47 protein-coding genes and 1 rRNA gene (1 of these 48 only partly in view) are annotated in these 57,283 nt (G+C 72.6%); 24 read left to right on the top strand and 24 right to left on the bottom strand.

The genetic code is table 11. From position 1 onward, the window contains the following. Positions 1-70: 70 nt before the first annotated feature. Positions 71-1,592: ribosomal RNA gene (locus OG500_RS31755) — 16S ribosomal RNA — on the bottom strand. 704 nt (positions 1,593-2,296) lie between these two features. Between OG500_RS31755 and OG500_RS31750 the strand changes: the two genes are divergently transcribed. Continuing rightward, positions 2,297-2,746, top strand: a complete 450-nt coding sequence (locus OG500_RS31750; RefSeq protein WP_327070272.1) for a PTS sugar transporter subunit IIA — start codon at positions 2,297-2,299, stop codon at positions 2,744-2,746. A 112-nt stretch (positions 2,747-2,858) separates the two neighbouring features. Continuing rightward, complete coding sequence (ptsP, locus tag OG500_RS31745; protein ID WP_329585052.1) at positions 2,859-4,529, top strand: phosphoenolpyruvate--protein phosphotransferase; 1,671 nt, start codon at positions 2,859-2,861, stop codon at positions 4,527-4,529. A gap of 58 nt (positions 4,530-4,587) precedes the next feature. Here ptsP and OG500_RS31740 read toward each other — a convergent pair whose 3' ends face one another. Both OG500_RS31740 and OG500_RS31735 read right to left on the bottom strand, forming a co-directional pair. Further along, a complete protein-coding gene (locus OG500_RS31740) occupies positions 4,588-6,633 on the bottom strand; it encodes an acetoacetate--CoA ligase (RefSeq protein WP_329585049.1) in 2,046 nt (681 codons plus the stop codon). A gap of 141 nt (positions 6,634-6,774) precedes the next feature. Beyond that, complete coding sequence (locus tag OG500_RS31735) at positions 6,775-8,013, bottom strand: M20 metallopeptidase family protein (protein ID WP_329585046.1); 1,239 nt, start codon at positions 8,011-8,013, stop codon at positions 6,775-6,777. Positions 8,014-8,157: 144 nt separating this feature from the next. Here OG500_RS31735 and OG500_RS31730 point away from each other — a divergent pair, with 144 nt between their 5' ends. Together OG500_RS31730 and OG500_RS31725 are read left to right on the top strand one after the other, a co-directional pair. After that, positions 8,158-8,802: a TIGR03085 family metal-binding protein gene (locus OG500_RS31730; protein ID WP_327070268.1), complete on the top strand. Its 645-nt coding sequence runs from the start codon at positions 8,158-8,160 to the stop codon at positions 8,800-8,802. A gap of 50 nt (positions 8,803-8,852) precedes the next feature. After that, positions 8,853-9,569 carry an ArsR/SmtB family transcription factor gene (locus tag OG500_RS31725; RefSeq protein ID WP_327070267.1) on the top strand — a complete coding sequence of 239 codons (717 nt, stop codon included), beginning with the start codon at positions 8,853-8,855 and terminating at the stop codon, positions 9,567-9,569. Positions 9,570-9,579: 10 nt separating this feature from the next. Here the strand turns inward: OG500_RS31725 and OG500_RS31720 are convergent, their stop codons facing one another. Beyond that, on the bottom strand, positions 9,580-10,137 hold the full coding sequence (locus OG500_RS31720) for an NUDIX domain-containing protein (protein WP_327070266.1): 558 nt from the start codon (positions 10,135-10,137) through the stop codon (positions 9,580-9,582). A gap of 102 nt (positions 10,138-10,239) precedes the next feature. Here OG500_RS31720 and mmuM point away from each other — a divergent pair, with 102 nt between their 5' ends. From mmuM to OG500_RS31690, 6 genes are all read left to right on the top strand, one after another. Next, positions 10,240-11,166 (top strand): homocysteine S-methyltransferase, encoded by a 927-nt coding sequence (gene mmuM / locus OG500_RS31715; RefSeq protein ID WP_327070265.1) that lies wholly within the window; start codon positions 10,240-10,242, stop codon positions 11,164-11,166. A gap of 267 nt (positions 11,167-11,433) precedes the next feature. Next, positions 11,434-12,198 carry an IclR family transcriptional regulator gene (locus OG500_RS31710; protein WP_327070264.1) on the top strand — a complete coding sequence of 255 codons (765 nt, stop codon included), beginning with the start codon at positions 11,434-11,436 and terminating at the stop codon, positions 12,196-12,198. A 470-nt stretch (positions 12,199-12,668) separates the two neighbouring features. Next, positions 12,669-13,406, top strand: a complete 738-nt coding sequence (locus OG500_RS31705) for an MIP/aquaporin family protein (RefSeq protein ID WP_442789270.1) — start codon at positions 12,669-12,671, stop codon at positions 13,404-13,406. 111 nt (positions 13,407-13,517) lie between these two features. After that, positions 13,518-15,053, top strand: coding sequence for a glycerol kinase GlpK (glpK, locus tag OG500_RS31700; RefSeq protein ID WP_327070262.1), 1,536 nt, complete (start codon positions 13,518-13,520; stop codon positions 15,051-15,053). Between the two features lie 127 nt (positions 15,054-15,180). Further along, positions 15,181-16,776: a glycerol-3-phosphate dehydrogenase/oxidase gene (locus OG500_RS31695; protein WP_327070261.1), complete on the top strand. Its 1,596-nt coding sequence runs from the start codon at positions 15,181-15,183 to the stop codon at positions 16,774-16,776. 131 nt (positions 16,777-16,907) lie between these two features. Next, positions 16,908-17,438 carry a YbhB/YbcL family Raf kinase inhibitor-like protein gene (locus OG500_RS31690; protein WP_327071764.1) on the top strand — a complete coding sequence of 177 codons (531 nt, stop codon included), beginning with the start codon at positions 16,908-16,910 and terminating at the stop codon, positions 17,436-17,438. A gap of 70 nt (positions 17,439-17,508) precedes the next feature. Here the strand turns inward: OG500_RS31690 and OG500_RS31685 are convergent, their stop codons facing one another. Beyond that, positions 17,509-17,955, bottom strand: a complete 447-nt coding sequence (locus tag OG500_RS31685) for a nitroreductase family deazaflavin-dependent oxidoreductase (protein WP_329585035.1) — start codon at positions 17,953-17,955, stop codon at positions 17,509-17,511. A gap of 95 nt (positions 17,956-18,050) precedes the next feature. Further along, positions 18,051-20,240 carry a hypothetical protein gene (locus OG500_RS31680; RefSeq protein WP_329585033.1) on the bottom strand — a complete coding sequence of 730 codons (2,190 nt, stop codon included), beginning with the start codon at positions 20,238-20,240 and terminating at the stop codon, positions 18,051-18,053. 610 nt (positions 20,241-20,850) lie between these two features. Between OG500_RS31680 and OG500_RS31675 the strand changes: the two genes are divergently transcribed. From OG500_RS31675 to OG500_RS31665, 3 genes are all read left to right on the top strand, one after another. After that, a complete protein-coding gene (locus tag OG500_RS31675) occupies positions 20,851-22,008 on the top strand; it encodes a UDP-N-acetylglucosamine--N-acetylmuramyl-(pentapeptide) pyrophosphoryl-undecaprenol N-acetylglucosamine transferase (RefSeq protein WP_329587853.1) in 1,158 nt (385 codons plus the stop codon). Positions 22,009-22,317: 309 nt separating this feature from the next. Then, a complete protein-coding gene (locus OG500_RS31670) occupies positions 22,318-23,466 on the top strand; it encodes an SMI1/KNR4 family protein (RefSeq protein ID WP_329585030.1) in 1,149 nt (382 codons plus the stop codon). 257 nt (positions 23,467-23,723) lie between these two features. Beyond that, positions 23,724-24,209 carry a hypothetical protein gene (locus OG500_RS31665; RefSeq protein ID WP_327070246.1) on the top strand — a complete coding sequence of 162 codons (486 nt, stop codon included), beginning with the start codon at positions 23,724-23,726 and terminating at the stop codon, positions 24,207-24,209. A gap of 387 nt (positions 24,210-24,596) precedes the next feature. On the opposite strand, the gene OG500_RS31660 is transcribed toward OG500_RS31665, so the two are convergent. Continuing rightward, complete coding sequence (locus OG500_RS31660) at positions 24,597-25,688, bottom strand: SagB/ThcOx family dehydrogenase (RefSeq protein ID WP_329585025.1); 1,092 nt, start codon at positions 25,686-25,688, stop codon at positions 24,597-24,599. Between the two features lie 577 nt (positions 25,689-26,265). On the opposite strand from OG500_RS31660, the gene OG500_RS31655 reads away from it, so the two are divergent. Further along, on the top strand, positions 26,266-28,704 hold the full coding sequence (locus tag OG500_RS31655; RefSeq protein ID WP_329585023.1) for a helicase-associated domain-containing protein: 2,439 nt from the start codon (positions 26,266-26,268) through the stop codon (positions 28,702-28,704). Positions 28,705-28,862: 158 nt separating this feature from the next. Here OG500_RS31655 and OG500_RS31650 read toward each other — a convergent pair whose 3' ends face one another. The 4 genes from OG500_RS31650 to OG500_RS31635 form a co-directional block, all read right to left on the bottom strand. After that, entirely contained in the window at positions 28,863-29,684 is an 822-nt protein-coding gene (locus OG500_RS31650) for a hypothetical protein (RefSeq protein ID WP_327070243.1), read from the bottom strand. Continuing rightward, positions 29,681-30,250, bottom strand: coding sequence for a potassium channel family protein (locus OG500_RS31645; RefSeq protein ID WP_327070242.1), 570 nt, complete (start codon positions 30,248-30,250; stop codon positions 29,681-29,683). Before OG500_RS31645 ends, OG500_RS31650 begins: the two co-directional genes overlap by 4 nt. Before the next feature lie 161 nt (positions 30,251-30,411). Continuing rightward, positions 30,412-31,767: an MFS transporter gene (locus OG500_RS31640; protein ID WP_329585020.1), complete on the bottom strand. Its 1,356-nt coding sequence runs from the start codon at positions 31,765-31,767 to the stop codon at positions 30,412-30,414. A 5-nt stretch (positions 31,768-31,772) separates the two neighbouring features. Continuing rightward, the gene (locus OG500_RS31635; protein WP_327070240.1) at positions 31,773-32,678 is read right to left on the bottom strand and encodes a DMT family transporter; all 906 of its coding nucleotides are present in this window, start codon (positions 32,676-32,678) and stop codon (positions 31,773-31,775) included. Between the two features lie 131 nt (positions 32,679-32,809). Here OG500_RS31635 and OG500_RS31630 point away from each other — a divergent pair, with 131 nt between their 5' ends. After that, entirely contained in the window at positions 32,810-33,715 is a 906-nt protein-coding gene (locus OG500_RS31630; protein ID WP_329585016.1) for a LysR family transcriptional regulator, read from the top strand. Between the two features lie 96 nt (positions 33,716-33,811). Here the strand turns inward: OG500_RS31630 and OG500_RS31625 are convergent, their stop codons facing one another. From OG500_RS31625 to OG500_RS31605, 5 genes are all read right to left on the bottom strand, one after another. Then, entirely contained in the window at positions 33,812-34,234 is a 423-nt protein-coding gene (locus OG500_RS31625; RefSeq protein WP_329585013.1) for a hypothetical protein, read from the bottom strand. Positions 34,235-34,240: 6 nt separating this feature from the next. Next, complete coding sequence (locus OG500_RS31620) at positions 34,241-35,497, bottom strand: amidase domain-containing protein (RefSeq protein WP_329585011.1); 1,257 nt, start codon at positions 35,495-35,497, stop codon at positions 34,241-34,243. A 2-nt stretch (positions 35,498-35,499) separates the two neighbouring features. Further along, the gene (locus OG500_RS31615) at positions 35,500-35,823 is read right to left on the bottom strand and encodes a type VII secretion target (RefSeq protein ID WP_329585008.1); all 324 of its coding nucleotides are present in this window, start codon (positions 35,821-35,823) and stop codon (positions 35,500-35,502) included. Between the two features lie 176 nt (positions 35,824-35,999). After that, entirely contained in the window at positions 36,000-37,379 is a 1,380-nt protein-coding gene (locus tag OG500_RS31610; RefSeq protein ID WP_329585005.1) for a GntT/GntP/DsdX family permease, read from the bottom strand. Further along, the gene (locus tag OG500_RS31605) at positions 37,376-37,963 is read right to left on the bottom strand and encodes a gluconokinase (protein ID WP_442907090.1); all 588 of its coding nucleotides are present in this window, start codon (positions 37,961-37,963) and stop codon (positions 37,376-37,378) included. Before OG500_RS31605 ends, OG500_RS31610 begins: the two co-directional genes overlap by 4 nt. 184 nt (positions 37,964-38,147) lie before the next feature. Here OG500_RS31605 and OG500_RS31600 point away from each other — a divergent pair, with 184 nt between their 5' ends. Both OG500_RS31600 and OG500_RS31595 read left to right on the top strand, forming a co-directional pair. Beyond that, positions 38,148-38,912 (top strand): FadR/GntR family transcriptional regulator, encoded by a 765-nt coding sequence (locus OG500_RS31600; RefSeq protein WP_329585002.1) that lies wholly within the window; start codon positions 38,148-38,150, stop codon positions 38,910-38,912. Between the two features lie 111 nt (positions 38,913-39,023). After that, complete coding sequence (locus tag OG500_RS31595; protein WP_327070233.1) at positions 39,024-39,305, top strand: hypothetical protein; 282 nt, start codon at positions 39,024-39,026, stop codon at positions 39,303-39,305. A 28-nt stretch (positions 39,306-39,333) separates the two neighbouring features. On the opposite strand, the gene OG500_RS31590 is transcribed toward OG500_RS31595, so the two are convergent. Further along, positions 39,334-40,440, bottom strand: coding sequence for an NADH:flavin oxidoreductase/NADH oxidase (locus tag OG500_RS31590; RefSeq protein ID WP_327070232.1), 1,107 nt, complete (start codon positions 40,438-40,440; stop codon positions 39,334-39,336). 449 nt (positions 40,441-40,889) lie between these two features. On the opposite strand from OG500_RS31590, the gene OG500_RS31585 reads away from it, so the two are divergent. Together OG500_RS31585 and OG500_RS31580 are read left to right on the top strand one after the other, a co-directional pair. After that, positions 40,890-44,765 carry a Pls/PosA family non-ribosomal peptide synthetase gene (locus tag OG500_RS31585; RefSeq protein WP_442907089.1) on the top strand — a complete coding sequence of 1,292 codons (3,876 nt, stop codon included), beginning with the start codon at positions 40,890-40,892 and terminating at the stop codon, positions 44,763-44,765. 21 nt (positions 44,766-44,786) lie between these two features. After that, on the top strand, positions 44,787-46,139 hold the full coding sequence (locus tag OG500_RS31580; protein ID WP_442907088.1) for a M1 family metallopeptidase: 1,353 nt from the start codon (positions 44,787-44,789) through the stop codon (positions 46,137-46,139). Positions 46,140-46,161: 22 nt separating this feature from the next. Here OG500_RS31580 and OG500_RS31575 read toward each other — a convergent pair whose 3' ends face one another. From OG500_RS31575 to OG500_RS31560, 4 genes are all read right to left on the bottom strand, one after another. Next, positions 46,162-46,623, bottom strand: a complete 462-nt coding sequence (locus OG500_RS31575) for a helix-turn-helix transcriptional regulator (protein WP_327071761.1) — start codon at positions 46,621-46,623, stop codon at positions 46,162-46,164. Positions 46,624-46,671: 48 nt separating this feature from the next. Further along, positions 46,672-47,082: a VOC family protein gene (locus tag OG500_RS31570; RefSeq protein WP_327070229.1), complete on the bottom strand. Its 411-nt coding sequence runs from the start codon at positions 47,080-47,082 to the stop codon at positions 46,672-46,674. Between the two features lie 82 nt (positions 47,083-47,164). After that, a complete protein-coding gene (locus tag OG500_RS31565) occupies positions 47,165-48,139 on the bottom strand; it encodes a pyridoxamine 5'-phosphate oxidase family protein (protein ID WP_329584992.1) in 975 nt (324 codons plus the stop codon). Positions 48,140-48,181: 42 nt separating this feature from the next. Next, on the bottom strand, positions 48,182-48,628 hold the full coding sequence (locus OG500_RS31560; protein ID WP_329584989.1) for a VOC family protein: 447 nt from the start codon (positions 48,626-48,628) through the stop codon (positions 48,182-48,184). Between the two features lie 158 nt (positions 48,629-48,786). On the opposite strand from OG500_RS31560, the gene OG500_RS31555 reads away from it, so the two are divergent. Then, entirely contained in the window at positions 48,787-49,341 is a 555-nt protein-coding gene (locus tag OG500_RS31555) for a CGNR zinc finger domain-containing protein (protein ID WP_329584986.1), read from the top strand. Between the two features lie 30 nt (positions 49,342-49,371). Here the strand turns inward: OG500_RS31555 and OG500_RS31550 are convergent, their stop codons facing one another. Further along, positions 49,372-49,497: a hypothetical protein gene (locus OG500_RS31550; protein ID WP_329584983.1), complete on the bottom strand. Its 126-nt coding sequence runs from the start codon at positions 49,495-49,497 to the stop codon at positions 49,372-49,374. An 18-nt stretch (positions 49,498-49,515) separates the two neighbouring features. Next, positions 49,516-50,181 (bottom strand): hypothetical protein, encoded by a 666-nt coding sequence (locus OG500_RS31545; RefSeq protein WP_329584979.1) that lies wholly within the window; start codon positions 50,179-50,181, stop codon positions 49,516-49,518. 248 nt (positions 50,182-50,429) lie between these two features. On the opposite strand from OG500_RS31545, the gene OG500_RS31540 reads away from it, so the two are divergent. Together OG500_RS31540 and OG500_RS31535 are read left to right on the top strand one after the other, a co-directional pair. After that, a complete protein-coding gene (locus tag OG500_RS31540) occupies positions 50,430-51,344 on the top strand; it encodes a CAP domain-containing protein (RefSeq protein WP_329584976.1) in 915 nt (304 codons plus the stop codon). Between the two features lie 138 nt (positions 51,345-51,482). Further along, a complete protein-coding gene (locus OG500_RS31535) occupies positions 51,483-52,013 on the top strand; it encodes a hypothetical protein (RefSeq protein WP_327070223.1) in 531 nt (176 codons plus the stop codon). 21 nt (positions 52,014-52,034) lie between these two features. Here OG500_RS31535 and OG500_RS31530 read toward each other — a convergent pair whose 3' ends face one another. After that, on the bottom strand, positions 52,035-53,546 hold the full coding sequence (locus OG500_RS31530; protein WP_329584971.1) for an AfsR/SARP family transcriptional regulator: 1,512 nt from the start codon (positions 53,544-53,546) through the stop codon (positions 52,035-52,037). 167 nt (positions 53,547-53,713) lie between these two features. On the opposite strand from OG500_RS31530, the gene OG500_RS31525 reads away from it, so the two are divergent. Both OG500_RS31525 and OG500_RS31520 read left to right on the top strand, forming a co-directional pair. After that, positions 53,714-56,755: an AfsR/SARP family transcriptional regulator gene (locus OG500_RS31525; protein WP_327070221.1), complete on the top strand. Its 3,042-nt coding sequence runs from the start codon at positions 53,714-53,716 to the stop codon at positions 56,753-56,755. A 159-nt stretch (positions 56,756-56,914) separates the two neighbouring features. Then, positions 56,915-57,283: the 5' portion of a VOC family protein gene (locus OG500_RS31520; RefSeq protein ID WP_329584968.1), read on the top strand. Its footprint extends 45 nt past the window's final position; the window shows 369 of its 414 coding nt (coding positions 1-369); it begins with the start codon at positions 56,915-56,917; the stop codon falls past the right edge of the window.

The raw sequence follows: 57,283 nt of genomic DNA, 5'->3' as shown, positions 1-57,283 counted from the left end.
GAATAGTCAACGTTCCACCCATGAGCAACCGTGCGAGACATTCGCTCGCATCCGGCCATGTGCTCCTTAGAAAGGAGGTGATCCAGCCGCACCTTCCGGTACGGCTACCTTGTTACGACTTCGTCCCAATCGCTGGTCCCACCTTCGACGGCTCCCTCCCAAGGGTTAGGCCACCGGCTTCGGGTGTTACCGACTTTCGTGACGTGACGGGCGGTGTGTACAAGGCCCGGGAACGTATTCACCGCAGCATGCTGATCTGCGATTACTAGCAACTCCAACTTCATGGGGTCGAGTTGCAGACCCCAATCCGAACTGAGGCCGGCTTTTTGGGATTCGCTCCACCTCACGGTATCGCAGCCCTTTGTACCGACCATTGTAGCACGTGTGCAGCCCAAGACATAAGGGGCATGATGATTTGACGTCGTCCCCACCTTCCTCCGAGTTGACCCCGGCAGTCTCCTGTGAGTCCCCATCACCCCGAAAGGCATGCTGGCAACACAGAACAAGGGTTGCGCTCGTTGCGGGACTTAACCCAACATCTCACGACACGAGCTGACGACAACCATGCACCACCTGTATACCGACCACAAGGGGGCGACTATCTCTAGCCGTTTCCGGTATATGTCAAGCCTTGGTAAGGTTCTTCGCGTTGCGTCGAATTAAGCCACATGCTCCGCTGCTTGTGCGGGCCCCCGTCAATTCCTTTGAGTTTTAGCCTTGCGGCCGTACTCCCCAGGCGGGGAACTTAATGCGTTAGCTGCGGCACCGACGACGTGGAATGTCGCCAACACCTAGTTCCCAACGTTTACGGCGTGGACTACCAGGGTATCTAATCCTGTTCGCTCCCCACGCTTTCGCTCCTCAGCGTCAGTAATGGCCCAGAGATCCGCCTTCGCCACCGGTGTTCCTCCTGATATCTGCGCATTTCACCGCTACACCAGGAATTCCGATCTCCCCTACCACACTCTAGCCTGCCCGTATCGAATGCAGACCCGGGGTTAAGCCCCGGGCTTTCACATCCGACGCGACAGGCCGCCTACGAGCTCTTTACGCCCAATAATTCCGGACAACGCTCGCACCCTACGTATTACCGCGGCTGCTGGCACGTAGTTAGCCGGTGCTTCTTCTGCAGGTACCGTCACTTGCGCTTCTTCCCTGCTGAAAGAGGTTTACAACCCGAAGGCCGTCATCCCTCACGCGGCGTCGCTGCATCAGGCTTTCGCCCATTGTGCAATATTCCCCACTGCTGCCTCCCGTAGGAGTCTGGGCCGTGTCTCAGTCCCAGTGTGGCCGGTCGCCCTCTCAGGCCGGCTACCCGTCGTCGCCTTGGTAGGCCATTACCCCACCAACAAGCTGATAGGCCGCGGGCTCATCCTGCACCGCCGGAGCTTTCCACCAACCCCCATGCAGAGGAAGGTCGTATCCGGTATTAGACCCCGTTTCCAGGGCTTGTCCCAGAGTGCAGGGCAGATTGCCCACGTGTTACTCACCCGTTCGCCACTGATCCACCCCGAAGGGCTTCACCGTTCGACTTGCATGTGTTAAGCACGCCGCCAGCGTTCGTCCTGAGCCAGGATCAAACTCTCCGTGAATGTTTACCCGTAATCGGGTCGACACCCGCGTTGAGCGGCACGACAACCACCGGAATAGGGTGGCCTCGCGCACTGCGTCCTCGCTAGTGTTTTACTTCAAAAGGAATCTCCAACCCCAGTCCGAAGACCAAGGCCGGGGATGTCAACATATCTGGCGTTGACTTTTGGCACGCTGTTGAGTTCTCAAGGAACGGACGCTTCCTTCGCAGCCACTTCCGTGGCCCCTCCAGGCGCTTCGTTCTTTCGTGTTCCGAGCTTATCACGTGAGTTTCGCGCCGATTTAACCGGGCATTCACTCAGGCGTTTCGCTGGATTCACATCGCCTCGTGGCGACTCGGCCAACCATAGCCGCTCCCGGCCGGTGCGCCTAATCGAGCATGGTGACCGGCCGAGGGAAGGAGGGCCAGCACCCCGTCGGTTGGCGCGCCGCACCGATCGTCCAGCTCACCCGGATGCCGTAGAGTGCGGCGCGTCGACCAAGAGGACTAGACCACTTGGGTCACGCAGGGGCCTGACCGGCCCGGGATCCGGTCGGCGGCCGGCAGTGGGATGACCGCTGGGTGTCGCATGTGACCGGCCGGGCCGCCTGTCTCTTATGTGACGGTATGTCCAAAGTTGGCATGATTTAGGCTTCAGTCGACATACGCCCCCGCCGCTCCCCCGCGGCCGCACGCCATGTACTCCGCACCTGGGAGGCCCCCACCATGACCACTGTGACGTCGCCGCTGACCGGCCGCGCCATTGGACTCGCCAACGTGCCCGACCCCGTCTTCGCCGGCGCGATGGTGGGTCCCGGGACCGCCATCGACCCGGTGCGCGAGCCCACCACCGCGGTCGCGCCGGTGGACGGCCTGGTCGTCTCCATGCACCCGCACGCGTTCGTGGTGATGGACGCCGACGGGCACGGTGTGCTGACCCACCTCGGCATCGACACCGTGCAGCTGAACGGTGAGGGCTTCGAGCTGCTGGTCAGCAAGGGTGACCAGGTCAAGCGCGGTCAGCCGGTCATCTCGTGGAACCCCGCCGCGGTCGAGGCCGCCGGCAAGTCGCCGATCTCCCCGATCGTTGCGCTGGAGGCCACGGCCGAGGCGCTCAGCGCGGTGGCCGAGACCGGTGAGGTCGCCACTGGCGGCGACCTCTTCACCTGGAACTGAGAGACCCCGGCACCGATACTCCCGGCGCCAAGACGACGAAACGCCGGACAGTGCCCCGTTCCACGTGCTCGAGTGGGACGGGGCGGCAGTGCGGGCGAAAGGAAAGAAGCACATGGAGAAGACGCTGCGCGGCGTAGGTGTCAGCCACGGGGTCGCCATCGGCCAGGTGCGGCACATGGGGACCGCAGTGCTGGAGCCCCCGGCCCACCAGATTCCGACCGAGGACGCACCGCGCGAGCAGGCCCGGGCCAAGCAGGCCGTGGACGCCGTGGCCGCCGACCTGATCGCACGCGGCACGCTGGCCGGCGGCGAGGCGCAGGCCGTGCTGGAGGCCCAGGCGCTGATGGCACAGGACCCCGAGCTGCTCGCGGACGTGGAGCGGCGGATCACCGTGGGCAGCAGCGCCGAGCGCGCGGTCTACGACGCGTTCGCGGCCTACCGGGCGCTGCTCGCCGCGGCCGGCGAGTACCTGGCGGGCCGGGTGGCGGACCTGGACGACGTGCGCAACCGGATCGTGGCGCGGCTGCTGGGCGTGCCGATGCCCGGTGTGCCGGACAGCGACGAGCCGTACGTGCTGTTCGCCCGCGACCTGGCGCCGGCCGACACCGCGCTGCTGGACCCGACCCTGGTGCTCGGCTTCGTGACCGAGGAGGGCGGCCCGACCAGCCACTCGGCGATCCTGGCCCGCGCGCTGGGCGTGCCGGCCGTGGTGGCGCTGCCGAACGCCACCGACGTGGCCGAGGGTGTCGTGGTGGCGGTGGACGGCAGCAGCGGTGAGGTGCTGCTGGACCCGAGCGGGGAGAAGCAGGACGAGCTGCGCCGTCTGGCCGCCGAGCGCAAGGCCGCGCTGGCCGCCTCGTCCGGCCCCGGGCGGACCTCGGACGGGCACCTGGTGCCGCTGCTGGCGAACGTCGGCGGCCCGGCCGACGTGGCCGCGGCGCTGGAGGCGGGCGCCGAGGGCGTCGGGCTGTTCCGCACCGAGTTCCTCTTCCTGGACGACTCGAAGCGTGCGCCGAGCGAGCAGTCCCAGGTCGAGGCCTATCACAAGGTGCTGGAGGCCTTCCCGGAGGGCCGCGTGGTGGTGCGCGTGCTGGACGCCGGCGCGGACAAGCCGCTGGAGTTCCTGACCCCGGCCGACGAGCCGAACCCGGCGCTGGGGGTGCGGGGTCTGCGCACCCTGCTGGAGCACCCGGAGGTGCTGCGGACCCAGCTGCGCGCGCTGGCCGCCGCGGCCGAGGGCCTGCCGGTGCACCTGGAGGTCATGGCCCCGATGGTGGCCGACCGGGCGGACGCCAAGGCGTTCGCGCAGGCCTGCCGCGAGGCCGGGCTGCAGGCGAAGTACGGGGCGATGGTGGAGATCCCGTCCGCCGCGCTGCGGGCCCGCTCGATCCTGGAGGAGGTCGAGTTCCTCTCGCTGGGCACCAACGACCTCGCGCAGTACACCTTCGCGGCGGACCGTCAGGTCGGCGCGCTGGCCCGGCTGCAGGACCCCTGGCAGCCGGCCCTGCTGGACCTGATCGCGGCTGCCGCGGGTGCGGCCAAGGCCGCGGGCAAGAGCTGCGGCGTCTGCGGCGAGGCGGCTGCCGACCCGCTGCTGGCCTGCGTGCTGACCGGCCTCGGGGTGACCAGCCTGTCGATGGGCTCGGCCTCGATCCCGTACGTGCGGGCCTCGCTGGCGACCTACACGCTGGCCCAGTGCCGGCGGGCGGCGGAGGCGGCGCGGGCCGCCGACAGCGCCGAGGAGGCGCGGATCGCCGCGCAGCAGGTGCTGTCCGGCGAGTGAGCCGGGAGCTGTACGGGTAGCGGGGCCGCGCCGTCGTGGCGGGGCCCCGCTCGCGTGCTCAGGCCCGGCGCTCGCGGCCCAGGCGCTCGAAGAAGCGCAGGTGCTCCAGGTTGTCGACCGAACCGGGGTTGACCGCCTGGTCGAGCGGGGTGCCGGCGAGCAGGCGCTTGACCGGGACCTCGATCCGCTTGCCGGTGAGGGTGTGCGGCAGGCCGGTGACGGCGACGACCTCGTCGGGGACGTGGCGCGGCGAGAGCTGCTCGCGCAGCACGGTGCGGATCCGTCCGCGCAGCTCGTCGTCCAGCTCGGCGCCGGGGGCGAGGACGACGAAGAGCGGCATCCAGTAGCCGCCGTTCTCCTCCTCCAGGCCGATCACCAGGGACTCGGCGATCTCGGGGAGGCGCTCGACCACCTCGTAGATGTCGGAGGAGCCCATCCGCACGCCCTGGCGGTTGAGGGTGGAGTCGGAGCGGCCGTGGATGATCACGGTGCCGCGCGAGGTGACGGTGATCCAGTCGCCGTGCCGCCAGGTGCCGGGGAACATCTCGAAGTAGCTGTCCCGGTAGCGGGTGCCGTCGGGGTCGTTCCAGAAGCCGGTGGGCATCGAGGGGATCGGCTGGGTGACGACCAGCTCGCCGACCTCGTCGGTGTGCGGCTTGCCGTTGACGTCCCAGGACTCGACGGCCGCGCCCAGGCAGGGGGCCTGGATCTCGCCCAGGTGGACCGGCAGGGTGGGGACGCCGCCGACGAAGCAGCTGCAGACGTCGGTGCCGCCGCTGACCGAGGCGAGCCAGACGTCCGTCTTGACCTCGTCGTAGATCCAGCGGAAGCCGTCGGGGGGCAGCGGGGAGCCGGTGGTGCCGATGCAGCGCACGGCCGAGAGGTCGAGGTCGCGGCCGGGGTGCAGTTCGGCCTTGCGGCTGGCGATCACGTAGGCCGCCGAGGTGCCGAGCACGGTGGCGCGGGTGCGGGCGGCCACCTCCCACAGGGCGCCCGTGGTGGGGTGGCCCGGGCTGCCGTCGTAGGTGACCACGGTGGCGCCCACCAGCAGGCCGGCGACCAGGAAGTTCCACATCATCCAGCCGGTGGAGGTGTACCAGAGGAAGCGGTCCTTCGGGCCGAGGTCGAGCTGGAGGGCGGCCTGCTTGAGGTGCTCGACCAGGATGCCGCCCTGGCTCTGCACGATGGCCTTGGGCAGGCCGGTGGTGCCCGAGGAGTAGAGCACCCAGAGCGGGTGGTCGAAGGGGAGCTGCTCGAAGACGGGCTCGACGGCGGCGGCGGTCAGGTCGGCCCAGTCGAGGGCGGCCTCGGGGGCCGGGGAGCCGAGCAGCGGCACGTGCACCAGCGCACGCACGGTGGGCAGCTCGCGGCGCAGCTCGGCGACCACCTCGGTGCGGTCGTGGTTCTTGCCGCCGTAGTGGTAGCCGTCGACCGCGAAGAGCACCACGGGTTCGATCTGCTGCAGGCGGTCCAGCACGCTGCGGGCGCCGAAGTCGGGGGCGCAGGAGGTCCAGATCGCGCCGATCGAGGCGGTGGCGAGCAACGCGACGACGGCCTGCGGGATGTTGGGCAGGTAGGCGCCGACCCGGTCGCCGGGGCGCACGCCGAGCGCGCGCAGCTCGGCGGCCAGCGAGCCGACCTGGCGGCGCAGCTCGGCCCAGCTCAGCGCGATCGGCTCGGCGGTGGTCTCGTCCAGGTGCAGGATCGCGGGCAGCTCGGCGTGCGCGGGGTCGGCGCCGAAGCGCAGCGCGTGCTCCGCGTAGTTGAGGGTGGCACCGGGGAACCAGCGGGTGCCGGGCATCGTGGCGTCGGCGAGCACGGCCTGCGGCGGGGTGCCGAAACGGACGTCGAAGTACTCGGTGACCGCGGTCCAGAAGCGCGCCAGATCGGCGGTGGACCAGGCGTGCAGCGCGGCGTAGCGGGCGGCGGCGGTGGCGTCGTCCGGGGCGGGGGCCAGCGGGGCGGCGGGGGCGCCGTGGTGCTCGGCGGCCCAGGCCTGGAAGGCGACCAGGCGGGTGGCCGCTGCCGCCTCGGGGCGGGGACGCCAGAGCGGCTGGTCGGCGGGCGCGCCGGCGGCGGCCTGGTCCTGGGATGGGGTGCTCACGGTGGTGGTCTCCCGGCCGGAAGGTGGGGGCGGGGGTGGCGCTGGTGGCGGCTCCCGTCCCGTGCGTACGGACGGTCCAGACCCTGCCATGTGATCGTTCGCCGCGCCAGAGGCGAGGTGGGAGGCGATATGGGGGTGCGGTCAGGCGGCGCCGGGTGAGGTGGCACCCGCCGCCTGCTGGTCGAGGCGGTCGAGGGCGAGGGCGGCGAGCAGGGCCGCCGCGTCGCCGAGGACCGAGTCGTCGAAGGCGGCCTGCGGCGCGTGGTTGTAGGGGGCCTTGGCCGGGTCGCGGTCGGGCGGGCAGGCGCCGACCATCAGGTAGGCGCTGGGGACCCGTTCGGCGACCATGCCGAAGTCCTCGGAGCCGGTGACCGGGCGGGGCATCTCGACGAGGCGTTCGGTGCCGAGCAGCCGGCCCGCCGTGCGGATGGCGAAGGCGGTCTCCGCCGCGTGGTTGACGGTGACCGGGTAGCCCTCGCGGTGCTCGACCTCGGCGCTCAGGCCGTGCGCCGCCGCGATGCCGCCCACCACCGTGGCGGCCTCGGTCAGGGCGCGCTCGCGGGCTTCGGGCGAGAAGGCGCGGACGGTGGCGCCGAGCACCGCCTGGTCGGGGATCACGTTCTCGGCGGTGCCCGCGTGGAAGCTGCCGACGGTCAGCACCACCGGGTCCTGGACGTCGAAGCGGCGGGTGGCCATGGTCTGCAGCGCCAGCACCGCCTCGCAGGCGACCGGGATCGGGTCCAGCGCGTAGTGCGGGCTGGACCCGTGGCCGCCACGCCCGCGCACGGTGATGCTCAGCGTGTCCGAGCTGGCCATGATCGGCCCCGGGCGGGTGGCGACCAGGCCCAGCGGCAGCACGGCGGCGGCCACGTGCAGTGCGTAGGCGGCCACCGGGGGCTCGCCCGCGGCGGTCAGCACGCCCTCCTCGATCATGATCCCGGCGCCGCCGCCGCCCTCCTCGCCGGGCTGGAACATGAAGACCACCGAGCCGGCCAGCTCGGCCCGCCGCTCGGCCAGCAGCCGGACGGCGCCGACCAGGGCGGCGGTGTGCAGGTCGTGGCCGCAGGCGTGCATCGCGCCGGGGACGGCGGAGGCGTACGGGAGTTCGGTGGCCTCCTGGACCGGGAGCGCGTCCAGGTCGGCACGGAGCAGCACCACCGGGCCCGGGCGAGCGCCGCGCAGCACCGCGGTGACCGAGCTGAGCCGCCGGCCCAGGGTCACCTCCAGCGGCAGGCCGTCCAGTGCGGCGAGCAGCCTGGCCTGGGTGCGCGGCAGCTCCATGCCGATCTCGGGCTCCTGGTGCAGCGCGCGGCGCAGCGCGGTCAGCTCGGGCTGGAGCCTGGCGGCGGACGCGCGCAGGTCGGCGGGGTCGACGGGCATGTGGGCCTCCTCGTGGGGGATGGGGCTGGGATCATGGTGCCCGCAGGAGGGGCGCGGGCGGGGCGCTTTGCACGGTCTCGCACAGGCGGCCGGGTTCGGTGCACGCATGCGCCAGGTCCCCCGGGCCGCCGCTACCCTGACGGCATGTCGAATCACGCGCGCGGCGAGCGGCAGCGGTTGGCCGACCTCCTGGCGGCGGCGGGGCCCGAGGCGCCCACGCTCTGCGCCGGCTGGCTGACCCGTGACCTGGCCGCGCACCTGGTGGTGCGCGAGGGGCGGCCGGACGCGGCCCCGGGCATCCAGCTGCCGTGGCTGGCCGGCTGGACCAGGCGGGTGCAGGACGGCTACGCGCGGCGCCCGTACGCCGAGTTGGTGCGGCGGTTCCGGGCGGGGCCGCCGCGCGGCTCGCTCTTCGCGCTGCCGGGTGCGGACGAGGCGGCGAACACCGTGGAGTACTTCGTGCACGCCGAGGACGTGCGGCGGGCCGGCGAGTGGCAGCCGCAGGCGGTCGGTCCCGCGCTCGCGGAGCTGCTGTGGCGGCGGCTGCCGATGCTCAGCCGGTTCGAGCTGGGACGCCGGACACCGGTGCGGCTGCTGCTCTGCCGGCCGGACGGACGCAACCTCACGGTGGGTCAGCGGCGGCCCGGTTCGGTGCGGGTCACCGGTGAGCCGGCCGAGCTGCTGCTCTTCGCCTTCGGGCGCGGGGCGCAGGCCGAGGTCACCGTGACCGGACCGCCGGCCGAGGTGGCGCGGCTGCGGGCTGCGGTGGGGCTGCCGGCCGACCGGTAGGGGCCGTCGTTTCGGCGCCGGCCGAACCGTCCGGAACGACAATGGGTCCTATGGCGAAACGTGACACGGCGGAGGGCGCGGCGGAACTGGCGGCGGTGGCCGGGCTGCTGGCCGACGGCACCCGGGCAACGTTCTGCCTGGCGCTGCTGGACGGCCGGGCCTGGACGGCGGGCGAGCTGGCCCGGCACGCGGGGGTGGCACCGGCCACCGCGACCGAGCACCTGAACCTGCTGGTGGGCGGCCGGCTGCTGGCCGAGCAGCGGCAGGGTCGGCACCGGTACGTGCGGCTGGCCGACCCGCAGGTCGCCGAACTGATCGAACAACTGGCCGCGCTGGCACCGCCCGGGACGGTCCCGGCGCCGCCGCGCTCGCTGTCGGCGGCCGGGCGGCGCAGCGCCCTGGCCCGGGCGCGGACCTGCTACGACCACCTGGCGGGCACGGTGGGGGTGGCGATCTACGACGCGATGACCGAGCGCGGGCTGCTGGACCGGCACGGCGGCCTGCGGCTGACCGGGGAGGGCGATGCCTGGCTGGCCGGGCTGGGCGTCACCGTGCCGTCCGGGGGGCGGCGGCCGGCCGTGCTGGCCTGCCTGGACTGGACCGAGCGGCGCCCGCACCTGGCGGGCGCCGTCGGTGCGGCGTTCTGCCACCGGGCGCTGGAGGCCGGCTGGGTGACCCGGATCGGCAGCAGCCGGGCGGTGGCGGTCACGGCGGCCGGGCGTGAGGTGCTGCGCGAGCGGCTCGGGGTGTCGGCCGAGCCTGCCTGAGCAGCCGCGCTCAGCCCTTGACCGGCGGGTACTCGCCGGCGAACCAGGCGTTGGTGATCCTGGTGTGGAAGGGGAAGGCGAGCCGGGTCGGTTCGTCGATCAGCTGCCAGCCCTCGGTCTCCTCGGTGGGGACGGACGGCGGCAGGTCGGCGAGGTCCTGGGCGGGCAGCAGGGCGAACAGGCCGATGAAGCTGCCGCCGGGGTCCGAGGTGGTGGCGATCAGGGTGACGCCGGAGACGTCGGCGTGGATCCCGGTCTCCTCGCGCAGCTCGCGCACCGCCGCCTGCTGCCAGCTCTCGCCGTAGTCGACGTAGCCGCCGGGCAGCGCCAGCTCGCCGTAACCGGGCTCGATGGTGCGGCGGATCACCACCAGGCTCTGGCCGCCGTCGGGGCGGTTGACCGGGAGCAGGGAGACGGCCACCGGCAGCGGGTTGCGGTAGCTGATCTCGCCGCAGCCCGGGCAGGTGCGCGGCCAGCCGGAGGTGCCGGCCGGGTAGGCGGTGCCGCACCAGTGGCAGTGCGCCCACGGGCCGAAGGTGGCGGGCCGGGCAGCCTGATCAGTGGTCATGGGGTGGATGGTAGTCCGAACGGCAGGAGCGGGGCCCGGGTAGGTCCGGAGTGCGGGACATGCGGGGGTCTACCGTTCGGGACGGGGGCTGTGGAGGTGGCGATGGAGGACTTCGGGCGGGCGCTCGCGGCGGGGCCGCTGGTGCTGGACGGCGGGCTGTCGAACGCGCTGGCCGCCGCCGGCCACGACCTGTCGGACGAGCTGTGGTCCGCGCGGCTGCTGCTGGACGCGCCCGAGGCGCTGGTGGCGGCGCACCGGGCCTACTACGAGGCCGGCGCCGACGTGGTGATCACGGCCAGCTACCAGGCGGGCTTCGCGGGGTTCGCCCGGCGCGGGATCGGGCGGCGGGCGGCGGAGCGGCTGCTGGCGTTCAGCGTGGCGCTGGCCCGGCGGGCGGGCGAGGAGGCCGCTCCCGCGCCGGGCGGGCGGCGGCGCTGGGTGGCCGCCTCGGTGGGGCCGTACGGCGCGGTGCTGGCGGACGGGTCGGAGTACCGCGGGCGCTACGGCCTGAGCGTCGCGGAGCTGACCCGGTTCCACCGGCCGCGGCTGGCGGCACTGGCGGCGGCCGGTCCCGACGTGCTGGCGCTGGAGACGGTGCCGGACGCGGACGAGGCGCGGGCGCTGCTGACGGCGGTGCGCGGGCTGGGGGTGCCGGCCTGGCTCAGCTACACGGTGGCCGGTGGCCGCACCCGGGCCGGGCAGCCGCTGGAGCGGGCCTTCGCGCTGGCCGCCGAGGTGCCGGAGGTGGTGGCGGTGGGGGTCAACTGCTGCGCGCCCGAGGAGGTGGGCGAAGCGGTGCGGCTGGCCGCGCGGGTGACCGGCAAACCGGTGGTGGCCTATCCGAACAGCGGCGAGCGCTGGGCGGCGGCCGACCGGAGCTGGCACGGCACGGCGCGGGGGCCGGCGGAGTGGGCGCCCGGCTGGGTCGCGGACGGCGCGCGCCTGGTGGGTGGCTGCTGCCGGGTGGGCCCGGCCGAGATCGCCGCGTTGGCCGCGCGGCTGAGATCGCCGGGTCGGCCGCCCGGTTGACGGCGCGCCGGGCGGCTGCGCGGGCGCCCGGCGGCTGCGCCGATCGCGCTCGGCCGTCCGGGTAGCGGCGGCGCGGTGGCCCGGAACTGACGGGTCGAAAGCACCCGGAAAGGGTGGCGCCCCGATCCGATCAGGTGTTTTGTCGCGCACTGATGTGCATCTCCAGGGGTCCGCCTGGCAGACTCGGGACGATACCCCCGCAGTCGACATGACCACGAACCGTACGACATTGTCGACCGTAAGCCAGTTTGCCAGTGGAGGTCCCCCATGCCCGGCCCGATCCAGTCGCTCTCCCGAGCCGCCGCGATCATGCGCCTGCTGGCCGGCGGCGAGCGCCGGCTGGGCCTGTCCGAGGTCGCCACCTCGCTCGACCTCGCCAAGGGCACCGCGCACGGCATCCTGCGCACCCTGCAGCAGGAGGGCTTCGTCGAGCAGGATCCGGAGAGCGGCAAGTACCAGCTGGGCGCCGAGCTGCTGCGCCTGGGCCAGAGCTATCTGGACGTGCACGAGCTGCGGGCCCGCGCGCTGGTGTGGGCCGACGACCTGGCCAGGGCCAGCGGCGAGACGGTCTACCTGGGCGTGCTGCACCAGCGCGGAGTGCTGATCGTGCACCACGTCTTCCGCCCCGACGACACCCGCCAGGTGCTGGAGGTCGGCTCGATGCACCCGCTGCACAGCACCGCGCTGGGCAAGGTGCTGCTCGCCTTCGACCCGGTGGCGCGCGGCGAGCTGGGCGAGGGCCCGCTGGAGGCGTACACCCCACGCACGCTCACCGAGCTGGACGACGTCGACGCCGAGTGCGCGCTGATCCGCGAGCGCGGCTGGGCGGACGCGATCGAGGAGACCTGGACCGGGGTGGCCTCGATCGGCGCGCTGATCCAGGACCGGCGGCGCAACCCGGTCGGCGCGGTCTGCGTGAACGGGGCGGTGGAGCGGGTCTGCGAGGACGGCTTCGTGCGTCCGCAGCTGGTCGCCTCGGTGCGCGACGCAGCCCGGGCAATCTCCCGGGACCTGGGCGCCGGGCGGTTCTGACCCGGCCTCCGACCTGCTGGAACACGCCTCGTCGCAGGACCGCGGAGGGTGGACGGGATTCCTGTCCACCCTCCGCTGTTCTGTCCGGATTTCCGTCTGTTCGGCGCCCCGCCCGGCCCCGGCACGGCCCCGTCGCAGCTCCGTCGCAGCTCCGTCGCAGCTCCGCCGTGGCCCCTTCGCGGCCCCTTCGCGGCCCCGGGCCACCGGCCGGGCCGACGAGGGCCAGGTCACAGCCAGGTCACCCACCTTGACGTAGCCGCCCACCAGGGGGAAAACTCCCGCATAGCGGTCGACATTGTCGAACGGTGGCCGCCGGAAGCGCCTGGCAAGCCCGGTTCTCCACGCACCGGTCGTCGCCTCGCCGCAGGGCCGCCTCCCGGGGACGGGACGCCCGCCCGTCACGGTCTCCCCCGCCGTGGCGCTCTCCCCCACCCGCCTGCCACGGGGTCGACCCACCAGGCGCCGGCCATATGGACAAAGGAGTCTTTGTGTCCGCCTTCACCAACGGCGACATCTTCGTCGGCGAAACGCTCGGCACCGCCGCGCTGATACTCCTCGGCGGTGGCGTCTGCGCCGCCGTCACGCTCAAGAAGTCCAAGGCCCAGAACGCCGGCTGGGTGGCCATCACCTTCGGCTGGGGCTTCGCGGTCATGATCGCCGCCTACATGGTCGCCCCGAAGTCGGGTGCCCACCTCAACCCGGCGGTCACCCTGGCCCTCGCCGTCAAGAGCGGCGACTGGAGCCACGTGCCGCTCTACCTCGGCTCCCAGCTGCTCGGCGCGATGATCGGCGCCGTACTCGTCTGGCTGACCTACCTCGGCCAGTTCCAGGCCAACAAGGAGCCCACCCTGGGCATCTTCTCGACCGGGCCCGAGATCCGGAACCCGATCCAGAACCTGCTCACCGAGATCATCGCCACCATGGTGCTCTGCATGGCGATCCTGACCCAGGGCCTGACCGTCAACGGCAGCCTGTCCGGGATCGGCGTGCTGATCACCGCCTTCACCGTGGTCGGCATCGGCCTCTCGCTCGGCGGCCCGACCGGCTACGCCATCAACCCGGTCCGCGACCTCGGCCCGCGCATCGTGCACTCGCTGCTGCCCATCCCGAACAAGGGCAGCTCGGACTGGAGCTACGCCTGGGTCCCGGTCGTCGGCCCGGTCATCGGCGGTCTGCTCTCCGGTCTGCTGTACAAGGGTTTGTTCTAAGGCCTTTCACGCCGCGGTGCCCGGTCTGCCGGCCGGGCACCGCGGCCCAGGGCAGCAGCAACCAGCCAACTGCCAGTCCCCCACCCCACCTCAGAGCCGAGGACCCATCACATGACTGCCAACACCGTGTCGACCGGGAACTACATCGCCGCGATCGACCAGGGCACCACCTCCAGCCGCTGCATCATCTTCGGCGCGGACGGCCGGATCGTCGCCGTCGACCAGCAGGAGCACCGCCAGATCTTCCCCCAGCCCGGCTACGTCGAGCACGACGCCGCCGAGATCTGGACCCGGGTGCAGTCCGTGGTCCGCGGCGCGCTGGAGAAGGCCGGCCTGACCCGGGACGACATCCGCGCGATCGGCATCACCAACCAGCGCGAGACCACCGTGCTGTGGGACAAGAACACCGGCGAGCCGGTCTACAACGCGCTCGTCTGGCAGGACACCCGCACCGAGGCGCTCTGCCGCGAGCTGGGCCGCAACGTGGGCCAGGACCGCTTCCGCCGCGAGACCGGCCTGCCGCTGGCCAGCTACTTCGCCGGCCCGAAGATCCGCTGGCTGCTCGACAACGTCGAGGGCCTGCGTGAGCGCGCCGAGGCCGGCGACATCCTCTTCGGCACCATGGACACCTGGGTCATCTGGAACCTCACCGGTGGCGTCAACGGCGGCAAGCACATCACCGATGTCACCAACGCCTCGCGCACCATGCTGATGAACCTGTCCACGCTGGCCTGGGACGAGAAGATCGCCGACTCGATGGGCGTGCCGCTGAGCGTGCTCCCCGAGATCCGCTCCTCCGCCGAGGTCTACGGCCACGCGGTCGGCGACCTGGAGGGCGTCCCGGTCGCCTCCGCGCTCGGTGACCAGCAGGCCGCGCTGTTCGGCCAGACCTGCTTCAGCGAGGGCGAGGCCAAGTCGACCTACGGCACCGGCACCTTCCTGCTGCTGAACACCGGCGAGAAGATCGTCAACTCGTACCACGGCCTGCTGACCACGGTCGGCTACCGGATCGGCGACCAGAAGCCGGTCTACGCCCTGGAGGGCTCGATCGCGGTCACCGGCTCGCTCGTGCAGTGGCTGCGCGACCAGCTCGGCATCATCTCGACGGCGGCCGAGATCGAGACCCTGGCCAACACGGTCGAGGACAACGGCGGCGCCTACTTCGTCCCGGCCTTCTCCGGCCTGTTCGCCCCGTACTGGCGCTCCGACGCCCGCGGTGTGATCGCGGGCCTGACCCGGTACGTGACCAAGGGTCACCTGGCCCGCGCCGTGCTGGAGGCCACCGCCTGGCAGACCCGCGAGGTCGTCGACGCGATGGAGAAGGACTCCGGGGTCACCCTGACCGCCCTCAAGGTCGACGGCGGCATGACCTCCAACAACCTGCTGATGCAGAACATCGCCGACGTGCTGAACGCCCCGGTCGAGCGCCCGTTCGTGGCCGAGACCACGGCGCTGGGCGCCGCCTACGCGGCCGGCCTGGCCGTCGGCTTCTGGAACGACCTCGACACCCTGCGGGCCAACTGGCACCGCGCCGCCGAGTGGACCCCGCGGATGGACGAGGCCACCCGGGAGCGCGAGTACAAGAAGTGGCTCAAGGCCGTGGAGCGCACCATGGGCTGGGTCGAAGAGGACGACCAGGAGAGCTGAGCAGACCGCCGGCCGGGGCAGCGCCGCCCCGGCCGGCAGCTTCGTTTCCCCGGCCTCAGCTGAGGCCGGAACGCACTGTGAGAGGAGACTCCGGCGCCGCCCGCACCGCGGAGCCGGAACACACACCATGGCAACCATCCCGACCCTGGGCGCCGAGCGCACCCCCGGCCGCACCGCTTCCCGCGCCGAGACCCGTGAGCTGCTGGGCAAGGCCACCTACGACCTGCTGGTGATCGGGGGCGGCATCCTCGGCACGGCCGTCGCCTGGACCGCCTCCCAGGCGGGCCTGAAGGTCGCCATGGTGGACGCGGGCGACTTCGCGGGCGCCACCTCCAGCGCCTCCTCCAAGCTGGTCCACGGCGGTCTGCGCTACCTGCAGACCGGCGCGGTCAAGCTGGTGGCGGAGAACCACAAGGAGCGCCGGGCGCTGGCCACCGACGTGGCCCCGCACCTGGTCAACCCGCTGACCTTCTTCGTGCCGGTCTACAAGGGCGGCCCGCACAGCGCCCCCAAGCTCGGCGCCGGCGTCTTCCTCTACTCGGCGCTGTCCGCCTTCCGTGACGGCATGGGCCGGGTCTCCACCGCCGCCCACGCCGCCCAGCAGGTGCCGGCGCTGCGCACCGAGGGCCTGCGCTCGGTCGCGGTCTACGGCGACCACCAGATGAACGACTCGCGGGTCGCCGTCATGACGGTCCGTGCGGCCGTCGAGGCCGGCGCCGTGGTGCTCAACCACGCCGAGGTGACCGGCCTGCGCTTCACCGGCGGCCGGGTGACCGGGGCCGAGCTGAAGGACCGCCTCGACGGCGCCGAGTTCGGCGTCAACGCCCGCCTGGTGCTCAACGCCACCGGCCCCTGGGTCGACCACCTGCGCGCGATGGAGGACGCCGGCGCCGCGCCGTCGATCCGCCTGTCCAAGGGCGCGCACGTGGTGGTCAAGCGCCGCTCGCCGTGGCGCGCCGCGCTGACCATCCCGATCGACAAGTACCGCGTCTCCTTCGCCATCCCGTGGGAGGACCACGTCCTGCTCGGGACCACCGACGAGGAGTACACCGGCGACCCGCAGGACGTGCGGGCCACCGACGCCGACATCGACCAGATCATGGACGAGGCCGGCCACGCGATCAAGGACGAGCACCTCGACCGCGACCTGATCACCTACGCCTTCGCGGGCCTGCGGGTGCTGCCCGGCGGCCCCGGCGACACCGCCGCCGCCAAGCGCGAGACCGTGGTGACCGAGGGCAAGGGCGGCATGCTCTCGGTGGCCGGCGGCAAGTGGACCACCTACCGGCACATCGGCCGCACCGTGCTGGAGAAGCTCTCGCACGTGCGCGGCACCGGGATCGGCGAGGACATATCGCCGATCGCGGCCACCGTCCCGCTGCCGGGCGTCGGCGCGCCGAACGCGGTCGCGCACCGGCTGCTGATCGACCGTGAGCCCGGCTCGCGGATGGAGCCGCTGGTGGCCAAGCACCTGGCCAGCCACTACGGCACGCTCTCCTTCGAGATCGCCCGCATGATCGACGAGGACCCCGCGCTGGGCGAGCCGATCCACGCGGACGGGCCGGACGTGTGGGCGCAGGTCGCCTTCGCGGCCGACAACGAGTGGGCGTACACCGCGGACGACGTGCTGCGCCGCCGCACCACGATGACGGTGCGCGGGCTGGACACCCCGGAGATCCAGGAGCGGGTCACCGAGTTCCTGAGCAAGCGGGCCCAGGGCTGATGCCTGGTCACCAGGGCTGACACGCTGGTCAGCCAGGGCTGATGCCTGATCGGGCGAAGGGCGGCCACCCGGCTGGAGTGGCCGCCCTTCGTCTACGCTCAGGAGTGACCTGATTCCCCGCTACTGGAGGCATCCCCGACGTGACCAGGCCACCGCTTCCGCACGACTTCCAGCGTCCGGTTCCCGGCTTCACGCTGACCAGCACCGATGTGACCGACGGCGGCGTGCTGCCCGAGGCCCAGGTGCTGGCCGGCGGCGACCTGTCGCCGCAGCTGAGCTGGTCCGGCTTCCCGGCCGGGACCAAGAGCTTCGCGGTCACCTGCTTCGACCCCGACGCGCCGAGCGGCAGCGGCTGGTGGCACTGGGTGCTGTTCGACATCCCGGCGGACGTGACCTCGCTGCCGACGGGTGCCGGCAGCGGCGACTTCCCGGGGCTGCCGGCCGGCGCGATCCAGGCGCGCAACGACTACGGCACGAAGAACTTCGGCGGTGCCGCCCCGCCGGCCGGGCACGGCCCGCACCGCTACGTCTTCTCGGTGACCGCGGTGGGCGAGGAGAAGCTCGGCCTGGACGCCGACACCTCGCCGGCGGCGATCGGCGCGACCCTCGGGTTCCAGGCCGTGGCGCGGGCCGTCATCGTGGCCACCTACGAGAACAAGTGACCGGCCATTCTGGATAGTTGACAGCATGTGGGGGTCCGCCAGGAATGGCGGACCCCCACATCCGTTCGAGTCAGGCGGCGTCCGCGACCGGCTCCAGGACGAAGACCGGGATCACACGGTCGGTCTTCTTCTGGTATTCGGCGAAGTCCGGCCAGACCGCGATGGCGCGCTCCAGCCACAACTCACGCTCCGCGCCGGTGACCTCACGAGCCGTCATGTCCTGGCGTACGGCGCCGTCCTGGAGCTCGACCAGCGGGTGGACGACCAGGTTGTGGTACCAGGAGGGGTGCTTGGGAGCGCCACCCTGTGAGGCCACCACGGCGTACTGACCGTCGTGCTCGACCCGCATCAGCCCGTTCTTGCGGATCTTGCCGCTCTTGGCCCCCAGACTGGTGAGGATGACAACCGGCACGCCCTGCAGGGTCGTTCCCTCGGTGCCGCCGGAGCCCTCGTACAACGCGACCTGGTCACGCACCCACTGATCCGTGCTCGGCTGGTATTCGCCGGTGAGAGGCATGGTGTTCAGTCCCATCCTTTGGTTGGTTCTGCTACTGCCCATCATTCACCAGCCGAGCCGGATGTGCGGTCAGCGGCGGGCTACAGCGGCGGGCTTCAGCGGCGGGCGGAACGGGCCGCCTGCAGCCGGGTGGTGTCCTGCGGGCCGAACGGGACCGGGATCGCGACGCTGGCGGGCACCGGCGGGTGGGCGGTGACCGCCTGGCCGGCCGCGGCGGCGGACCGCAGCTGCGCCTTGGCGGCCGGGGCGGTGGTGGTGGTCTGGATGGTCACCGCGCTCTGGCCGGCGGCGGGGGTGAGCCAGCCGGACAGCTCCTGGGCGTAGGCGGTCCCGGCGGGGGCGGTGCCGGTCGCCAGCACCTGGACGGCGGTGGACGGCGCGGTCACCGGCACCTGGACCCCGGCGGGGGCCGTGACGGTCACCGTCGAGCCGCTGCGGTAGGCGGTCACCGTGCCGGCCGCGAGCGCGGCGTTCCAGGCGGCCTCGTTGCGCAGTTGGGTGGCGACGTCGGCGGTGCGCAGGTCGACCAGCGGGGCGTTGGCGTTGAAGAGCGCGCTGTAGCTGGCCAGCACCTGGTTGAACACCGGGTAGCCGATCCGCTCCTCGGCCAGGGCGGACTGGGAGACCACGTTCGGGGTCGGGTCGCCCACGAGCACCCGGGCGAACGCCTGCTTCGCCAGGCTCGGCACGATGGTGCTCGTGTAGCCGGTGGTCTCGTCCAGCGGCGCGGCCAGGCAGGTGGAGGTCGTCGAACCGGTGCAAGTGCCGCTGCCGCCCTGCGCGGTGGCGGTGTAGAGCCAGTTGTACTCGTCGGTCTCCTCCGCCGCGGTGGCGGCGTTGCCGTAGACGCTGAGCTGGTGCGAGGGCACCGTGTACGCCGAGCCGACCGCGTGGCCGGCGGGGTCGGTGCCGGCGTTGGAGGCGAGCGCGGTGATGCCGAGCGCGGTGAGCGCCGACCCGAGGTTGGGGTTGTCCAGCGACTGCTGCGGGGCCAGCGCCAGACCGGAGTTCTGGGAGGTCACCAGCTCATTCGCGTTGAGCGGCAGGCCCTTGGCCTGGGCCCAGGTGAGGTTGGCCTGGATCGCCGAGGTGATGGCGGCCTGGCTGGTCCACTCGGTGGCGCCGGTGTTGTCGGTGAGGCAGACCCACGGCACCACGCCGACGTTGCGGGTGCAGCCCAGGAACGGCTGGCCGTAGGTGGCGTTGACGAACCGGAAGGAGGCCGCGTTGGCCGCGAACTCGGTCTCGGTGGCGTCGGTGCCGCCGGCCGGGGCGGCGCTGTCGCTGCCGCTGCCGTCGACGGCCAGGTCCAGGGTGACGTTGTTGGCCGCCTCCCACTGCTTGGCGTAGTCGACGTCGGCGGCGGTCATCCGGATCGGGACGTTGTCCTGGCTGCCCGCGACGGTGTTGCAACCCGCGCTCTGCGCGGTGCACTTCAAGGTGTTGCTCCACCGGTTGTCGGAGAGCAGGGTGTTGTCGACCTGGACGCCGAAGTAGTAGCGGCCGAAGCCGAGGTGGACGCCCCCGGTCATCCAGTCGACCACCCCGCGGGCCAGCGCCCGCCACTGCTCCTGGTACTGGTTGAAGGCGAAGGTGAAGACCAGCTGCTGGCGCCCGCCGTTGGTGTACTGGCCGACCAGCACACCGGGCGTGGTGGTGCCCGGGATCGGGGTGGTCAGGATCGGGGTGAAGTTGGTGCTGCCCGGCGTCGCCAGGTAGCCGTAACTCTCCACCACGTTGGGGTCGTTGTTCTCGAACTGGAAGGTGCCCTTGAGGTAGTTGAAGGGCCCGGTCGCGTCGGCGGTGGTGGTACTGGCGGTCATGCCGTCCAACGCGCCGATGTAGCCCGGGTCCTGGGCCCAGTTCAGGCCGATCGCGGGCTGCGCGTAGGTGTTGAGGTCCACCTCGGGGATGCTGTACGAGGTCTCGTAGCTGGTCAGCGCGGTGGTCTCGGCACTGCCGGCGCCCAGTGCGCCGAGGGTGGGGAGCACCACCGACTGGAACTTGGCCTCGATCGTGCCGTCGGGCAGCGTGCCGGTGAGGTAGGCGGCGTTGATCACCGGGCGGTTCGGGTCGGAGAGGGTCACCGTGGTGAACGGCACGCCCTCGCCGACCAGTTCGGCACGGACGGCCGCCACCGAGCTGCTGCCGTCGTCGAGCAGCAGCACGCGCAGGTCCGTCCGGACGGCCGGCGCGGTGTCCGCGTGCGCCGCCACCGCCGGCGAGGCGATCGCCAGCAGAGCGGCCGTGGCCAACGCGGCCGACCATCGTCGTGTCAGAGCCATGGATTTCCTCCCGGGAAAAGGCGTGCGCCCTCGCACACACCTCGAAGTGACCGGCCGCGGACACGGGTCTGCCCGCGCGCGGCTCGCGCTTGTGCGGGTGGAACAAGCTGGAAGGAGCTGGGTGGAGTTGCGCAACGTTGCATGGAGCCGAGCTGCGTTGCATGGAGCCGAGCTGCGGGCATCGCGGAGGGCGAGGATCCAGGGCCCCCGCCCCGCCTCGGCAACGCGATGAACCTAGCCCACCGGCCGATCCGCCGACAGACGGCCGAACCGGCCCGCACCCGAAGCGCTGGCCGATTCCCTCACCCGCACCGCCACACCCGGCCGATGCGCCAGGTCCACAACCGGGTGGTCATGCTCCGGTCATCTGTGGTCACGGGCATGCCCCGGGCACGTGCCCGGCCGGGGGCACGGGCGCACCGCCGGACGGGTTATGGCGAGAATCCGCCGCCCGGGCGGCACCGGCCAGGGCCGGGCGGCGTCGAACGAGTGTGATCATGGCCTGCTATCGTTCGACTACCCTCCGGTACCGGATGCATGTGGCTTGGCCAGATTGGGAGTTACCCCTGTGAACAACGATGCCGTCGCTTCTGCCGGGGCCCTGCGGCTGATGGTGACCGGTGGTGGCACGGGTGGCCACACCTACCCCGCGCTCACCACCATCCGAACGCTGCGAGCCCGGCTGGCAGCCGTCGGCCGGACCGTGGACGTCCTGTGGGTCGGCACCGCCGACGGCCTGGAGGCCCGGGTCGCGGCCAGCGAGGGGATCGCGTTCGCCACCGTCGCGACGGGCAAGATCCGCCGCAGCGCCAACCCCCTGAAGATGCTCTCCCCCGCGAACATCCGGGACATGGCGCGGGTACCGCTCGGGATCCTCCAGGCCCGGTCACGGATCAACGGCTTCGCTCCTGACGTGGTGCTGGCCACCGGCGGCTACGTGGCCGTTCCGGTGGGTGTGGCCGCGAAGATGTGCCGCCGTCCCCTGGTGATCCACGAGCAGACGGTCCGCCTCGGACTCGCCAACCGCTCACTCGCCCGCCGGGCGACACGCATCGCCGTCTCCTCCGAGTCGACCCTGCCGCTGCTGGCCGATTCGGTGCGCGGGGCCGCGGTGGTGACGGGCAATCCGGTGCGCCCCGAGGTCCTGGCCGGGCAGGCCGACAAGGCGGTCGCGGCACTGGGCCTGTGGTCGTTCGACCGTGCCCGTCCGACCGTCTACGTGACCGGTGGCGCGCAGGGAAGCCAGCAGATCAACGACCTGGTGCGCGGGATCCTGCCCTGGCTGCTGGAGCGGGCCAACGTGATCCACCAGTGCGGACCGAGCCACGAGGCGGCCCTGCGCCAGGCCGCCGCCGCACTCCCCGGCGACCTGGCCGGCCGCTACCTGGTCTCCGGCTTCGTCGGCCCCGAACTGCCGGACGTCCTCGACCTGGCGGACGTCGTGGTCTCGCGGAGCGGGGCGGGCACGATCGCCGAGCTGACAGCACTGGGCCGGGCAGCCGTCCTGATCCCGCTGGCCACCTCGGCCGGCAACGAGCAGGAGCACAACGCCCGCCACCTCCAGGACGCCGGTGCCGCCGTCGCCCTCCTCGGCCAGCCGACCCCGGACACGCTGCGCGAGGCGGTCGCCCCCCTCCTGACCGACCCGGCCCGCCGCACGGCGATGGCCCAGCGCGCCCAGGCACAGGGCCGCCCGGACGCCGCGGAGCGGCTGGTGGACGTCCTGCTGTCGGTCATCGGTGCGGACGATCGGCAGCGCTCGCGCTGACGCGGCGTCCGGCTGGGGGGCGGGCGCACGCTTGGAGAGCGTGTTGGGGGCAACGCCTCGCGAGTTCGGATCTCATCTCCTCCGCCATGGCTGACCAGCCATAACGAAGGCCCCGACCGCCCAGCGGTCGGGGCCTTCGTCGTTCCGTGGTTGCAGGACGCCGGACGCCGGATCAACGTGACCAGGCCGACCTCACGTGATCAAGCTCGCATAGTCTCGCCGCTACACACTTGAGCTACCCGACGCGGAGGAAACCACGTGAGCTTGGACGTAGCCGCCTTCACCACACCTCACCCGGAGCGTCCACCAATGCCGGTCGTGGTCGACTGGACAGGGGTCGAGGAGTGGCTGGGACTCAGGCTGCCGGACGACTACAAGCAGCTGGCCAACGCCCACGGCCCGCTGGACTTCGGCGAGTACCTGTGGATACACATCCCCTGCGTCCAGGAGGGCCGCTTCGACTACGGTGACTGGCTCCGCGAAACTCACCGCGAGGCTCGCATCGAGGCCCGTGAACTACCGGAGCACAAGCGGCCCGCCATCCACCCCGAGCCAGGCGGGCTGCTCGCCTGGGGCGAAACCCGGGGCAATGATGTCCTGTTCTGGGACACCTCCGTCTCCGAAAACCCCAACGAGTGGACGGTGGTCGTCAGCCACTCGGGCGGCATCCCTGGCAACGGCCTGGAGCCCTGGCACCGCTACGGCCTCACCCTCAGCGGCTATCTCCGGCACACCGTTCGAGCCGAATGGGAGCTGCCGTCCCCACCCGGACCGCTGATCGGTCCCCTCCCCGGCGCCATCGCCCGCACAGCCTTCCTGCCGACCGCCCGGGCCTGGACCCTGCCCGAGCCCACCACTCCTCGGCTCACTGACGCCGAGCGCCGCATCGCCCTGGAAACCGGTACCGGCCTGGACGCCCTGCGCCTGCTGTCTCCACCACCGGGGAATCCCTACCTCGGCGGCGGCACCTGGGCAGGACTCTTCGACGAGTTGAGCACGACGCTGCCGCGCGAGTACGTGACCCTCATGGACCTGTACGGCGCCGGCTGCTGGAGCAACTGGCTGCGGTTCTTCACCCCGCTGCGCACTGGCGAACGGCGCTACCTTCAGCACATCGAGTCGACCACCGACGGGTACCGGCAGCTCAAGGGCAGCCACCCCCAGTGGTATCCGCTCGCTACCTGGCCCGAGCTCGGCGGGTTCCTCCCGTTCGCCAACTCCATCGACGGCGACCAACTCGGCTGGCTCACCGAAGGAGACGACCCCGACAACTGGCCCCTGATCGTCTGGCCACGCCACGCAGACCAGGGACCGCCCCTGGAGCAGGGGCTGATCGACACTCTCCTGGCCTGGCAGCGCGGCACCTTCAGTACCGCAGGGCTGGCCGCGCTGGACGAGGACGACGACCCCATCGAGTTCGCCGGCTTCGAACCGTGGGACGACCGCGCCTACTGGTAAGCCACCACCTCGCAAACGGCACCGCTCGGTCATACGACCCGAAGCGCCCCGACCACGAAGGTGATCGGGGCGCCCGTCGGCCGATCTCAGCCGCCCGCGCCTGTCCCCCACCGCAGGCCGCCGATCTTGTGGAGGTCCAGCCTCGAGAACGAGCACGGCCACTTCCCGCTCTACCCAGGCGAGGAGGTCTGGATCGAGTACGTCTACCCGGATTCTCTTGGGATTATGGTTGTCCGCTCGACTACTGGAGGGGCAACATGGTCGAAAACCAGGAGCGAACGTGCGGGCGGCCGACGCGCGCCGGCAAGCCGTGCCGTGTTCGCATAACCGGCTCGGATGTCGCCTGCGGTACGCACGCGACGGACGAAGATCGCGCAGTAGCGAAGGCGCATCGACAGGGCTGGAGCGAGGGGTACACGGTTGGCTGCGAGTCTGGAGCCAGGGCATCCAAGCTGAAGATCGAGTGGCTGGAGCGGCGGGTCAAGGAACTCGAGCAACGGATCGACGAGGCCACTCGCATCTATGAACTCGGCGGCGATCAGATCGTAGATGTCGGTGGGTACGCATACCGGTGGCGAGGCGGTGATCACCTCGAAGTGGGCGACCGGGTACTGCTCCCGGAGAACTACGTGAGCCGTATGAAGAACGGCCCAGGACCGGTGATTGGTGTGGTCACTGCGCTTGGCACGACGTATCGGGGCACGCTTTCCTCCATCGTCCGGCGGGCGCCGGCGGAGGCGTAGAACACACGAGCAGTCCTTGAGCGATCTCCTGAGTCGTGCGCCAGACTGTCACCCGGACGTCGAGCCTGGCCATGATGCGTTCCGCGGTGGCCCGGGCGAGGCAGAGTGCCTCCGCCTGGTCGGGCAGAAGGGGCGTCGTGGCGCCCGGCCGACGCTCGCTGCCGGAGGGAACGCGAGCTCGGCGCGGCAGAGCTGACGGGCCTCACCAGCCTCCCCGGGCCAAAAGAGTGCGAGGGCAAGGAGGTTGGCTGCCCATGGGAGATCCACGGGCGCGGCGTCCGGATCGGCGGGCAGGGGCTTGACCGCGCCGCGCCAGGGCGAGTTCGTCCTCCGGAACCCGGCTGTCGTCGATGAGGAACGCCAGGGGGCGCGGAGCAGTCGGTGCGGTCAGCTCAGCGCCCAGGGCTCGGTGGGGAAATCGGAGTCGAGCGGCATGCCGTCGGGCCTGGTCCGAGGAGTGCCGCAGACCATGACGAAGGTCGCGAACTCTGAGCCTGGGTCGAGCCCGAGCGCCTGATCGACCAGGTCGTCCTGGAAGGCGCCGGTGAGAGCAGCGCCCAGACCGAGTGCGGTAGCCGTCATGGACACCACCTGTGCCACGTGGCCGACATCCTGCATGAGGAAGCGATAGGCCCGTGCGTGCCGGTACTTCCAGGACATCCGTTCAGCCACGGCGACGGTGATCAGGGCAAAGCTGCCGGTGGTGAAGAATCCCTGCCGTGACGTCAGCTCTTCCCAGGTTTCCCGGTCGACCCGGGCATCGACGGGGAGGAGGCCGTGGCGGATCGCGTCGTACCGGTACAGGCCGGGTGAGACGTCGCGGACGGTGAAGACGGCCACGTAGGCGTCGGTCTCGTGCCGGGCACCGCCCGTGGCCGCGGCCCGCAGCTGGGTGACGCCCAGATCGCCGCAGTCGGAGAAGCGGAGCGGGGCGAAGGAGTAGTGGAGCAGTGTCGCGAGGGCGTCGAGCGACACCGGCTGATCCGTGAAAGTGCGATGGGTGCGCCGCTGTTCGAGCACGTCCTGGAAGGACATGGTCATCGGCTGGCGAACCCGGGGAAGCAGGAGCACCGGGGTCTCCGGGCCGGGGTGGGCGTAACCGCTCGGGCGAGGCCGGGTGAGCAACTCGCTCCGGAAGGCCCCGACCTCCTCCTCCGGGAGGAAGGCCACGTTCCTGGTGCGCTGGTGGAACCACCAAGCGACGGGCCCCCAGGCATCCCACGGGCTCGGGGCCGCCGGAACGGGTTCGTCGTCCGCCTTGACCAGAAAGCCCAGCGCGAGCAGCTGTTCCACCGCTGCCAGGAGGGAGGACGTGGTGCCGGGCTCAGCCTCGGGGACGGACAGCGGGGTCCGCGCACTGATCAGGAGCTGGGCGGTCTCGGGCCCTACCCGGAGCCGGGCGGGCACCAGCGGGCTCGATACCTGGATCCCGCTGGCATCGGGTTGGATGAACAGCGGGTCTACCGCGCGAACCAGCATTCGGAGCTCCATTGTCGACTGGGGGAAGGGCGACGGCACGCACGCTTCGGCGGTCGCCGGGGCTCCCACCAGGTCTGCGGATCAGGGCGGCGCAGGGCCGGTAGCAGCCCCGCGCCGCGGTTTTGATGACGGTCGGTCAGCAGGCGTTGTTCTTGTTCAGCGCCAGGAGGACCTCGTCGTCGGTGTCGATGACCTCGATCAGGAAAGTGTCCTGGTCCTGGTGGTTGGTCCGGTCTGCAGTGATCTCGGCATGCATGGCCAGCCTCCTTGTTCTCTCGGTGCACGGCCACCCGAGCGGTGGGCCTGCACCGAGTCAACGCGGTGGCGCGGGCTGGGGGCAACCCCTCACGAATTCGGATCTCGTATCCTCCGCCGGCTGTACCGAAGGCTCGGGCTGCATCTCAGTCGGAGCCTTCGTCATTTCACGGCTCCAGCTTGGCGGGCTCGCGGTCGTCGAGCAGCTTGGAGAAACCTTCGGAGAAGGAGGAATGCTGTTCCCTGATCGCGATGCCCGCCCGGTGCGCCATGATGGAGTTCCCCGGCTGTTGTCGGGACAGAACGGCCCCAACCTGGCGAGGTGTTCCCCATCACCAAGAAGAGCGGATCGACGCTGGCCGCATGGCTTCGGGATCTCGACCCAGCTGCGTTGGAACGGGTCCTGGCGGCGCGCCCGGATGCGGCGTCGGCCCCGGAGCCCCGATCCGCCGGTGAACTGGCGGACCGCCTCCAGCGCCCGGCGTCGGTGGCGCTGGCGCTGCCCCGGCTCGTGCTCCCGCACCTGCAGGTGGCGGAGGCCCTCGCCGCGCTGGCACCTGCCTCGCGGGACTCCCTGGGGAGCCTTCTGGACGCGGACGACGGGGAACGCGCTCGCGCGCTCGAGGCCGCCCTGGAAGGGCTGGCCGATCGCGCTCTGGTGTGGCCGGACGGCGACGGGCTGCTGCACATGGTGGCACCGCTGCGGCAGGCATGGGACACGCCGCTGGGACTGGACGCGCCCCTGGCGCGGCTCCTGGCGGGCACCAACTCCGATGAACTGGGGCGCATGGTGGCGGCCCTCCGTATCAAACCCTCCGGCCACACCAAGCAGAAGCGGCTGGCGGCGCTGATCGACCATCACGGCGATCCGGAGCGGGTCGCCGCGTTGGTGGCCAAGGCTCCCGCCGCCGCGCGGAAGCTCCTCGAGCGGCATGCGAGTCGGGCTCCGGAGCGATCGGGGTTCATCCTGTTCGGAGCTCCGCCGCCCGACTCCGGGCCGGGCGAACGGTGGGCGCTGGAGCGGGGACTGCTGGTCCGGGAACGGCACCGGTACGGGCCGGCCCGCATGCCCGCGGAGGTGGCGCTCGCGCTGCGCGGCCCTGGCTGGAGAGCTCCGTTCACGCCCGTCCCGCCCGTCCCGCGGTCGGTGTCCGTCAGCGCTTCGAGGATCGGGCAGGAGGCCGCAGCCGCCTCGATGGCCTTCGCCACCCACGCCGCCTCCGTTCTCCGGGTGTGCGCGACCGCTCCCCCGGCTCGGCTGAAGGCCGGCGGGATCGGTGCCCGCGAACTGTCCCGGATCGGCAAGGCTGCGCAGTGTGAGGAGATCGTGGTCCGCCTCGCGTTGGAGACGGCGAGCGCTGCCGGGCTGCTCGCCCGGGACGGCGACCGGGTGGCGGCGACCGACGCCTACGACAGCTGGGCCGAGGAGGAACCGGCCGACCAAATCGTCGCGCTTCTCCGGGCGTGGTGGACACTGCCGATGACCCCCGGCGGGAGCCGCGACGAGAACGGGAAAGCGCTGCCGGCCCTCGTCGGTGCACCGCCGTGCGAAGGCTGCGTACAGGCCCGGCAGGGACTGCTCACAGCGGTGTCGCAGCTCCCGCCGGGCGAAGGCGCGGCGGACCCGGCGGAACTGGGGCCGCTGATCCGGTGGAACCGTCCGCTTGTCGATGAACTCCCTCAGGACGAAACGCCGTTCGCCACCCTGATCCGGGAAGCGGAACTGCTCGGCGCACTCGCCCTCGGCGCCCTGTCCCCGCTCGGGGCCGCGCTGCTCGCCGGTGACGTCCAGGCGCTGGCGGAGGCCGGCCGGCAGTTGCTGCCCGCCTCCAGCGCGACCGCCCGATTCGGCAGCGACCTCACGGCCGTGGTCGCAGGCACGCCGTCGACGGCCCTCGGCACGCTGCTGGACTCCGTCGCGGACCGGGAGGCCGGCGGTGCCGCATCCGTATGGCGGTTCAGCCCGGGAAGCGTCCGCCGCGCCCTCGATGCGGGCCTGACCCCCGAGGTCCTGACGGCCGACCTGACCGCCGTCGCCGTCGAACCGCTTCCCCAGCCGCTCGCGTACCTGCTCCACGACGCCGCGCGCGGCCACGGCCGGGTCCGCGTGGCCTCCGCAGCCTGTGTGATCCACGGCGAGGAGCCGGCCCTCCTGGCCGAGCTGGCCGCCCACCGCAAGCTCACCCCACTGGGTCTGCGACAAGTGGCCCCGACGGTTCTGATCGGCCGGGCCTCACCGGACAAGACGCTCGCGGCACTTCGGTCCGCGGGCTACGCCCCCGTCTCCGAGAAGCCCGACGGGTCCGTTCGCATCGAGCGGGCCCAGCGTCCCCGCGCGGCGAGTCCGGTCCCGTCCCCGCGCCTTCCCGCCGGCCGGTCCCGGCCGCGACGGACGGAGGCCGACACTCCCGACGCGCGGTCGGCCGTCGACCTGAGCGCGCTCGCCGCCCGGCTGCTGGCCGCCTCGCAGGGCGTCCCCGAACCCGACCCGGGGCACCGCCCTCCCGACGCCGGCGACACGGAGAAGACCATCGCCGGGCACGCGCGCAACCTGTCCTCCACCGACGTCCGCCAGCTGGCTCACGCCGTCGACGGCGGCGCGGCGATCACGATCGAGTACGTCGCCGCTTCGGGCGCCACGACCGTCCGCACGCTCAGCCGACTCGATCTCGATCCGCCCTACCTGCACGCCTGGTGCCACCTGCGAAACGACGAACGCGCGTTCACCCTCTCCCGCATCCACGGGGTGATGCCCGCCTAGGACGTGTCCGGTGGATCGTGCCGGACAGGTCCTGGCGCAGCAGCCGGAGGCGGGCCGCACGAGCCGGAGCGTGATCGATCCGGACGACGGGACGCGCAGCGCGGGGGAACACCAGCGAGCTGCAACACCGGCGGAGGTCACGGCACGCCCCCTGTCGCTCAGTTGCGCGGTTCCTCGGTGCGTTCGGGGAGCAGCAGTACGGCGCCGGCGAGGAAGCACACCGCGCCGATCAGGGTTTGCGTGTTGGCTCGGTCGATGTTGTGCACCTGGCCGGTGGCCGGGTTGATGTAGCCGGCCACCGCCGAGATGCCGAAGGCGATGGACCCGATCAGGTTGGCCAGGGTGATCCACCAGGCCCAGGACCGGGGGTGCCAGGCGAGCCAGCCGTGGCAGGCCTCGTACCAGGCCAGCATGCTGGCCACCAGGAAGCAGACGGAGCCGATCGCGTCGGGGCGCCACACGTGCTGGTGGGCGGCGCGGGCGGAGAGGTTGTCGGCCATGGCGAGCCCGGTGCTGACGTTGAAGTAGACGGTTCCGACCAGTTGGACCGCGGTGGCCCACCAGTCGATCCGGCGGGGCTGGCAGGTGAGGAAGCGCCGGTGGTGGGGGTTCTGCGCTGGTGAGGCGGCGTCGACCGTCTCGCGGTAGCAGAGGAACGAGGCCGAGGTGAAGAAGAGCGAGCCGGTGAAGTAGGTGATCGTGTCCGTTCGGGCTCCGACGGCGTCGGCGTAGCCGGGTATCGACCCGAGCGCGAACAGCAGTGATCCGATGGCGAACAGGACCGCGATCCACCAGCCACGGGCCGCAGGGGCCCACCAGGTCGATCCGGTGGCCGGTCGCTGGTGCTTGCGGTGACGGCGCGACTCCAGGCGGACGACGACCCCGTCCGCGCCCACGTGGTCGACGAACGTCGCCGAGCTCCTTGGGTGCGGGCGGTGGCCGGCGGGGCTCCGTCCGGGTGTCCTGTCGGCTCGGCTCATCGTCCCTCCCGGTGCTGCCGCGGAGCCTTCCGCTGTTGGCTGCGCCGGACGGCACTCACGATGACCCTGATCCCGAGGCCGAGGATGACGAGGTCGCTGATCATCTGCGCGGTGACCACAAGCCGGGCGGTCTCGGACTTCGCGGTGATGTCGCCGAAGCCGACCGTGGAGAACACGGTGACAGCGAAGTACAGACCGTCGGTGTGCGAGAGGTGCCCGCTGAAGTTGCCGGGGGACAGCCCGGCCAGGGCCACGTAGCTGCCGGCGAACAGCAGCAGGAAGAACGGCACGCTGATGGCCATCGCCTCGACCGCGCACACGACCGGTAACGGCGACCGGACGATCTGGCGCACCTGGAAGGTGACCAGGACGACGGAGGCCACAAGCCCCGTGACCAGCATCGTGACGGTGGCTGCGAGGGAGGAGCGGTCCAGCGGCAGCACGTAGTACAGGGCCACCAGCGCGGCGACCGACCCGACCACCCGCAGCACGATCCGGGTGACCGCGCCGGGCGAGAGCCGGTTCATGGCCTGGAGGCCGTGCCCCGACCTGGTGCTGCCGTTCATGAGGCCGGCACCTTGAAGGCCCGCCGATGCGACTGCTTCACCGCGGTGGCCACCAGGACGGACCTTCCCTGGGCGCGCTCATGCTCCCTCCTTCCGGCGACTCCGTCCGGAGATCGGAGACCTGCTCGAGCGGCCGGACGCGCGACTCCGACGCCCGGCGATCATGCAGCCGGGCGGGTCTTCACCGCCTCCATCGTCCCCCGTGTCGGCCTTGCCCGCGAGGCGCCCGCCCGGTCGACCAGGACTTCCGCGCCGGGGTCCTCGCAGGCCGGACTTTCGTGCTGCTTCGGCAGTTCGCGTCGCGTTCGGAGGGGCGAGACGAAGACGGGGAGGAAGGCCGTCGCCAGGAAGGCGGCGCCCACCCAGAGCGTGGTGTGGACGGTGGCCAGCTCACCGATCACGCCTGCCACGGCAGAGCCGACGGCGAGTGCACCGGTGAGCAGGAAGCGGAAGGTGGCGTTCATCCGGCCGAGGAGTACATCCGGCGTCGCACGTTGCCGCAGGCTGACGCCCAGCACGTTGTCCATACCCGTCTTGAACATGGCCAGCAGCCAGCCGGTCCCGGCCAGCCAGAGCCAGGGGCCACGACCCACCAGCGGGACAAGGAGTCCGGCGGGCGCCAGCCACAGGCCGAGCAGGCCGAGGGTGCGGCCGTGGCCGAGGCGCCCGGCGATGGGCCGGGCGCAGCGTGCTCCGAGCAGGAGGCCGACTCCGCCCATCGCCCAGAACAGGCCCAGCACCTCGGCCGGGAAATGGAGTTCTCGGACGAACAGCACCGGGAGCATGGTGTTGATGATCTGGGAGCCGAGGTTGCTCAGGGCCGCGGTGAGCGCGAGGGCTCGTAGCTCCCGATTGCCGAGGACGTGCCGCAGACCTTCGGCGATCTGTGCCCTCAGCTGCGTGGGCCTCCCGGACGGCGGTGAGGCCGGCAGGGGTGCGCGGCTGATCGCGGTGAGGCGCAGGGCCGAGGCCAGGTAGCCCACGGCCGCGCAGGCCACGGCCACGGGGGCCGTGAGCAGTTGGACGAGTCCTCCGCCCACGCCCCGGCCCGCCACGTTGGCGACGGCTGTCAGGCTCACCACGGCGGCGTTCGCCCGGACGAGACCGTCACGGCCGACCAGTTGCGGCAGCACGCTCTGTGAACCGACGTCGAAGAAGACGGTGGCGCAGCCGTTCAGCAGGACGGTCACGTACAACTGGCCGAGCGTGAGGGAGCCGAGCCACCAGGTCGACGGGACGGTGGCGAGGAGGGTTGCCCGCATCAGATCGGCGGCGATCAGCACGCGCCGATGCCGCATCCGGTCCACCCATGCTCCGGCCGGCAGGCCGACGAGGAGAAAGGCGGCCGTGCTCAGGGCGGCCAGTGCCCCGACCTGGCCGGGACTCGCGTCGAGGGCGGACACCGCGATGAACGGGATGGCGACGTAGCCGATGTTGGTGCCGAGCTGGCTGAGTGTCGTCGCACCGAACAGGGTGCGGAAGTCGGCCTCCCGCCAAGGGGATTCTTCCTGCGTCATCGGTTTCATCCGGTGCTCGATCCAGAGCTTCGCAGCGGCGCGGCGGCGCCGGACCGGGCGAGGCCGCTGGTCGGGCTGCGCGTCAGTCCGACGCCGACGAGCACCAGGGCCATGCCCGCGATGACCCGAGGGCCCACCCGTTCGTCGAGGACCATCGCGCCCAGCGCCACCGAGACCACCGGCAGCAGGTAGCCGACGCTCGCAGCAGTGGTGGGGCCCTCGTCGGCAATGAGCCGGGAGTTGAGGTGGAACGTGACACCCGTGCCGAAGACGCCCAGGACGACGACGGCGGCCACCGCGGTGAGGGTGGGAGCGGACGGGGTCGTGCTACCTGCGGGCAGGGCAAGGGTGGTCAGGCCTGTGGCGGCGAGGAGTTGGGCCGCCGAGAGGGCGAGCGGGGCGGTCCGGCGGCCGATGAGGTGCCGCGCCATGTAGGCGAAGGCCACCGCGTAGCTGACGGCTGCGGCGAGCAGGGCCGACACGCCCCAGCCGGTCAGGCCGCCACGCTGCCACGGGGCGAAGATGAGCACCGTCCCTGCGAAGCCGAGCAGCAGGCCGGCCAGGCGGACCGGACGGATACCGCGCTCCGTGCCCAGAGCGGCTCCGATGGCCAAGGACCACAGCGGAGTTGTGGCGTTCAGGACGCCGGCCACGCCTGAGTCGACGCTCTGTTCGCCGATGCCGAAGAGGAAGAACGGCAGGGCGTTGCAGAAGAAGGCGGCCACCACGAGGTGGCCCCAGGTCCTGCGGTCGCGTGGCAGGCGCTGGCCGCCGGAGCGGGCCAGGAGCAGCAGAACGCCCGCTCCCAGCACACAGCGGATGACGGTGATGTGGAGCGGGGACAGACCGCCGTCCAGGGCGAGTTTGATCCAGAGGAAGCCCGATCCCCACAGCAGGGCGAGGACGGACATCCGCATGAGGGTTCCGCGTGGGCCGCTGAGCACTGTCCGCCTCCTGGTGGGTTCTTCCTTCCACGTACGGTGCCTCGCAGGCCGTCGTAAGACAAGCGAAAAGATCTTGAGGGAGAGTTAAGCTGTTCTACATGCTTGATATGCGGCGTATGCAGGTGCTGAGGGCTGTGGTCACCAGTGGTTCGGTCACCGCGGCAGCACGGAACCTGGGCTACACGCCTTCCGCCGTCAGCCAGCAGATGGCGGCGCTGGAGAAGGAGGCCGGGATCGGGCTGCTGGAGCGGACCGGGCGGGGCGTGCGGCCCACCGAGGCCGGGAGGCTGCTCACCGAGTACGCGGCTGTCATCGGCCGACACGTCGCCGAGGCGGAGACCGCGCTCGCCGAACTGCGGGCCGGACGGACGGGCCGGGTGGTGGTCCGGTACTTCGCCACGGCGGGCGCCACGATGGTGGCCCCCGCCGTGGCGGCGCTCCGCCGAGAGCAGCCGGGTGTCCAGGTCGAACTCAGACTGAGCGATCCCGAGGATTCCCTGCTGGAGGTGAAGGAGCGCCGGGCCGACGTGGCCCTCGTGGTCCGGCCACGGGACAAGGCCTCCGTGGACGGCCTCCGGTTCGTGCACCTGGCCGACGACAGGTACGTCGCGGTGCTGCCCCGGGGACACCGCCTCGCCGCGAAGCAGGCGCTCGACCTGACCGACCTCGCCGACGAGGCGTGGGTCGGCAGCGACCAGCCCGGCCCGTGCCTGGACCCCGTCCTCGACGCCTGTGCCTCGGCCGGCTTCAGCCCGGACTTCGTCGTCGAGAGCGGGGACTACGCCACCGCGCAGGGATTCGTCGCCGCCGGGCTCGGGGTGAGCCTGATTCCGACGATGGGGCTGGGCAACCGCCATCCCGACGTCGTCGTACGCGAGGTCCGCAACCCGGAGCCGGTGCGGGCGATCTACGCAGCGGTACGGGAGTCGTCACCCGCCCAGCCCGCGCTGCACAGACTGCTCGACGCGCTGCGGAGCGCGGCCGCTCGACCCACCGGGGGCTGAGCAGGCCCGGGCCCTCCGCCCTCCCCTGCTGTCGGTCCATCGCGGCCGGCGACATGGTCGCGTCGCCGGAAACGAAGCACGTACGGCTCTGCGGTCTCAGCGGACTTCGGTCGCGAGTCGGGCGCTGCCGAAACAGGGGCTCGGTCGCGGGTGGGAGTCCTTGACCGCGGTCTGCAGCACGGCGGCTTGGAACAGCACGCCGATGACCGCCAGGGGCAGGACGGCGTGGAGGAGGGCGTGACCGGTGCTGAGCCGGCGGGACCTGCCACGCAGGACGGTGGCCAACTGCCAGGCGCTCCAACCGGCGGCGGCGACGCCCAGCAGCAGGCCGGCCCAGGCGAGGGGCAGGACGTAGGCCGGAGCGCCGGGGCTGTCGCGGCACGTGCGCAACAGCGCGCCCATGTCGTCGTCGGCCAGGATCGTGGGGACGGAGCACGCCCAGGCTGCGACGACGAGAGCCAGCGAGTACCGGGCCTTGAGCCACCCGGGAGCCCCGGGAGTCCGCTTGAGTTCGAGCACGGCCTGTCACCAATCCGGATTCACGCGGACGAAGTGCAGCTTCTGGTGCCCGCGTTGCTCCTGGAAGCCGTCCATGCGACCGGCGATGCTGACGTCCTTCTGGTCGCCGCTGTGCTGGGTGTAGCGGATGTCGCCGTCCGGGGTCACGGCCGTGACGACCGCCGTGTGGTGGATGACGCCCTTTCCGTCCTGCGCGTCCTGGTCGGAGTCCTCCTCGTAGTAGACGAGGTCTCCGGGCTTCACCTGGTCCGGCGCCACCTCCTGGCCGCCGTGGCGCATCATGAAGTCGTGCATGTTCTGCGCGCCGGCCCAGGTCTTCGAGTAGTCGGTCCGTTGGGACAGCCAGTCGTCGCCCGGGTCGTCGCTGCGGCCCCAGGTGTCGTCGCCCCGCCAGCCCCACCAGGAGTCCCACTTGGGTGTGAGGCCGCCTTGCAGCAGTGCCTCGGAGGCGAAGTCGGTGCAGTTGTCGTCGAACCGGTCGACGCTGTCGTCGTTCCAGTGGTCGAGCGCCCACTGCACCATCTTGACCCGGTCGTACTTGGCGCCGGGGCCACCGCGGAGTTCCAGCTTCACGTCGTCCGGGATGCCCGGGAGGTTGGCCAGCGTCACCGGGTCGGAGAGCATCAACTGCCGGCGCTGGTCGTCGGGCAGCGCCTTCCACCAGTCGGCGACCAGACGCGGGTCCTGACCGTCGGGGATGCCGCCCTGGTACATGGTCAGCTCGACCTGGGAAGCCTCGTTCTGAAGGACGTTCAGCGCCTTGTTCGGGTCGGTCTCGCAGGTGGCTGCGCCGAGCTTGGCGAGTTCGGCAGCCGCCTGCTGGTCGGCCTGCGCAGCCTCGCGCAGTGCCTCCCGGACCATGGCGCCGACCTCCTGGACGACGGAGTCCAGGGAGGATGCCGCACCACCGGGAGCAGTGACCGTTCCGGACGCCTCGTCGACGGTCAGCCCGTAGTCACGGGCCATGCCGAGTGCGGAGTCGAGCAGGAGCTGGGCCCGGTTGATCTCGGCACCGAGCCCGTCGAGAACCATGGCCACGCCGCGCATGATGTCGGCGCCGGCCTCCAATGCGTTTGCCTGCGCCTCGAGTTTGCGACCGGCCGCATCACCGACGCGGTCCTTCCAGTTCGCCTTGAGCGGGTCCACGCCGTTGGCGTGGATGTCATTGACGGCCTGCCAGCACTCCTTGGAGAGGGACATCCAGCTGCCGGCAGCGGCATTGACGTCACCGCTCCGCGCGGCTTTGAGGGTTGGGATGTCCACGATCAGCTCTCCGTCGCGTTCAGGTCGGTCAGAGCGGCAGCGATACGCCGATGGGCCTCCTGCTCGGCCGCGTCGTAGGACTGCGCCGAATCGCTCAACTGTCCGGCATAAACGTTGAGTTGATCGACAATTGACGCGATGTGAGTCTGCCAGGCGTCAGTGCAGTCCTTGAGGGTGGATCCGGACTGCCAGCCGGTCAGCGCGGCCGCGGCGGTGGAACTGGCGTCGAGCCAGTGCCCGCTGGCCGCCCCGACCTGCCCCGTGGCGCCCTGCACACCGTTCGCCGAGCTCCGCAACGCAGCCGGGTGGACGCTAATGTCGTTCATGTACCCCCCTTTACTTCCACAACGCCCTGGAGATCTACCCGTTCCAGAGCGCCGTCCATTGTTACAGGTCGTATGGGGAACGAGGGAATGCGTGCAACGGGCACGAACCGTCTTGACGAAAGGGCGGCGGCTCGGTGGTCCGAGCCGCCGCCCGCGGTGGAGCGTCTTCGTCGGCATCAGATGATCAGGCTCAGCGGCAGGATCAGCGCGATCGCCACCACCGAGATCACCGTCTCCATCACCGACCAGCTCTTCAGCGTCTGTCCGACGCTCATCCCGAAGTACTCCTTGACCAGCCAGAAGCCCGCGTCGTTCACGTGCGAGAAGAAGAGCGAGCCCGCGCCGACCGCCAGCACCAGGAGCGCGGTGTGGGTGCTGGACATCCCGGTGGCCAGCGGGGAGACGATGCCCGCCGCGGTGATGGTGGCCACCGTGGCCGAGCCGGTGGCGAGGCGGATCAGGACGGCGATCAGCCAGCCGAGGAGGAGGGCGGAGATGTGCAGCCTGGTCGCCCAGTGGCTGACCGCGTCGCCGACGCCCACGTCGACCAGGGTCTGCTTGAAGCCGCCGCCCGCGCCGACGATGAAGACGATGCCGGCGATCGGGCCGAGCGAGGAGGCCACCGTCTCCGAGATCCGCGCCTTGGTGAACCCGGCTGCCCGGCCCAGGGTGAGCATGGCCAGCAGGACGGCCAGCAGCAGCGCGATCAGCGGGGAGCCGATGAAGTCGAGGATGCGCTGGGCGTGGTCCTTGGGGTTGTCGATCACCACGTCCGCCAGTGCCTTGGCGAGCATCAGCACGACGGGCAGCAGGATGGTGGCGAGGACGGCGCCGAACGAGGGCGCGGGGCCGGAGCGTTCGGGCTGTTCGGCGACGACGGCCTGCGGCGGCGTCAGCGGGCCGACCCAGCGCTCGGCGAGGCGGGCGAAGAGCGGGCCGGCGATGACCAGGGTGGGCACCGCGATCAGCAGGCCGAGGGCCAGGGTGGTGCCCAGGTCGGCCTTCAGCGCGTCGACCGCGACCAGCGGGCCGGGGTGCGGCGGGATGAGCCCGTGCAGCACGGAGAGGCCGGCCAGTGCCGGGATGCCGACCCGGATCACGCTCAGGTTCCCGCGCCGGGCGACCAGCAGCACGATCGGGATCAGCAGCACCACGCCGATCTCGAAGAAGAGCGGCAGCCCCAGCACCGCGGCTGTCAGCGCCATCGCCCAGGGCAGCATCCGCTTGCTGGAGCGGGCCAGCACGGTGTCCGCGATGATGTTCGCCCCGCCCGAGTCGGCGAGCAGCTTGCCGAGCATCGCGCCCAGCCCGATCAGCAGGCCCACGCTGGTCACGGTGGCGCCGAAGCCGGTGGAGAAGCTCGTCATCAGCTGGTCGAACGGCGCGCCCGCGACGGCCGCGAGCAGGCCGGAGCCGACCGTGAGGGCGAGGAAGGGGTGCAGCTTCAGCCGGCTGATCGCCAGCACGACGACGCCGATGCTGAGCAGGGTGGCGAGCAGCAGTCGCCCGTCACTGTGGGCGTGCGGCAGACCCGCGGCGAGGAGGTGGGGGTTCAATCGAGGTCTCCATTGACGGGCCGCAGCAACGCGACGGCCAGCTCGACGAGTTCGTGGGGGGTGTGCGCGCCGAGTTCCAGCACCGCGCCGTGCTCGTCCGGCTGGAGCGGTTCGAGCAGGGCGTACTGGGAGTCGAGCAGCGAGGGCGGCATGAAGTGGCCGGTGCGCAGCACGAGTCGGCCGGCGACCAGGCGGCGGCTGCCGTCCAGGTGCAGGAAGTACGCCGCCGGGCAGCCGGCGCGCAGGGTGTCGCGGTAGTGGCGCTTGAGCGCGGAGCAGGTGACCACTCCCCCGGTGCCGGCCTCGCCGCGCTCGTGCAGCCAGCCGGCCAGGGCGCGCAGCCACGGGGCGCGGTCGGCGTCGTCCAGCGGGATGCCGGCGGTCATCTTGGCGATGTTGGCGGCCGGGTGGAAGTCGTCGGCCTCCGCGTACGGCAGGCCGAGGCGGTCGGCGAGCAGCCGGGCGACGGTGGTCTTGCCGACGCCGGAGACGCCCATCACCACGATCAGCGGTGCGGGGTCCGGCGCTCCGGTCGGCCGGTCGGTCGACGGGCCGGTCGGCTGGTTCTCGGCGCTGAGAGCCATGGGTTCTGCTCCTGACACGTTCGGGGCGGACCCGGCGGTCTGGTTCTCCCCGCGCGGCGCCTGCGATGACGTCACTATCAACCCAAAGGTATGACCTATTCAAGAAGCCGACATCAAATCGTCATACTTGTCGGCGCGCCCGTGCGGGTCCTCCGGGCTGACGCGGGTCCTCTAGGCTGAGCGGATGGAGATCCAGGGACTGCCCGGCAAACTGCTCGCCGAGCTCGGGCCGGCGATCGCGGCGGGCGAGATCCCCGAGGGGGCGGTGCTGCGGATCGAGGAGCTGGAGGCGCGGTTCGGGGTGTCGCGCACGGTGGTCCGCGAGGCGGTGCGGATCCTGGAGTCGATGCGCCTGGTGGCCTCCAAGCGGCGGATCGGCATCACCGTGCAGCCCCGGCGGGACTGGGACGTCTTCGATCCGCTGGTGATCCGCTGGCGGCTGGCCGGCGCCGACCGGGCGGCCCAGCTGCGCTCGCTCGGCTCGCTGCGGGTGGCCGTCGAGCCGGCCGCCGCGGCGCTGGCAGCGCAGTGCGCCACCGCCGACCAGTGCCGCGAACTGAGCGCCCTGGCAGTCGAGTTGACGGTCACCGCACGGGCTGCCGACCTGGTCTCGTTCCTGCGGCACGACATCGCGTTCCACGCCACCGTGCTGCGCGCCTCCGGCAACGAGATGTTCGCGCACCTGGGCGACACGGTGGGCGCGGTGCTCACCGGCCGGACCGAGCACAATCTGATGCCGCACCAGCCGCGGGCCTACGCCGTGCAGTTGCACCGGGAGGTGGCGGAGGCGATCTGCGCGGGCGCGCCCGACCGGGCGGAGCAGGCGATGCGCACCATCGTCACGGGTGCGCTGGCGGAACTGGCCACCGAGTTGGACGCCCGACCGGCTGCCCAGCCGCTCGCCCGACCGGCTGCCCAGCCGGGGGAACAGTCGGGGGAACAGCTCTGACGCACGCGGGGGGCGTGCGCCTGCCGCACGGTTTCGCGCCGGGCGCGGCGGGCAATCGGTACATAAGGGCGCGCCAGACCGCCCAGTTCGCTCACCCGGGGGTTGCCACCGATGTCCGCTGCACGCCGACGGATGCCGGACGAGGTGCGCGCGGCAGCCGTGCGCACCGTGCTCTTCGTGGCCTTCACGCAGGTCGGCCTGACCGTCGCCACGCTCGCCTCGCTCGCCCACGCCCGGCGGACCATGGCGGTGGCGCTGCTGATCAGCGGGGTGGGCGTGTTCGGGATCCTCTGGTGCCTGCTGGAGGTCGTGATCGCGCGTCAGATCGCCGCCCAGCGCCGCCGCGGCCCCGGGCGCGACTCACCCCTCACCGGCAGCCGTCCGCCCCGCTGACCCACACCGCGGGGCGGACGGCGGGTGCTCAGCCCTGGGCGCCGACGGCGACGGCGTACTGCGAGGGCCAGCGGCGCTCGGCACCCAGTTCGCGCGCGGCGTGCTGCGCCCAGTACGGGTTGCGCAGCAGCTCGCGGCCGAGCAGCACGACGTCCGCGCGCCCGTCGGCGATGATCTGCTCGGCCTGCGCGGCCTCGGTGATCAGCCCGACGGCGCCGACCGGCAGCCCGGTGGAGCCGCGCACCTGCTCGGCGAACGGCACCTGGTAGCCGGGCTCGACCGGGATCCGCGCGCCCGGCACCAGGCCGCCGGTGGAGACGTCCAGCAGGTCGATGCCGATGGCCTGCAGCTCCTTGGCCAGCCGCACAGTGTCCTCGCCGGTCCAGCCCTCCCGCTCGTCCTCGGGGTTCTCGGTCAGCCAGTCGGTGGCCGAGGTGCGGAAGAAGACCGGCAGGTCGGCGGGCCAGACGGCGCGGACCGCGGCCGAGACCTCCAGCGCGAACCTGATCCGGTTCTCGAAGGAGCCGCCGTAGGCGTCGGTGCGGTGGTTGGAGTTCGGAGAGAGGAAGGAGTGGGTGAGGTAGCCGTGCGCACCGTGCACCTCCACCGCCTGGAAGCCGGCCGCCAGCGCCCGCTCGGCCGCGGCCGCGAAGGCGCGCACGATCTCGCCGATCTGCTCGACGCCGAGCTCGTCCGGCTCCGGGTGGCCCTCGAACGCCTGCGGGCTGGGCGCCACGGTGCGCCAGCCGCCCTCGCCCTCGGGGATCGCCCGGCCGCCGACCCACGGCGACTGCGAGGAGGCCTTGCGCCCGGCGTGCGCGAGCTGGATCGCGGGCACCGAGCCGTAGCCGCGGATCGCGGCGGTCACCCGGGCGAGCTCCTGCTGCTGGCGCTCGTTCCACAGGCCGAGGTCGAAGGGGCTGATCCGGCCCTCCGGCAGCACCGCGGTCGCCTCGACGATCACCAGGCCGGCGCCGCCGGCGGCCCGGCTGGCCAGGTGGGTGAGGTGGAAGTCGGTGGCCACCCCGGTCTCCGGACCCTCGGCGGCGGCCGAGTACATGCACATCGGGGCCATCCAGACCCGGTTGGGGACGGTCAGTCCGCGCAGCGTGATGGGCTCGAACAGGGCAGACACGCACAGCTCCTAGCAGGTCGGACCGGTTAGTACGGGAATGATCGTACTACGGGATCCGACTTTGTACGAGACTACTCGTACAGTAAGCCGATCGACCCATCCGTGTGCACGGGCCGGTGTCGACCGGCACGCCCGACCGGCGCCGACCGACACACCCGGCCGGTGTCGCCTGGGTCACATTCCAGATTTCGATCTGACGGTCCGTCAATTCGGCTGACGAACCGTCACCCTCCTTGCCCAGCAATCGGGATGGGAGCTGATGTTTCGTCAGTTCCGAGCCGATCACGGCCAGTTGGCCACTTCGGCCACCCGGCGAACGGCGGCGGACCGGACTACCATCGATGGGTTGTTGTGCTCACCACCAGCTCCGTATCACCCGTGCGGGCGGCATTCGCGCAGGTCGGCCCGGGTCTGGTGAGAGCCTGGTGGGGGACGAGGGATGAGGACCGATGGCTGTCATGACGCAGATCAGCACCCAGGGTGACCGGCAGGAGCCGGCCGCCCCCGGTGGCGAGCCCGCGCGCTTCGGCACCCGGCCGGCCCCCGCGCCGCGCACCCTGGTCGACCTGCTGGACGCCACCGTGCGCGCCCACCCCCAGGAGCCCGCGCTCGACGACGGGCGCACCCAGCTCAGCTACCGTGCGCTGGCCGCCGAGGTGGCCGCGCTGCGCCGCCGGCTGACCGCCGCCGGTGTCGGGCTCGGCGACCGGGTGGGGATCCGGGTCCCGTCCGGCACCAACGACCTCTACGTCGGGATCCTGGCGGTGCTCGCGGCCGGCGCCGCCTACGTGCCGGTGGACGCCGAGGACCCGCCGGAGCGCGCCGACCTGGTCTTCGGCGAGGCCGAGGTGACCGCCGTGCTGGGCGCGGGCGGCGAGCTGACCGTGCTGCGGCCCGGCAGCGGCATCGACCAGCGCCCGGGCCCCGAGCACGACGCCTGGATCATCTTCACCTCCGGCTCCACCGGCAAGCCCAAGGGCGTGGCCGTCACCCACCGCAATGCCGCCGCCTTCGTGGACGCCGAGGCCGCGCTCTTCCTGCAGGAGGAGCCGATCGCGCCCGGCGACCGGGTGATGGCCGGGCTCTCGGTCGCCTTCGACGCCTCCTGCGAGGAGATGTGGCTGGCCTGGCGGCACGGCGCCTGCCTGGTGCCGGTGCCGCGCTCCCAGGTGCGCGGCGGCGCCGACCTGGGCCCCTGGCTGGCCGAGCAGGAAATCACCGTGGTCTCCACCGTGCCGACACTGGCCGCGCTGTGGCCCGCCGAGTCGCTGGGCGACGTCCGGCTGCTGATCTTCGGCGGCGAGGCCTGCCCGCCCGAGCTGGTCGAGCGCCTGGTCACCGAGGGCCGCGAGGTGTGGAACACCTACGGCCCGACCGAGGCCACCGTGGTGGCCTGCGGCGCCCTGCTGACCGGCGAGGGGCCGGTGCGGATCGGCCTGCCGCTGGACGGCTGGGAGCTGGCCGTGGTCGACGAGGCCGGCCGGCCGGTGCCGATGGGCGGGAGCGGCCAGCTGGTGATCGGCGGGGTGGGCCTGGCCCGCTACCTGGACCCGGCCAAGGACGCCGAGAAGTACGCGCCGCTGGAGTCGCTCGGCTGGCAGCGCGCCTACCGCAGCGGCGACCTGGTGCGCGCCGAGCCCGAGGGCCTGGTCTTCCTCGGCCGCGCGGACGAGCAGATCAAGCTCGGCGGGCGGCGGATCGAGCTGGGCGAGGTGGACGCGGCGCTGCAGGCGCTGCCGGGCGTGGCGGGCGCCGCGGCGGCCGTGCGCACGGCGCGCGGCGGCAACCAGCTGCTGGTGGGCTACCTGGTCACCCAGGAGGGCTTCGACCGCGGGACGGCGGTGGCGAAGCTGCGCGCCGAGCTGCCGGCCGCGCTGGTGCCGCTGCTCGCGCCGGTCGCCGAGCTGCCCACCCGCACCTCCGGCAAGGTCGACCGCGACGCGCTGCCCTGGCCGCTGGACCTGGGCGACACCGGTCCCGTCGAACAGCTCTACGGCACCGAGGCCTGGCTGGCCGAGCAGTGGAGCGAGATCCTCGGCGTGCCGGTGACCAGCGCGCGCGACGACTTCTTCGCGATCGGCGGCGGCAGCCTGGCCGCGGCCCGGCTCACCACGCTGCTGCGCACCCGCTACCCGTCCGCCGCCGTGCTGGACATCTACCAGCAGCCGGTGCTGCGCAAGCTGGCCCGCCACCTGGAGCGCTCGGGCCAGGGCGACGGCGCCAAGCGCGAGATCGCGCCCACCCCGCGGCGCGCCGGGCTGGTGCAGCTGCTGCTGCTCGTCCCGCTCTTCACCCTGGTCGGCCTGCGCTGGACCACCGCGCTGCTGGCGCTCGGCAACGTGCTGCACTGGTTCGGCCCCTACCCCTGGGCGCCGACCGCCTCGTGGTGGCTGCTGGGCGCGGCCGGCCTGCTGCTGTTCAGCGCACCGGGCCGGCTCGCGATCGCGGCGGGCGGGGCGCGGCTGCTGCTGCGCGGGCTGCGGCCCGGCAGCTACCCGCGCGGCGGCAGCGTGCACCTGCGGCTGTGGACGGCCGAGCGGCTGGCCGAGTACAGCGGTGCCACCCAGCTCTCCGGCTCCTGGCTGAACCGCTACGGGCGGGCGCTGGGCGCCCGGATCGCCGAGGACGTCGACCTGCACTCGCTGCCGCCGGTCACCGGCATGCTGCGGCTCGGCAAGGGCTGCGCGGTGGAGGCCGAGGTGGACCTGTCCGGCCACTGGCTGGACGGCGACCGGCTGGAGATCGGCGCGCTGCGGGTCGGCTCGGGCGCGGTGATCGGCACCCGCAGCACGCTGCTGCCCGGCGCACGGGTCGGCAAGCGGGCCGAGGTGGCCCCGGGCTCCAGCGTCACCGGACAGATCCCCACCGGGCAGCGCTGGGCGGGCGCGCCCGCCGCCAAGCTCGGCAAGGCCGAGCGTGCCTGGCCCAAGCAGCGCCCGCCGCACCTGCGGCGCTGGTCCGTGGTGTACGGGCTGACCGGGTTCGGCCTGAGCCTGCTGCCGCTGCTGGCCGCGGTGCCCGCGCTGCTGGTGGCCGTGCGGTTCGTCCCGTCCACCGCAGGGCTGGGCACGGCGCTGGGCGGCGCGCTGGCGGCCGTGCTGCCGGCCACGCTGGCCTACGGGCTCTGCTACGCGCTGCTGGTGCTGGCCGCCGTGCGGCTGCTGAGCCTGGGTCTGAGCACCGGGCACCACCCGCTGCACGGGCGGGTCGGCTGGCAGGCCTGGACGGTCAGCCAGCTGATGGACCTGGCCCGGGAGACCCTCTTCCCGCTCTACGCGGGCCTGGCCACCCCCGTCTGGCTGCGCCTGCTGGGCATGAAGGTCGGCCGGCGCGCCGAGGTCTCCACCGTGCTCGCGCTGCCCAGCCTGACCACCGTCGGCGACGGCGCCTTCCTCGCCGACGACACCCTGATCGCCCCCTACGAGCTGGGCGGCGGCTGGCTGCGGATCGGCCGGGCCGAGATCGGCCGCCGCGCCTTCCTGGGCAACTCCGGGATGACCGCGCCCGGGCGCGCCGTGCCGGACCGGGGCCTGGTCGGCGTGCTGTCCGCGACCCCGAAGAAGGCCAAGAAGGGCAGCTCCTACCTCGGCATGCCGCCGGTGAAGCTGCCGCGCGCCGCCGACACGGGCGACCAGAGCCTGACCTACGACCCGCCGGCCCGGCTGCTCTGGGCCCGCGGCCTGGTCGAGCTCTGCCGGCTGGTCCCGGTGCTCTGCTCGGCCGCGCTCGGCGTGCTGACCGCCGCCGCGCTCTGCGCGCTGGGCTCGCCGTGGCTGATCGCGCTGCTCTGCGGCCTGGTGCTGCTGGCGGCCGGGGCGCTGGCCTGCCTGGTCTCGCTCGCCGCCAAGTGGCTGCTGGTCGGCCGGTTCCGGGCGGTCGAGCACCCGCTGTGGAGCTCGTTCGTCTGGCGCAACGAGCTGGCCGACACCTTCACCGAGGTGCTGGCCGTGCCGTGGCTGATCGGCGCGGTGCCCGGCACCCCGGTCATGACGCTGTGGCTGCGCGGCCTGGGCGCCCGGATCGGCGCCGGGGTGTGGTGCGAGAGCTACTGGCTGCCCGAGGCCGACCTGGTCACCCTGGGCGAGGGGGTCAGCATCAACCGCGGCTGCGTGCTGCAGACCCACCTCTTCCACGACCGGATCATGCGCATGGATACTGTGGTGCTGCGTGCGGGCGCCACCCTGGGCCCGGGCGGGATCGTGCTGCCCGGCAGCACCGTCGGCGCCCGCAGCACGCTGGGTCCGGCCTCCCTGGTGATGCGCGCGGAGTCCGTCCCGGCGGACAGCCGCTGGCTGGGCAACCCGATCGAGGCCTGGCAGGCGTGACGCGGCGCAGGGCGTAACACGGTGAACGGCACAGAACAGGGAGCGGTCGCAGCGGTGGGTGGCAAGCAGGTCGATCCCTATTTCCCGAACAACGGCGACCCCCGCTACCGGGTGCACCGCTACGAGCTGACCCTGGACTACCGCCCCGGCCCCAACCGGCTGGCCGGGGCCGCCCGGCTCAGCGCGCTGGCCGGGCCCGAGCCGCTGCGCGAGTTCACGCTGGACCTGGCCGACTTCCGGATCGGGCGGGTGCTGGTGGACGGCAAGGCCGCGCACTACGCCCACCGGGGCGGCAAGCTGCGGATCCGGCCGGCCCGGACGCCGGCCGCGGGCGCCGCGTTCACCGTGGAGGTGCACTACAGCGGCAACCCGAGGCCGGTGCGCAGCGACTGGGGCGGGCTCGGCTGGGAGGAGCTGACGGACGGCGCCCTGGTGGCCAGCCAGCCGGTCGGCGCGCCGTCCTGGTTCCCGTGCAACGACCGGCCCGCCGACAAGGCCTCGTACCTGATCTCGATCACCACGCCCTCGTCGTACGCGGTGGTCACCGGCGGGCGGCTGCTCGCCCGCACCACCAAGGCCAGCAGCACCACCTGGGTCTACGAGCAGGCCGCGCCCACCGCGAGCTACCTGGTCGGGATAGCGATCGGCGCCTTCGAGCGGGTCCTGCTGGTGGACGCCGAGCCCGGCGCGGTGCCGCAGGCCGGCTACGTGCCCTTGGCGCAGGTCTCGCGGTTCGCCGCCGACTTCGGGCGGCAGCCGCGGATGATGCGGTACTTCACCGAGCTGTTCGGGCCCTACCCGTTCGACGCGTACGTGGTGGTGGTCGCCGACGAGGAGCTCGACGTCCCGGTCGAGGCGCAGGGCATGGCCTGCTTCGGCACCAACCACGTGGACGGGGTGCGCGGCGCCGAGCGGCTGGTGGCGCACGAGCTGGCGCACCAGTGGTTCGGCAACAGCGTCACCATCGCCGACTGGCGGCACATCTGGCTCAACGAGGGCTTCGCGAAGTACGCCGAGTGGCTCTGGGCCGAGCACGCGGGCGGCCGCAGCGCCCAGGCGCACGCCGCCGACGCGCACCGGCTGCTCGCCGCGCTCCCCCAGGACCTGTGCCTGGCCGATCCGGGCCGGGCGCTGATGTTCGACGACCGCCTCTACGAGCGCGGCGGCCTGACCGTGCACGCGCTGCGCTGCGCGCTCGGCGAGGAGGCGTTCCACCGGATGCTGCGCGACTGGACGACCGGGCGGCGGCACGGCGTGGTGACCACGGCGGACTTCATGGCGCACGTGCAGCGGTACGCGGCCGAACCGGTGGTGGGGCTGTTCGACGCCTGGCTGTTCGCGGGGGCGCTGCCGCCCCTGCCGGTGCTGGGCTGACGCCTGCTGCTGCCCCGCTTCGTCAGGCCGGCTGCGGCTCGACGGGCCGTGCCGGACGGCTTCGGACCGGTCGGGCCACCTGCTTGGCCACGCACGGCGGCAGCCCCGCCGCGGTGCCCGCGCTGCGGCGGTAGGCGCTGGGCGGCATGCCGATCAGCTCGGTGAAGCGGGTGCTGAAGGTGCCCAGCGAGGCGCAGCCGACCGCGAAGCAGGCCTCGGTGACGCTCAGGTCGCCGCGCCGCAGGAACGCCGCCGCGCGCTCGATGCGACGCGTCATCAGGTACGCGTACGGGGATTCGCCGTACGCGAGCCGGAACTGGCGGCTGAGGTGCCCGGCCGACATGTTCGCGCCGCGGGCCAGCGCCTCGACGTTCAGCGGCTGCGCGTACTCCCGGTCGATCCGGTCGCGGACCCGGCGCAGCCGGGCCAGGTCGGCCAGGCGCTGCGCCTCGGCGCGGGCGCGGCCCCAGGCGGGGTGGCACATGCGAGTACTCCCCTCGTCGAGCTCGGCGGGCGCTCGGGTGCGCATGGCTCAGCGCAGTTCCTGGATCCGGATCAGGTTGCCCGCGGGGTCGCGGAAGGCGCAGTCCCGGATGCCGTACGGCTGCTCGGTCGGCTCCTGGACCACCTCGGCGTCGGCCCCCTGCACCTTCTCGAAGGTGGCGTCGAGGTCCCGGGTGGCCAGCAGGATCCAGCCGTAGGTGCCCTTGGCCATCATCTCGGAGATGGTGCGGCGCTCGTCCTCGGTGATCCCGGGGTCGATGGCGGGCGGCGCCAGCAGGATGGAGGTGTCGGGCTGGCCGACGGGGCCGACCGTGATCCAGCGCATCTTGCCCTGGCCGACGTCGCTGCGTACCTCGAAGCCGAGGGCGTCGCGGTAGAAGGCCACGGACGCGTCCGGGTCGACGTGCGGGAGGGCGCTGGTGTGAATGGTGATGTCCATGGCCGCCATGCTAGGTCTGGCCCGACGGCCCGCGCTTCTCGAAAACTGACCGGTCCGGCCGCCGGGCGTGCCGCTCGCGCGGTCAGGCGGCCGGCGGGTTGAAGCGCGAGTAGCCGGGTTCGGTCCAGCGAAGCGGGTGGGCGCCGCGCAGTTCTACGACCTGGAGCACGGTGAACTCCACCAGCCGTTCGGCGCCCGGGACTTCGGCGATGTGCGCGGGGTCCCAGTCGGTGCGGGCGGTGCCGGTGAGCTGGAGGGTGGTGCCGGTCTCCCAGTCGACGAAGAGCAGGCCGGCGGCGGGGTTCTCCTGGAGGTTGCCGAGCGTGCTGAACATCGCGTTGCCGCGGTAGTCCGGAAAGAGGATCCGGTCGGGGCCGAGCACCCGGACGAAGCCGGGGTTGCCGCCGCGGTGCGAGGCGTCCGGCTGCCCGCCGCGGTCGGCGGTGGCGATGAAGAACGTGTCGGCGGTGCCGATGTCGAGCTGCTGTCCCATGGTCAGGGCGCTGCCGCGCAAGGCCGTCACGGTGCCCGCGGCGGGCGGCTGCGCGAACGTGAAGTCCCGGGTCTGGATGTACTTGGGGCAGTTGGAGAAGACCTGGGCGAGGGTCAGGCGCAGGCCCGCGTCGGTGGGAGTGGCGCGGCCGTTCATCCGCATCCGGCGGCGGCGGGCCGGTTCGACGGCGATGCTGCCGACCTCGGCCGGTGCCGCCAGGACCTCCGCCAGCGGGTCGCCGGGCACCGGGCGCGCCTGGATCGCGACGGTGTCCGGTGCGTCGTCGTCCGGGGAGCCGCCCGCCGGCTCCGCCTGCAGGAACCCGGGCCGGCCGGTCAGCAGGCCCGCCCAGACCCGGCCCTCGGCATCGGCCGCGCCGACCACGAGCATCGGCTGGGCGGTGAGGAACTGTGCAGCGACGGCGGGCATCCGCCGGTACCTGGTCGGGCCCGCGTAGCCGGCGCGGGCGAACCCGGCGCGGTGGCGGACCAGCTCCTCGCCGGAGGCGGCGGGGGCGGCGGGGACGGCGGGGACGGCGGCGGAGTGGTCGGAGCGGGCGTTCACGGCTGCCTCCGGGGGCGTGGGGCGGGCGGTACGGGGGCGGGCTCAGAAGAAGCCGCAGGTCGGGGCGGTGCCGCTGGGGGCGGCGCCGGCCCCGGCGATGGACGCGGTGCAGATCTCCAGGCGGGTGCCGTCCGGGTCGGTGAAGAAGATCCCGCCCGAGGCCGCGCCCTCACCGTGCGGCACCACGCCCTCGTGCTCGAACTCGGCGCCCAGCGCGCGCAGCACCTGCTCGGCCCGCAGCACGTCCACGAGGTCCGGCACCTCGAAGGAGAGGTGGTGCAGGCCGGGCGCGGCGGTGGAGAAGCGGCCCTCGCTCTGCTGCCAGAGGGTGATCACCAGTTGACCGTCCCGGCCCAGGAAGTGCCACGGGTGCTCGGGGTCGGCGCTGCGGTCGACCACCTCGAAGCCGAACACCTGCTGGTAGAAGGCGCTGGACCGGTCGAGGTCGGTGACGTTGAGGCCGATGTGGCCGGTCTTCAGGCTCGTCATGGCGGTGGCTCCTCGCGGGATGCGGAACGGGCGGCAGGCGGGGGACGATCTCCGACTAACCTCTGTGATCGAGTATGGAGGTTAGAGAGAAGGAGCGTCAACCACCATTGGCGCCGTACGGTGGTTAGAATCAAGGGTCAGTCGAGGAGAGGAGTCCGATGTCCCTGCAGGTGCCACCGCGGGACCCGCGTCCGCTGCCCGGCGAGCCGCTCAGCCTGGACCTGCTCAACACCCGCTGGAACAGCGGCGGCAGTCCCCGTGACCTGCTGGACTCGGTGGCCGGGCTGGCGGCCTGGCTGGAGTTCAACGGCCTGGCCGACCGGGCCGGCGCCGACCGGGCCACGCTCGACGCGCTGCTCACCGCCCGCGCGGCGATCGGCCGACTGGTGGACGACAGGGACGATCCACAGGCCCGCACGGCGCTCAACGCCGTTCTCGCGCACGGCTGGATCGACCGCAGGCTCGGCCCGGACGGCCCGGTCGACGAGGTCCGCACCGATGACCCCGGGTGGCTGCCGGCCTGGCAGGCCGCCGCCGACTACCTGCGCCTGCTCGCCGAGGCACCCGAGCGGATCCGCTCCTGCGCGCACCCCGACTGCGTGCTGCACTTCCACGACATCTCGAAGAACGGCACCCGCCGCTGGTGCTCGATGGCCTCCTGCGGCAACCGCGCCAAGGCCTCACGGCACTACGCCCGCGGCAAGCCCTCCTGAGCCGCGGGGGCCGTCATCGTCAGGGGGCGTTCAGACCGACTGCAGCTCCTGCTGGAACTGGCTGACGTCGATGACCTGATCGGCGGGCGGGGCCTGGACGGTGAGCGGCTTGTCGTAGTCGGAGAAGTCCACCGTGCCCGGCGAGTCGCCGCCCACCTGCACGATCCGGACCGGTTACGGCTTGGCGGAAGTCGCCACTGAGATCGTTCCGGTCGCGTCACCGTCCACCGAGGTCACCGTGAGGGCGTCGACACCGTTGACGGTACCGGTGCCCCCCACCGTGGCCGAGGACCCTTGGTCGAGCTCGCTACCGAGCTGGTTGGCGATGTCACACGCCGCTGTCACCTGCTTCGTGGCAGCGTCGGTGCCGACCCCGGTGAGGTAGCGGTTCGCCAACCGGCGCGCGACCTGGTCCCCGGTCTCCGGGTGGCCCTGCTGCCCGGCGAGGTACTTCCAGAAGGCGGCGTCCGGCTTCACCCAGGTCCGGTCACCGGAGTGCCGGATCTCCAGCTCGCCCGCGCCGGAGATGCCGACGGTGCCCTGGCAGTCGCCTCCAAGGGTGGTCTGAAGGTTCACGCTGGACGTCCGGCCGCCCGAGACGACGGTCCCCGACACACGCACCGACTCCGCCGATTCCAGTGCGCTCGCGGCCTGCCGGAGGATCTCGTGGCCACTGAGCGAGGCGAGGCCGGAACCGGCGCCCCGGCTCGGCCCCGGGCTGGGACTCGTACTCGCCTGCGCCCCCGCGGCCGACGCACCGTCACCCGCTCCACAGGCGGTGGCACCCAACAGGACGGACACGCCCAGGGCAGCCGGGAGCAGAAAACGCTTGGAACGCATCGGAATTCCTTCGTGACAGCGGGCTGGACCTGACGCGGCGACAGCACCGCGAAGCAAGTGAGCCAATTATCGGATCAGATGATTCGTGCGCGCAGGCATTTTCGTACATCCGACCGCCCAGCCCTGCCTGCGGCCCTCGAAGGCGGCGGAAGTGCCCTGTCAAGACGGCGTTGATCGGGGCTTTCTAACGTCCTCCCCAAGCGGTGCGGGCCTTCCGGCCCGGCACCGACCGAAGGGGAGGGACACGCATGACCATCCGCACGCTGACCAAGGTGGCGCTCACCGCGGCCACCGTCCTGGCGGCGACCGCAGGCTTCATGACCGGGGCCCAGGCCGACACCGGCCTGTCGGGCTCGGTCAACGGCGACGGGGGCAAGTGCCTGGACGTCCGGGCGGCCGGCACCGCCAACGGGACGGCCGTGCAGCTCTACGACTGCAACGGAACCGGCGCGCAGACCTGGACGTACAGCGGCGGCACGCTGTCGGCGCTCGGCAAGTGCCTGGACGTCACCTCGGGCGGGACGGCCGACCGCACGCCGGTCCAGCTCTACGACTGCAACGGCACCGGTGCGCAGCAGTGGACGTACCCCGCCGGCGGCTCGCTGGGCAGCCCGCAGCCAGGGGACGGCGTGCTGGTCAACCCGCAGTCGGGCAAGTGCCTCGACGTGCCGGGCGGCAACGCCGTCAACGGCACCCAGCTGCAGATCTACACCTGCAACTACAGCGCGGCCCAGCAGTGGTCGCAGCCGGTGCCCCAGTTCCAGCCGACGCAGCCCGGGCCGAGCGTGCAGCAGCAGGTGCTCGACCTGGTCAACACCTACCGCGCGCAGAACGGCAAGCCGGCGCTGCAGGCCGATCCGGCCCTCGCCCGGACGGCGCAGGACGAGGCCAACGCCGAGTCCGCGCACGGCCAGCAGGGCCACTTCGCGTTCGGCGACATGTCCAACTCGCTGCGCGCCTACGGCTACGCGCACCCCATCGGCGCGCTCGCGGAGAACGCGGCGGGCGCACCCGGCTTCTGGACCGACGCGCAGTCGGTGGTCCAGGCCTGGACCGGTGACGCGCTGCACCGGAACAACATCCTCGGCGACTACACCTACACCGGAGTCGGCCTGACCGTGGCCAACGGCACCTACTGGTGGGCGCAGGACTTCGCGGCCTGAGGCCGGCAGAACACCTGGTCATCCCTTGATCATCTGATGATCAGCTGTTTATTCGTGACCCCTAGCTTCATCCCGGGTGACCAGCCGCCGTTCCGGCGCGTCACCACTCGGCAGTGGAAACAGTGAAAGGCAGTTGGCATGACTCAGCGCACCGGACGGGCCGTCCGCAGGATCCTCGGGCTGGCCTCGGCGGGCATCATCGCCGCCACCGGGGTCCTGGCCACCGGCGGCACCGCCCAGGCCGCCTACGACCCCGGCTCCGGGACCATCTGGAACGACGAGCCGCTCTACCCGGGCTGGCACGTCGACCGCTACGGCCCCACCGGCGCCGGCCGGCTGATCATGCAGTCGGACGGCAACCTGGTCAGCTACACGACGTCGGACAACAACTGGAACGACGTGCGGCCCGTGTGGGCGAGCAACACCGTGGGCTGCGGCGCCAAGGCGGTCATGCAGTCCGACGGCAACCTCGTGGTCTACGCGGCCGACGGACACGCCTGCTGGGCGAGCTACACGTTCACGGACGGGATCCACCCGACCAACTACCTGACGGTGGAACCGGACGGCCACCTGGACATCTGGGCCGGCCCCGTGCGCAACGGGACGAACGGCATGGTGCCCTACGGCGGGCTGATCGGCGACGGGGGCACACCGGTCAAGACCCTCTGAACCGCCCCGGCGGCGCCCAGGTCAGACCCGCTCCGCCCGGGCCAGCCGCTCGGCCAGCTCCGCCACCGCCCAGCGCGGCCGGGCGGCCAGCCTGCCCGCCGCCGCCCGGATCGCCGACGGCAGGCCCGCGCAGACCGTGACCAGCCGGCCGACGGCGTCCGGCTCGGCGGCGGCGCGGGCCGCGCCGATGATAGCGGCCACCAGTGCGCAGCCCTGGGCGAGGTCCAACGGGCCGAGCACCAGCCGCACCGCGTGGGGCCATGGGTCCTGGGCGGCTCGGCCCCCGGCGGCCGCCGCCGTCGGCGACCGGCTGGTGACCAGCGCCGCGCAGCCCGCCGCCCGGGGCAGCAGCGGTCCGACCTGCGCCTGGTCGGCGGCGTCGTCCAGCAGCACCAGCACCCGCCGCCCGGCCAGCGCCTGCTGGTAGCGGGCCGCCAACAGGTCGGCGGGCCCGTGCGGATCGGCGCCCAGCGCGCGCAGGAAGGCCGGCAACACCTCGGCGGCGCCGGCCGGGGGGTCCTGGCTCGCGCGCAGGTCCGCGTAGAGCTGGCCGTCGGGGTAGCCGGCGCGGGCCTGCTGGGCCGCCCGGACGGCGAGCGCCGACTTGCCGGTGCCCGCCGGACCGCCGACCACCAGCAGTGCGGCGGCGCTGCGAGGGGTTCCGCCCAGCCCGTCCAGCCCGCCCAGCCCGTCCAGCAGGAGCGCGAGCTCCGCACCGCGGCCGGTGAAGTCGGCGGCGTCCGACGGGAGCTGACCGGGCGTCGGCCGAGTGGCAGGCCGCCCGTCGGGCCGCCGGATCCGCTGGTACAGCTCGGTCAAGGCCGCACCGGGAGCCAGGCCCAGTTCCTCGTCCAGGGTCCGCCGCGTCCGCCGGAAGACCTCCAGCGCCTCGGCCGGGCGCCCGCAGGCTTCCAGCGCGCGCATCCGCAGCAGGTGCAGCCGCTCGCGCAGCGGGAACCGCTCGGCCAACTCCGACACCTGATCCAGGACCTCCGCGTGCCGGCCGAGCCGCAGGCCCAGCTCGAAGCGCAACTCCAGGGCAGCCAGCCGGCGTTCGGCCAACCGGGCCCGGTGGCGTTCCGCCCAGGCCCCGGGCACGCCCGTCAGCGCCGGTCCGGTCCACAGCTCCAGAGCGGTGCCGAGCAGCGCCCAGCCGGCGGCCGGGTCGTCCACCCGGCAGGCGGTGGCGTCGGCCAGCGCCCGCTCGAAGCGGTGCGCGTCGATCCGGTCGGGCGACAGCTCCAGCCGGTAGCCGCGGGTGATGGAGGCCAGGACCGAGTCCCGGCCGGCCGCCGGCTCGGCCAACCCCCGGCGGATCCGGCTGATGTGGGTGCGCAGGGCGCCCGTCGGATCGCGCGGCCAGCCCTCCTCGTCCTCACCCCAGACCGCCTCGATCAGCTGACGGTCCGTGACAGGCCGCCCCGGCGCCAGCAGCAGCACCGAGAGCACCGCCTGCTGCTGCGGCCGCCCCACCTCCAGCGCCCGCCCCGCCCGCGTGGCGGTGACCGCGCCGAGCAGTGTGAAGCTGAGCACCCCGGGGTCCCCTTCCCCTCGTCCCGTCCCCGATCGTTCGTGGGTCACCGTAGTGGCAGCGCGGCCCCCGGGGACAAATGGACGAGCCGCCTCCGGCTGGTGACATCAGACGTTTATCCGTCCTCGCCATACTGACCGCTCGGTCCCCGGGGCGATGGAGTACGAGCATGCAGGAAGCGCGATCCGCGCTGGTCACGACGGTACCGGCGGCGAAGGACGGCGCCGGGCAGCGCGCCGCTATCCGCCGGACGGACCGCCAGGAGGGGGACGCGACCAGGCTGCGCTTCGCCCTGCTCGGCCCGCTGCGCGGCTGGGCGGGCGAGGTGGAACTCGACCTGGGCCGTCCGCAGCAGCAGGAGGTACTGGCGATGCTGCTCACCGCCGCGGGCCGCACGGTCTCCGTCGAGCTGCTCGCCGAGGGCGTCTGGGGCGGGCGCGCCTGGCCCGGCAACCCGGTCCAGGTGCTGCGCACCCACGTCTACCGGCTGCGCGCCCTGCTCAAGCAGCATGCGGCCGCCTCCTGCTTGGTCACCGTCGGTGACGGGTACGCCCTGCGGCTGGCTCCCGACGCGCTGGACACCACCGCCTTCGAGCTCGCCCTGCCGCAGGCCGCGCAGGCCCGCCACGAGGGGGCCCCGCCCGGCGAGGTCCGGGCCGTCCTGACCGGCGCCCTCCAGCTGTGGACCGCCGAGCCGCTGACCGGGCTGGCCGGACCGCACGCCGAGGCCGTGCGGCTGGCCCTGACCGAGCGCCGTCTGGCCGTCCTGGAAGCCAAGCTGGAGCTGGACGCGGAGTTGGGCGACCGCCCCGACCTCGCCGCCGAGGTCGGCGACCTGGTTCTGGAACACCCGGAACGGCAGCGGCTGCGGGCCGTGCAGATGCTGGCCCTGCACCGGGCCGGGCGCACCGCCGAGGCACTCGCCGTCCACGAGGACGTGCGCCGCTCGCTGGCCGGGGTCTGCCCGGACCGAGCGCTGAGCGAACTCCAGGCCCGGATCCTGCGCGCCGACCCGGAGCTCTGCCCGGCCCCGTCCCAGGCGGCCCCGGCCGAGCGGACCAGACCCGCCGGGCTGCCGCCCCGGATCACCGATTTCACCGGCCGGGAGGCGGAGCTGGCCCGGCTCGCCGAGGTGCTCGCGACGCCCACCGCCGGCCCCGCTCCCACCGCCGGCCCCGCCCCCACCGCGGTCAACCCGACCGTGGTGATCTCCGCGATCGACGGCATCGGCGGCGTCGGGAAGACGGCCCTGGCCGTCCAGGCCGCCCACCGACTGCGCGGCCACTACCCCGACGGCCAGCTCTACGCCGACCTGCGCGGCCCCGACCGGGCGCCCGCCGAGCCGCTGGCCGTGCTCACCGGCTTCCTGCGCGCGCTCGGCCTCGACGACGCCGCGATCGCCGGCGACCTCGCCGAACGCGCCGCCCTCTACCGCTCGGCGCTCGCCGGCTCCCGCGTCCTGGTGGTGCTGGACAACGCCGCCGACGCGGCACAGGTGGCACCCCTGCTGCCCGGCTCGCCCGGTTGCGCGGTGCTGATCACCAGCCGCGGCCGACTGAGCGGGCCCGCCGGGGCCCACCAACTGCGGCTCGACGTGCTGGGCGAGGAGGAGGCCGTCGCGCTCCTGGTGCGGATCGTGGGCACCGAGCGGGCCGCGGCCGAGCCCGCGCACCTGGCCGCCGTGGTCGCGGCCTGCGGGCACCTCCCGCTGGCGATCCGGATCGCCGCCTCCCGGCTGGTCGCCCGCCTCGACTGGTCGCTCGCCTCGCTGGCCGAGCGGCTGGCCGACGAGCAGCACCGGCTGGCCGAACTGAGCACCGGCGACATCGCGGTGGAGGCGACCTTCGCACTCTCCTACGCGGGTCTGACCCCGGAGCAGGCCCGCGCCTTCCGCCTGCTGTCGCTGCCCGAGGCACCGGACCTGAACCTGAGCTGCGCCGCCGCGCTGCTCGGCCTGGCGCCGGACGCCGCCGAGGACCTGCTGGAGTCGCTGGTCGACCTCAACCTCCTGGAGTCGCGCGCGTTCGAGCGCTACCGGTTCCACGACCTGGTCCGGGTCTACGCGCGAAGCCGCTGCGCACAGGAGGAGAGCGGGCCGACGACGCGTCGGGCGCTGGCCGGGCTGCTTGCCTTCTGCCTGGCGAGTGCGCGCAACGCGGAGGCCGCGGCGCACGCGGTGGAGCAGGAGCGGCGCGACCTGGTCGAGGTCGAACCGGGCACCACCGGTGCGCACTTCCAGAGCGCCGAGCGGGCGACGGACTGGATGCGCTCCGAGGCCGCCGTGCACCGGGCGCTGGTCGAGCGCTGCTGCGCGGACCCCGAACTGCCGCTCGTGCAGGCTGCCAGCCTGATCGACAAGATGGGCGCGGTGCTCTTCGACCGCGGCTACATGGACACCGTCGCGGAACTCGCGGCCCGCATCGCCGCCGTCGCCGCCGAGCGCGGCGAGAACCGGTGCGAAGCCCTGGCCCGGTACGTGCGCGGCAACCTGCTCTGGCACACCAGCGACTTCACCGCGGCCGGGGCCGAACTCACCGCGGCGGTCGCACTCTGCGCCGACGGCTCGGCCCCGCGGCTGCGCGGCTGCGCCCTGCTCTCCCTCGGCTCCAACGCCCGGGTGTACGGGCGGTTCGCCGAGGCGGTGACGTACTGCGAGGAGTCGATCGAGCTCTTCCGCGAGCTGCGCGACACCCACTCCGAGGGCGCGTCACTGGGCGAACTGGCCTTCAGTCTGGCCAAGCTGGGCCGCTGCGCCGAGGCGCGGGCGGCGGCCGAGCGGGGCGTCGAACTGAGCGGTGGCACCGAGTCGATGGGCCGGGCCACCGGTTGGTACTCGCTGGCCCGGGTGCTGCGGATGTGCGGCGAGCCGACCGCCGCGCTGGCGAGCGCCGAGCGCGCGCTGCCGCTCTTCCGCTCGCTGGGCGTGCCGGCCTTCGAGGCGGCGACCGGCAACCTGATCGCGCAGGTCCACGTCGAGACCGGGCACCACGAGCAGGCGGTGCACGCCGCGGAGAGCGCGCTGCCGCTGGCCCGGCGCACCAGTGAGATGCTGGCCGCCGGTCTGCTGCGCTCGCTCGGCCACAGTCTGGGCCGCCTCGCCCAGCCGGCCCGGGCGCGGGCCTGCCTGGGCGAGGCGGTGCGCCTCTTCGAGGGCCTCGGGGTGAGCGCGGAGGCCGCCGAGGCCCGGGCACTGCTGGCCGAACTGGGCTGAGCCGGCCAGGCGTCGGAGCCGTCGGGTCCTAGGACCAGCGACGCAGCCCGCCCGCCGCCGGGCGGGCGACCGCGGCCCGATGCCCGCAAGATCGACTTCCGGGTACGGTCGTGGCCCACCGCTCGCCGCCCGCGAGCCCCGGCAGCCCAGGAGACCGACATGCCGTTGACCGGACAGAGCCACATCCGGATCGCCCGACCGTCGCGCGATCTCGCCGCGGCCGAGCGGTTCTGGGTCCTGGGACTCGGGCTGAGCGTGCTCCACCGCGGCGAGGGCGACCACGCGGCGGGCGAGCACGACCTGCTGATGGTCGGCCTGCCCGACGCGCCCTGGCACCTGGAGCTGGTCGCCGGGCCCGGGCAGGCGCCCCTGGAACCGCGCCCGACCGCCGAGGACCTGCTCGTGGTCTACCTGGACGAGCCGGTCTCCGAGGCGCTGGTCGCCACCCTGACGGAGCACGGCGGCCGGCCGGTCCCCTCGCCCAACCCGTACTGGAACGCGTGGGGCACAACCGTCGAGGACCCGGAC

The sequence above is a fragment of the Kitasatospora sp. NBC_01250 genome, assembly GCF_036226465.1.
In the GTDB taxonomy this organism is placed as follows: Bacteria; Actinomycetota; Actinomycetes; order Streptomycetales; family Streptomycetaceae; genus Kitasatospora.
This window is presented reverse-complemented; position numbering and strand designations above follow the sequence as displayed.

Coding starts and splice junctions, on each gene's coding strand:
- OG500_RS31650 (WP_327070243.1), bottom strand. CDS start 29,684: ATGAGCCGAGCCGACAGGACACCCGGACGGAGCCCCGCCGGCCACCGC.
- OG500_RS31540 (WP_329584976.1), top strand. CDS start 50,430: ATGACCATCCGCACGCTGACCAAGGTGGCGCTCACCGCGGCCACCGTC.
- OG500_RS31595 (WP_327070233.1), top strand. CDS start 39,024: ATGTCCGCTGCACGCCGACGGATGCCGGACGAGGTGCGCGCGGCAGCC.
- OG500_RS31535 (WP_327070223.1), top strand. CDS start 51,483: ATGACTCAGCGCACCGGACGGGCCGTCCGCAGGATCCTCGGGCTGGCC.
- OG500_RS31670 (WP_329585030.1), top strand. CDS start 22,318: ATGCCGGTCGTGGTCGACTGGACAGGGGTCGAGGAGTGGCTGGGACTC.
- OG500_RS31560 (WP_329584989.1), bottom strand. CDS start 48,628: ATGACGAGCCTGAAGACCGGCCACATCGGCCTCAACGTCACCGACCTC.
- OG500_RS31635 (WP_327070240.1), bottom strand. CDS start 32,678: ATGTCCGTCCTCGCCCTGCTGTGGGGATCGGGCTTCCTCTGGATCAAA.
- OG500_RS31615 (WP_329585008.1), bottom strand. CDS start 35,823: ATGAACGACATTAGCGTCCACCCGGCTGCGTTGCGGAGCTCGGCGAAC.
- glpK (WP_327070262.1), top strand. CDS start 13,518: ATGACTGCCAACACCGTGTCGACCGGGAACTACATCGCCGCGATCGAC.
- OG500_RS31645 (WP_327070242.1), bottom strand. CDS start 30,250: ATGAACGGCAGCACCAGGTCGGGGCACGGCCTCCAGGCCATGAACCGG.
- OG500_RS31630 (WP_329585016.1), top strand. CDS start 32,810: ATGCTTGATATGCGGCGTATGCAGGTGCTGAGGGCTGTGGTCACCAGT.
- OG500_RS31605 (WP_442907090.1), bottom strand. CDS start 37,963: ATGGCTCTCAGCGCCGAGAACCAGCCGACCGGCCCGTCGACCGACCGG.
- OG500_RS31555 (WP_329584986.1), top strand. CDS start 48,787: ATGTCCCTGCAGGTGCCACCGCGGGACCCGCGTCCGCTGCCCGGCGAG.
- OG500_RS31720 (WP_327070266.1), bottom strand. CDS start 10,137: ATGACCACTGATCAGGCTGCCCGGCCCGCCACCTTCGGCCCGTGGGCG.
- OG500_RS31705 (WP_442789270.1), top strand. CDS start 12,669: ATGGACAAAGGAGTCTTTGTGTCCGCCTTCACCAACGGCGACATCTTC.
- OG500_RS31750 (WP_327070272.1), top strand. CDS start 2,297: ATGACCACTGTGACGTCGCCGCTGACCGGCCGCGCCATTGGACTCGCC.
- OG500_RS31575 (WP_327071761.1), bottom strand. CDS start 46,623: ATGTGCCACCCCGCCTGGGGCCGCGCCCGCGCCGAGGCGCAGCGCCTG.
- OG500_RS31600 (WP_329585002.1), top strand. CDS start 38,148: ATGGAGATCCAGGGACTGCCCGGCAAACTGCTCGCCGAGCTCGGGCCG.
- ptsP (WP_329585052.1), top strand. CDS start 2,859: ATGGAGAAGACGCTGCGCGGCGTAGGTGTCAGCCACGGGGTCGCCATC.
- OG500_RS31725 (WP_327070267.1), top strand. CDS start 8,853: ATGGCGAAACGTGACACGGCGGAGGGCGCGGCGGAACTGGCGGCGGTG.
- OG500_RS31680 (WP_329585033.1), bottom strand. CDS start 20,240: ATGGCTCTGACACGACGATGGTCGGCCGCGTTGGCCACGGCCGCTCTG.
- OG500_RS31735 (WP_329585046.1), bottom strand. CDS start 8,013: ATGCCCGTCGACCCCGCCGACCTGCGCGCGTCCGCCGCCAGGCTCCAG.
- OG500_RS31675 (WP_329587853.1), top strand. CDS start 20,851: ATGGTGACCGGTGGTGGCACGGGTGGCCACACCTACCCCGCGCTCACC.
- OG500_RS31695 (WP_327070261.1), top strand. CDS start 15,181: ATGGCAACCATCCCGACCCTGGGCGCCGAGCGCACCCCCGGCCGCACC.
- mmuM (WP_327070265.1), top strand. CDS start 10,240: ATGGAGGACTTCGGGCGGGCGCTCGCGGCGGGGCCGCTGGTGCTGGAC.
- OG500_RS31730 (WP_327070268.1), top strand. CDS start 8,158: ATGTCGAATCACGCGCGCGGCGAGCGGCAGCGGTTGGCCGACCTCCTG.
- OG500_RS31570 (WP_327070229.1), bottom strand. CDS start 47,082: ATGGACATCACCATTCACACCAGCGCCCTCCCGCACGTCGACCCGGAC.
- OG500_RS31525 (WP_327070221.1), top strand. CDS start 53,714: ATGCAGGAAGCGCGATCCGCGCTGGTCACGACGGTACCGGCGGCGAAG.
- OG500_RS31585 (WP_442907089.1), top strand. CDS start 40,890: ATGGCTGTCATGACGCAGATCAGCACCCAGGGTGACCGGCAGGAGCCG.
- OG500_RS31660 (WP_329585025.1), bottom strand. CDS start 25,688: ATGCTGGTTCGCGCGGTAGACCCGCTGTTCATCCAACCCGATGCCAGC.
- OG500_RS31685 (WP_329585035.1), bottom strand. CDS start 17,955: ATGCCTCTCACCGGCGAATACCAGCCGAGCACGGATCAGTGGGTGCGT.
- OG500_RS31545 (WP_329584979.1), bottom strand. CDS start 50,181: ATGCGTTCCAAGCGTTTTCTGCTCCCGGCTGCCCTGGGCGTGTCCGTC.
- OG500_RS31640 (WP_329585020.1), bottom strand. CDS start 31,767: ATGACGCAGGAAGAATCCCCTTGGCGGGAGGCCGACTTCCGCACCCTG.
- OG500_RS31710 (WP_327070264.1), top strand. CDS start 11,434: ATGCCCGGCCCGATCCAGTCGCTCTCCCGAGCCGCCGCGATCATGCGC.
- OG500_RS31665 (WP_327070246.1), top strand. CDS start 23,724: ATGGTCGAAAACCAGGAGCGAACGTGCGGGCGGCCGACGCGCGCCGGC.